We start from the raw sequence: 56,731 nt of genomic DNA on the forward strand, positions 1-56,731 counted from the left end.
AGCCATTAGTCCACCATTCGGATCGAGGCATCCAATACTGCTCGACGCTGTACCAGTCACTGCACCAACGGCACGACGTTCAGTGCTCCATGACTGATGGGTATGACTGTTATCAGAACGCGCTGGCGGAGCGCATCAACGGAATCCTCAAGACGGAGCTGCTGTTGAGGAGCCCTGAAGATCTTGAGCAGGCGAGGAAGATGGTTGATGAGGCAGTGCAGATCTACAACACAGAACGGCCCCATATGGCCCTGAAAAACAAAACGCCCGATGCGGTGCATCGGGCGTTTTGAGGCCTGTCGGCCTACCTGAACAGGTGTAAACCTATTTCAGGACTAGACACTGGATTTCTATCCGTGCTTGCGCCGCCTCGGTCCCAGGCGTGCTTATTTCCTAGCACTCCAATCTTGAATTTTTTTATTAAGTCAAGAACCGCCCTGTTCAAATCCCTCCGAGCGTGCTACAAACTGATTAAGCAATGATCTAGCTGCTTGATAACGAAGGGAAAAATATGACGAAGTCGGAGCTGATCGAACGTATTGTCACCCATCAGGGGCTGCTCTCGTCCAAGGACGTGGAGCTGGCCATCAAGACCATGCTTGAACAGATGTCTCAATGCCTGGCCACTGGCGATCGCATCGAGATCCGCGGTTTTGGCAGTTTTTCCTTGCACTATCGGGCACCGAGGGTTGGGCGCAATCCAAAGACCGGTCAGTCGGTCGAGCTTGAAGGCAAGTTCGTGCCGCATTTCAAGCCGGGTAAGGAACTGCGTGACCGGGTCAATGAAGAAGAACATGAGCATCCTTGAGCGATAAAGAAGGAGCAATCTGATGCGTAACCTCAAGCGCGCCTTGGCGGCGTTGTTCGTGCTGCTGTTGGCGGCTTTGGTGCTTTTCTTCGTATTGGAGAACCAGCAGGCGGTGGCGCTGGTCCTGTTTGGCTGGTCGGCCCCGGCGATGCCGGTGGCAGTGCCTGTGCTGGCTGCCTTGGTGGTTGGCTTGGCAGTCGGCCCGCTTCTCGGTGCATATGGCGTGCAGCGCAGCAAGCGCAGGATCCGCGCATCGGCACGCCAGGCGGTACTGAGCGACGACTGATGATAGTTCCTACGCCTATGTAGGAATGCGTCACCTATGCATGCGCCTGTCGAAATGAAGTAATAGGCACTTCATTTCCAGCCTTGGCGAGCGTGCAGCAGAATGTATTTCCCCGCCCTTTCCCATCATGGTGGCACCCGGAGCGTCACTGGTTCGTGTCATCAGCTTCATCTCGACCCGGCAACCAGCCTGTTGATCGATTGTGGTCTCGAGCAAGGGCATGAAGCCTCTGCAGGTGTGGATTTTGCGCCTATCGGCTTTGATGTCGCAGGTATCCAGGCGCTCGTCATTACTCACGTCCATTTAGACCATGTTGGTCGCATCCCGGCGTTGCTGGCCGCCGGCTTTCGTGGGCCTATCCTGTGCAGTGAGCCGTCTGCCCGTCTGCTGCCACTGGTGCTTGAGGATGCGTACAAGCTCGGCATCAGCGCTGATCCCATCCAGGTCGACCGCTACTTGGCGCTCTTGAAGCGTCTTATCGTTCCGCTCCCGTTCGAACAATGGCATTGCGTCCTAGAGCAAGGCGATGTTGCGTGCTCCATTCGCCTGCAGCGTGCCGGTCATCTGCTTGGCTCGGCTTATGTGGAATGCGACGTGTGCGTTGAAGGCCGCGAAGCCAGCTCACGCATCGTATTTTCAGGTGATCTGGGCGCGCCCGGCAATCCGCTATTACGCCCCGTGCAGCCCCCAGAGCGGGCCGATCTCCTGGTGTTGGAGAGCACTTATGGTGACCGGCTGCACGCTGGTCGCAGCGACCGCCAGCAGCGGCTCGAAGCCGTCATTGATCGGGCGCTGGCCGATAACGGCACCATCCTGATACCAGCTTTCAGTCTGGGTCGCACTCAGGAGCTTTTGTATGAGATCGAAAGCATTCTTCATCGGAAGTCACTGCTCAATCAGTCGCGTCAGGCCCCAGTTGAAGATCCACTGCAGGCGATTACCTGGTCTCGCCTACCTGTCATTCTTGACTCTCCGCTGGCTCAGCGCATCACACAGGCCTATCGCGAACTACATGAGTACTGGAGTCACGAAGCTCGGCAGCGGCTGAGTGAGGGAAGGGAGCCGCTGGGGTTTGCTCAGCTGGTGTGTGTTGATACCCATGCCAAGCATCAGAAGGTAGTTAACTATCTCAAGAGCACTGGGCGACCGGCAATTGTAATTGCTGGTAACGGCATGTGTTCGGGAGGGCGGATCGTCAGCTACCTCAAGGCGATGCTGGATGACCCGCAGCATGAGGTGCTCTTTGTCGGCCACCAGGTTAGGGGTACTCCAGGGGCGGTGATACAGGCAAGTGAAGGGGCAGAGGGTTTTGTGCAGCTCGAACTGGATGGGCGTATGCACGAAGTCCGCGCCAAAGTGATGAGTTTGGCTGGCTATTCGGGGCATGCCGATAGCAACGGGTTGGTGCGGTTTGCGCTAGGACGGTGTGCTTCTGCGCGTGAAGTGGTGCTGGTTCATGGGGAAAACAATGCAAAAAAATGCTTGCAAAGAGATTGCGAGCAGAAAGCCGGCGGTTGGGTGCGAAATTGGATGTCCGAATTGCTCAATAGTGCTGTCTTGCCTTGGCTAGAGGCTGCTTTGCGGGAACTAATCTCAACCTCTGTTTTCTACAGCGTTCATTCTCTAAAAGGATTTTCCATCAGGGCCCGGAAACCCAGCTACGCTACAGCTTGCAATGAGAGATGATCTCAATGTGGTATCAGCGATAGGTAAGTGGGATCAAGTCAGGCTTAGGAAGATTAAAATAAGATGCGTGACGGTAATGAGCTCTTGGTGAGTGGTGAAGAGATAGGCTTGGCCAGAATTCTCAGGGCTATCTGGAGAAAGAAGCTGGTCGTCCTGTTGAGTGCTGTCATTGTTTCTAGCATGGCTATCGCGTACGGCTTCATGGCTGTGCCGGTATATGTTGCGAAGGTTATTCTGCAGCCGCCAATACAAAGCGACATTGTACCATTCAACTACGGCCGGGGCGAGAATACAGGATTAAAAGAGCTGACTGTTACTGAAGTCTATAATGTGTATCTACGAAATTTACAATCAGATTCTTTGCGCAGAAAATTTTTCAAGGAAGTGTACCGGCCGGGACTAAATAAAGGGGAAGGCGTGGGGTCTCGGGCTGATGATTACGAGCGGCTGCAGCGCTCGCTGTCATTGGGGCCTGTTTCGAATGATGATAAGTCGCGCTACTTTATTTCGATCGAGGCGACGGATCCCGCATTGGCCATGGCGTGGGCAGTTAAATATTCCGAACTGGCTGGGCAGCTTTCGCAGGTTGAGCTAACTCAAGATTTGCAAACTGATGCACGGGAGAAGGCGAGAAATCTGCATGATGAGATAAAGGCTGATCTTGAAGGTGCGCGGATGGAGCGGGAGGACCGCATCGTCAGGTTGGAAGAAGCGTTGCGCATAGCGCGGTTGGCTGGCTTGCAAAAGCCACCAATCACTTCCACCGCACCTTCTCGAGAGGTGTCGGCTGCAATGGATGGTTCGCTGATGTATATGCGGGGGGCGGAGGCACTTGAGGCGGAGGTGGCAAACCTCCGCAGTCGAGACTCGGATGAGCCTTTTGTTCATGGCTTGCGGCCCCGGCAGCAGAGTATGGTGTTCTATCAAACGCTTAAGCTAAACCTGGATGGCGCGAAGGTGTATCGACAGGATGGAGTGGGCGAATTGCCTGATTCACCTCTGAGACCCAATAGGCCGTGGGTTTTCGTTCTTGGGCTGCTCGCGGGTGTTGTTTTGGGGTGCGTGATTGCCGGTTGGCTGGGCCTCAAGGTTGGCAGCCGGGGTGATGGCGTAAAAGGGGCATGAGATTGTTGCCATGGCTGGAATCTCACGTGTGTAGCTGGCACAATGCAGCTTTAAGCGTCCGTCTCGGGACAGGGATTTCCTGCTAGGTATTGCCAATCACCAGGCAAAACGGGGATAGCACTGTCTGCAGCAGCGCTTCTCCGTTGGCAGGAAAGCTGTGATCACTAAAGCGCACGTCGCAAATCTCCTCGCAGGCAATCTCGATAGGCGAATTCAGCCTCAGCAGTGTTTGGGTAATTTTTTCGTCGAGCTGTGGTCCCTTCTGCATGTGATGCATCGCTTGCCAAGAGCGGGCGAAACCGCATCGTTGTTTATACTGCGTTCGATTGATTTCGCGTTGAAAGTTCAATTTAGGCTTTCGCACTATTTTTTCTCGATCTCAAGGTTTCGCCTAGGCCATGCATCTCTAGTACCGCTCTTGAATCATCATGCAGATGCGGCTCATCGAGCGAAAGTGTTGTGTGGTTGTGTTTTTTTATTATCGCTTTCGTTAGGGGCCAAGGATGGCAAAGGTGGCGGTCGTAAGTTGACAGTGTTATCAAAAAACTGGTTGTTGGAGGCTCTGCTCTCATCGCGCAGGTGTTGAAGGCGGCGAAGCTGCAATCCGAACTAATAAAGTATTGTTTGATATTGAATGGAGTTTAAAATGCGCAGTGAGTCCCAGCGCTTGGGTGAAGATGAAATAGATGTGCGTGAGCTATTTGCTCGGTTGTGGCGTCAGAAGGTATTCATAGCACTGGTTGGGTTGGTTGTAACTGTGCTGTCTGTTCTTTATGCTTTTTTTGCTACCCCGCTGTATGAGGCTAAGCTCTTTAATGAGCCTCCTAGCCGAAATGATGTGGCTGCGCTTAACTACGGTCGTGGTGGTGGTAGCGGTCTTTCAGTAATAGGGCCGAATGATGTCTATACTGTATATTTGCGGCATCTCCATTCTGAGGCTCTACGTCGTGACTTTTTCCGTGAGTATTATCTGCCCCTGGTGTCGAATGGTAGTACTGAAGGCTCTATCGATCGGTTGTACAGGGAATTTAATCAAGTCTTGAGAGTGGTTCCGGTACAGGGAAGGGAGAACCGATTTTATATCATATGCCAATTATCAGATCCACTGCAGGCTGTTGATTGGGTGACGCGTTACGTTGATATGGCTGTTGAGCGAGCAAAGAGTGAGATTTTGAAAGGAGCCCACGGGGAAGCTCAGGCGAAGGCCGATAGCATCGAGCGTGAGATTTCCGCGCAGCGCGAGACAGTGCAAATGCTGCGTAAAGACCGAATCGCTCAATTAACTGAAGCGCTGCGCGTAGCGCGTTCCGTAAACTTGGACAATCCTCCGATTATTTCGAATAATCTTTCAAGCGAAATGGATGGTTCGTTAATGTATATGCGTGGTGCCAAGGCGCTGGAGGCTGAGTTGACCAACCTGCGCGAGCGTGGTAGCGATGATCCATTTATTGCAAGCTTGCGGGAGAAGCAAGAATCATTAAAGTTTTACCGAAATCTTAAAGTTTTGCCGGAGTCGTTCGATGTCTATTGGCAAGATGGTGTAGCTGAATCACCAGACGCACCGCTCAAGCCTCGAAAAACCATGATTATCATTTTCGGTTTGATCGGAGGAGTGCTATTAGGTGTTGCGATGGCGCTTGTGCGCATTGGAAAGCGGCATTGAGTCGATAATGTGAGCGAAGAGGGCCTTCAAGCTGCGTTTAATTAGGTGAAGAGGGCTCGCAAGCATTCACTTCAAGCTTGTGCGGTTACCGAAGACGCTGTACTGAAGATAGTCGAACTTTGATGCCAAATGGGCGGCCCTAGTGACCGCCCTTAATTTTCCCGGCTTTGGTGTTAAGCGAAAAGAACGTCTGCCGGATTCAGTAGCGTAGACTGGCCCAGCAGGAGTATGTCTCCACCGTGCGCACCGTCACCGGCAGTGTCGAACGAGACTTTAAGCCCGTCTGCTTCGAGCGTTTGAGTGATGGCTGGTTGCTGAGTGCTCCAACCATAAATGTAGAGGGTGTCTTCACCTTGGGTGAAGTCTTGGATCGTATCTGACCCACTACCTGCAGTGAACACAAAAAAGTCTCGACCTTTGCCACCAATTAAAAGATCGTTGCCAGTCCCGCCCACGATAAAGTCATCACCAGAACCGCCAGCTAGTATATCGTCACCGTCATGGCCATATAGAGAGCAGTTTGCATCTGAGTGAGCCTGGATGACATCGTTACCGCTGTTTCGTCCGGTAGAGCTACCGGCAAGTACGGCTCCGGACGTGCCAGTGTAAATTATCTTGTCTGCTGCAGATCCTCCGGTAATTTGCTCTGCATATCCAGAGTCGGGATTGCCAGCAATCGCCGTAGTGTTGAAGCCTTGAAGCGGGTCGGCAGTGAACACAAAGTCAGCGTCCTCTGTCGTGATCAGCGAGGTGCGACCTTCTACTAACATACCTCCATCAAATCGGGCATCGCCATCAACGTCATAACGCAGGTAGACACCCTCCGAGGTCAGTTGCTGATCGATCCGGTAGTCAAACTCCTCTTGCGAGAGTTGAGTGCGTCCCATGCCGCCGGTGCCCGTAACGCCGAGGAAGACGAGTTTATCCGCGCCGATGCCAAAGCTATCAATGATGTCGTGGAAACCGTCGCCTTTAGAAAAGACATATTGATCAGCCCCCCCTCCGCCGGACAGGTAGTCATCGCCGGCTCCCCCTGCTAGAAGGTCACTATACTGACCACCGATTAATATATCGTTACCTTCGTTACCGTAGAGCTGGCCCGCGGACAGTCGCAAAGCGAGCGTGTCGTCTCCCGCCCCCCCTATGAGCGTGGCAAGTGCTGGGAGGCTTTGATTGCCATCATAGGAAATAAAGTCAGCGCCTGATGTCCCGGTTATCGTCGCTCGTCCATTGCTTGTAATAGCGTCACTGTCGACAAATCTGTGGACATTTGGGTCGCCGGGCGCACTCACTACCGTATAGTCAAATATGCCGTTGAGCGAATTGTAAATGCTGTCGAGCAAAGTGTCGCTCAAGCTATCGTCACTTGTATAAAGCTTTTGCTCTGACGTGATCATCTGTGCGGCATAGAGATTGGCTTGTCGCAAGGCGTCTGCTCCGGTCTCTGCCCATCCGCTAACCTGTGCATTGTTGGGGATGAAGAACTCGACGTCGTCAGCATTCATCATATCCATTACGCCAATGCGTTCGCCAGTACGAACGTCGGTGTAGTAAACATTATAATCTGCGTCTTGAATTTCCCACTTATTGGTCGTGGTGTTGAAGATTTCTAGGTAAGTATGCCCTTGAAAGAAACCTTGCGTATCAGAGTAGGTCCAAATTGTACGTTTCTGCAGGCCAAGTTCTGCGCAGACACCGCTGAACACGTCCACCATATTGCCGCACAACAGCTCTACGTTCTCGGCGGTCGGATCGCCAATTACGGTCTTATAGATTTGCTCGGCTGTGTAGTAGGGGTCGTTGGCGTGCGCAGCCCACCATTCACCATCAGAGTGTATTGTATTGGTAGCCAGTAATTCACGGGCAACGTCTTGGAGCAACATCCCGGTTTTGGCTGATTCTTCTCTAATAATATCAGCGATCAGAGCAAAATAGTTGGTCACGACGGACTCCATAAAGTAAGTGGCGTGCTTTTTAATTTTTCGGTGAAGCGCTTGGCCTGGGCTCGCTATGATACAGTTTTTTCATGAAAATGTGGGGGGATTGCTGTGAAGCCTGCACTCTCTGGGGTGCTGTTGCCGCACTTCAAAAAGTCTTGAGAGGCTGGAGGTGGTCGGAAGGTGTATCCGGCGCTGATGCCAGGCGACGTTCTTCCGTGTGCGGTTTGAATTCTTGCAGGGCTGGATTTGTCCGTGCGAATGCTGTTGTGCGCCGATCGAGTTTGCTATGAGGCTATATGCTTCATATGGCTAAATTGCACGTATATCTGAGATTAGGGTGCTGGGTTACCTGATAAAGGTGGGTGCGCACTTTGCCAGAGGCTTGATGCATTCCGTCGTGATAAGACTTAATTTACTCATGATCCAGGGAGTGGGTGGTGTATAGTGTCCGGCTTCTCAAAGCGTCCTCCATCACACATTGGCTATGTCTAGATGATACGCAGTACACCCGAAAACACCCTGCAGGAGGCCTTGAGGGCCTGCAGGAGCAGCTTCATGGCCGTTGGCTTTTTTAGCTTGTTCATTAACGCGTTGATGCTGGTACCTACCTTCTACATGCTCCAAGTCTATGGGCGTGTCGTCACAGGAGGCAGCTTGACCACGCTCGTCATGTTGACTCTCATCATGACAACCCTGCTTGCGACAATGGGCTTGCTAGAGTGGGTGCGCTCCCGAATCATGACACGCGTGAGCACCCGGCTGGAAGTACTTCTGAGTCATGATGCTTACAGGGCCAGTTTCGAAACAGCTCTGGAAAGCGGTGGAGCAGATGCTTCGGCCCAGTCGCTGAGAGACTTGACGGGGTTGCGCCATTTCTTGGCCGGTAATGGTCTCTTTACGTTCTTTGATGCGCCCTGGCTTCCGATTTATATCGCGGTGCTGTTCATGTTTCATCCTTGGTATGGCTGGATGGCCATAGCGTGTGCAGCGGTATTGCTATTGTTATCTTTTATTAATGAAAAGATAACAGGGAAAGTATTGGCGCAAGCAAATAAGGAGAACATTGAGGTGTCACTCGATACTACCAAGAGCTTGCGAAATGCCGATGCGATCGAATCTATGGGGATGCTCGACGCGTTGATAGCACGCTGGAGTTTGCGGCACAAGCGAGTGTTGCTTTTACAGTCTCGGGCAAGTGATCGTAGCGGGATTATCACTACTATTTCAAAAACTTCTCGTCTGCTGATGCAGTCGCTTATTCTTGGTCTAGGCGCCTATCTCGCAGTAAGCCATGAGATTAGCCCGGGGCTTGTGATCGCAGGTTCAGTGCTGTTGGGGCGTGCTCTTGCACCTTTGGATCTGATGACCAGCAGTTGGAAGGCGCTTATTAGTGCGCGCTCACAATACGTCCGTCTGAATCGAATTTTCGATAAGCAGCGAGCTGAGCCAGAGCGTATGGAACTTCCCGTCCCTGTTGGAAATGTCCGAGTAGAAAATCTAGTGGTATGTGCGCCGGGCTCGAAAGTCCCTGCTATCAAGAATATCACTTTCAATGCGGCTGCGGGCACCATTGTAGGCATTGTTGGGCACAGTGCATCAGGAAAATCAACGCTCGCCAGGGCGCTGATGGGAATTTGGCGACCTCAGCAGGGGCAGGTGCGTCTGGATGGGGTCGATATTGCTCATTGGAACAAAAGTCAATTAGGGCAGTACTTGGGATATTTACCTCAAGCTATCGAGCTATTTGAAGGGACTATCAGCGATAATATCGCTCGCTTTGGCGTGGTCGATGCTGGCAAGGTGATTTTGGCGGCGAGGACTGCGGGCGTTCACGAAATGATATTAATGCTCCCTGAGGGTTATGACACGGTTCTTGGCAATGGGGGTGTGAATCTTTCGGCTGGTCAACGGCAACGTATCGGGCTGGCTCGGGCACTTTATGGAAGTCCGCGGCTCATTGTCCTCGACGAGCCAAACTCCAATCTCGACGAAGTAGGTGAGCGCGCTTTGGCATCGTCGCTGCAACAGGCAAAGGCGACGGGAGCATTGATTTTTGTCATCGCTCATCGCGCGTCGATTCTTTCTCAACTCGATCACTTACTGGTGATGAGCGCCGGTACGATCGGACTGTACGGGCCGAGAGATCAAGTGCTCTCGGAAATGGCTGTACAGCGTAAAGCTACTGGCCAAGTTGAAATCAACACCACCTCGGTTAGTAATTGACATGAAGCCAAGATTGGCGCGTTCTCTCTCTTTGTCACCTGCCGCATTTGCTGACCTGCCTATTTCTGATGTTGCTATTCGGAGGGTAGGTTTCTGGATTGTATTTTTGATTTTCTTCCTGTTTGGCGGCTGGGCTGCATTCGCTCCGCTCGATGGAGCAGCTTATGCGCCAGGTGTCGTGACTGTGCAGACATATCGCAAGACGGTTCAGCATCTTGAAGGTGGCATCGTCAAGGAGCTGCATGCTCGTGATGGGGACTTTGTAAAGAAAGGTGACCCAATTATTGTTTTGGATGATTCACAGTTACGTTCGGAGTATGAGATCACTCGCAGTCAGTTGATTGCTGCTTCAGCTATGGAGCAGCGTTTGATAGCCGAGCGAGATAATTTGCCGGCCATTGTATTTTCGGCCGAAACGGGCTTGGACACTCAGCGCAGCGCCCAGGCGCGTAATGGCGAAACTCAGGTCTTTGATGCGCGCCGAAGCTCGCGCTTGGGTCAAATTGCAGTTTTACAGGAGCGTATTAGCCAACTGAGTCAGCAGATCAAGGGAGGCAATGAGATGATTGCTGTCAAAGGTAAATTGCAATTGTCATATCGCAATGAGATCAATGAGCTTAGGGAGCTCCTGGCTGAAGGATTTGTTGATAAACAGCGCATGTTGGAGCAGTCGCGAAAATTGGAAATGCTCAATTCCGAAATCGCTGAGCTTCGCTCGGTTAGCATCAAAACCAGTTTGCAGATCAATGAGACACAATTGCAAGTTCTGCAGATAGATAGGGACTTCAGTGCTGATGTCGTCAAACAGTTGGCTGAAGCCCAGTCTCAAGTTTATGACCTCAAGGAAAAGGCATTGGCACTGGAAGATCGCATGTCGCGTGTGGTAATCCGTGCGCCGGAAGATGGCATGTTGATCGGGATGACTGTTCACACGATCGGCGGAGTCGTGCGTGCCGCTACACCGTTGTTGGATATTGTACCGTCAGTTTCCAGTCTGGTCGTTGAGGCAGAAGTCTCCCCAAAAGACATTGATCGAATTGCGGTGGGGAAGCTGGCGGATATCCGCTTTAGCGCATTCAATGGCGCGACAACTCCCATAATTGAAGGGCAAGTTGCAAGTATTTCAGCCGATCGTCTGATGCGCGAGAAAAGCGGTGATCCGTATTATCTTGCGAGGATTAACATCACCTCTGCAGGTGTAAAAAAACTGGAAGGGCGAAAGCTGTTGGCAGGTATGTCGGCAGAGGTGCTGATTAATACGGGGGAGCGTACGTTGCTCCAGTACTTGATGCAGCCTGCTAAGAATGCGATTGCCCAGTCGATGATCGAGGAATAATGGTGTATCGTTTAATCTACCTGGCTTTGTGGGCGACGATGATTTCTGCGCAGGCTAGTGAACATAATAATGTTCGTCCCGCATCGGCCGCTGCCAGAGTCGAAGGCTACTCGGTTGATTTGATACAGTTGTATCGGGAATCTCGTCTGGAAGATCCACGAGTCATTGCTGCCTATTCAAAGGCTAAGTCGGGCGATGAACAGAAGAATCAAGCATTCGGTAGTTTGTTGCCGTCAGTGGCTGCGAATGCAAACTTCAATCGTATCAAGCAAATCAGCAGCCAGGTGGATGAAGCTTACCACAGTCGGAGCTATAGCGTAGGGCTCTCGCAGCCGTTGTACAACAAGGCTGCATGGGAAAACTACCAGCAATACAGAAGTCTAGCTGAACAAGCCAATTTCGAGGCTCAAGGAGCTTTGGCGGAAGCGACAGTCGATCTGGCGCAGCGATACTTTGCAGCGTTGGCGGCCGATGATGAACTTGAGTTAATACAGGCCGAGCGGCGAGCCACTCAAAGTAATCTTGACAGGGTAAGTGCGCTATACAAGAAACAATTGGCCGTTATTAACGACTTGCTCGATCTCAAGGCGCGGGTCGATTTGTTGGCCGCTCGCGAAGTGGATGCGCGTAATCAGGTCAGTTTGAGTCGAGTTTCGCTGTCAGAAATTGTCGGCCGGTCTGTGACCGAGAGGTTGAGGCGCGTCCGCGATGACGTTGATCTGAAGGTTTCATTGGAAGGGCTTGCGAACTGGGTGGATTTGGCAGTTGCTGAAAACCCAGCGATAAAAGCGAGCGAAAACGGGCAAAGTGCTGCCGAGGCAGCACTGCGTGCAGCAAAGGGTGGCCATTACCCGGTCGTCAGCTTGAATGTAACTGCTCAACAGACCAACGAAGGTTTCAACAACTCATTAGCCCCTAGGACCGATAGCTACGTAGCTGGAATAGGTGTGCAGATTCCAATTTATAGCGGGGGCACAACGTCTGCCAGGGTACGGCAACTTTACCAAGATCAAGTGACAGCGGAGCAGCAACTGATTGCGACTCGCCGGCAGGTGGTCAAGGAAACGACAAATGCGTATTTGACGGCAGATTCAAGTATTGAAAAGATTCGTGCCAATCGCAATGCGATCGTTTCGGCTGAACAGTCGCGAATTGCAGCAGAGAAGGCCTTTAGATACGGGTTGTTAAATTCGGTAGATGTCTTAACTGCAGTTCAGAACGAGTTTCAGGCGCGTCGTGATCTGCTCGCGGCACAGTATGACTTCATCACTAACCTGTTTGTCTTGAATCGTTGGGCAGGTAGGTTGCCGGAGGAGACAGTCGACCATGTGAATATTTGGTTGGGCGACAGTCGATTAGATAGTGCACTGACTGCTCCGGGGCTATGAGATGATGAGGGATTTGGATTTCGAGCGGCTGCGTGTGACGTACTCCGCTGCGGTATCTGGAAAATATGTGCTGATAGCCAGGGCGGAGCCGGCACTTCAGGTGGCAACATTGGGGCGTGGCTAGCCCGGCGAGCTGAGCGGTGTTGCGCCTTGCCTCACCATAGCGCGCATTGAGGTGGTTTCTGGCCTCTTTTGACTAATCCTCATTCAATCATTGTCGTCGTGGGTCGGCATTTTGTATGATGGTTCAGACTCAGGTAAAAGGACGTACTCATGGCAGAATCATTGGTTTCCGAACCACCCACTGTCCTTTCGCTTTCTATTAGTGAAATACTCTTTTTTTCAATTTTGGTAAAGTCGTCCGGAAGACAGTCTTCTTTGCTACCTTTCTTTGGGGCGGAATTTGATAGTGCGGGTGCAGGAGTTCGGTATGAGTAATGCTGTAAGTGCGCTAGCGCTGCTGATTAATAAGGTTTTAACGTTTGCCTTGCTATTTTTTCTAGCGAAGCTCTTGGGTGTTTCGAAGTATAGTGCGTTTTCATATTATTACGTCATTATTACAGGTGTCGCCTCTGTAGTGGGGGAGGGTGTCGCCATTGCATTGTCTCGCTATAGTTTGACACATAAACTAGAAGGCAATCAGCACCTTTTGCTGGCTTTGGCGGTTTGCGCGTCAGTCGTTGCTGGGGTTGTTGCATTTGGCTCGGTTGCAATTTTCCCTTACCGAGCCCAGGAAAGCTTTTCTTGGGCCACTGTCCCTTGGTGGGGGTTCATGTTTGCTTTTTCTACGGTGCTTAACATTACCATTACTGGTCTCATGTTCTCGATTGACAGTACCCGCGTTTGGCCGTTTGTTCAGATTGCACAGGGAGTGCTGGGTTTTGGATTGGTGAGTGCGACTGCTATGAATCAGATTACAGTCCCAGCGGTTTTGGCTGTAATATCGTTCGTACCTTTGCTCGCGCCAGTGTATGGGATATGGTCAATCCTGCGTGCTGGAATATGCGGTGCGGGGCGGGTCATTACATTGCAGGCACTAAAGAGATGCATGAGCGAGTCAGGCGTTTTGGCTCTTTGTGGGGGTATGTTGCTCGGTTCGCCGGTGCATGTGATTTGCTTGATCATTTTCGGAAAGTTTGCCGTGGCTCCTGAAGAGGTTGGTTATTTTAACCTTTACTTCTTGTTTTATGTGTTGGTTACCGTGGTGCCGGCATCATTGAGTCCATACTTAGTTGTCAAGTTGATGCGTAGCGGATTGAAACAGTCATCTAGTTATTTGATGGTCGGTGCATTGGTTGCAGTTTTGCTGCCGGTATTGCTGTATTTTACACAGGGTATCTGGTTGTGCTGGTTTGGTGAGCATGTTTGCATGCGTGCAGAGCTTCTGTCGTGGGCACTAGTCGCCGGTGGATTAGGTCTGATGGTGACCCAGTTGGTGCAAGTGCTGCATAGCGAGCATCAAAGCAGACGGGTCTTTGTTGCGGCTTTCTTCTATGCTGTTACCTATTTGTCATTGGTTACGATGTATGCGACTTCGGGTGCGGTAACTGCGAGCGAGCAGTTTGCTGCGTTTGTGCTTGCCTTGGTTGTGCAGGTGTTGGTTTTGATCTGGTGTCGTTTCATTCGTGATGGTCGTGTTGCAGTGTAAGGGTGAGCCGATAGGCGGGGCGTCAATGCCGAGGTCAGGGGGAATTAAAAGTGGTCGAAATTGGTATCCTTGCTTGTTTATTAATTTGGGCTGGCATGTTGCTCTACAATGTGTCTGTCAAGCGATATCTGGTTGCGCTATATTTGCTGTGCTATTCAGTGCCATTTTTAGGCTTGGCAAGAGGTATGTGGGCTGAGCAGATTGTTCTCTGGCCTATTGGTAACTTCACTTTTGATGTGAATGAGGCGATTGTCGCTCGTTTAACATCTGTTTGGTTCTTGGGGCTAGTCGGCGGTGCAGGTGCGCTGTTGTTATTCAATTTGTTCAAGCGAGTTGGAGTCTCGTCGATAAAGTTGCGCACTATCGAGTTGGTAGATGTGCGATATTGGGCGTGGTTTTTCTTTCTTGTTTCGCTTTGCTATGTCACAGCGCGCGCATTGATGCCAGAAGAGGTTTTTGCTGTATTTACCGGCATCGAATCCTTTGCCGTTTGCGCTATTTTGGTATTTTTCTCCTATGCATTACTTATTCGACGCTTCTGGCATATGTTGGCATCACTCTTGCTGGCCTTCGGTTATGCATATGCCAATACCAGGACGGGTGATCGGGACTTCGTTGTTCTATTCGTCGCCATGATGCTGGGCGGGCTTTTTTACTGGAGTAGGTATATAGCCTTCAAGGCGCTTCTTTTAATTGGATTGCTGGCGGTTGGCGTCCTGGCGAGCGGTGTGTATGTGTCCATGGTCAGGATGGATGTGCCTATGACAGAGGAAAATGTATCTCAGTATCTGTTGTTCAACTCTTGGAATGCCATAATATTGCCAATGGTTGACCAATTGACAAATCATTGGGATGGAGATCATTTGAAATATGGTAAGACGTATTTCGACATGGTTGCCTCTATGGCGCCTTCACCCATTTATACATTCTTTGGTAGCATCAAGCCTATTACGCTGGATAATCCTGCGGACTGGTACTACATTTTCGGGTTAGGTGGCATGCATGCCGCAGGCGTTGGATTCGAGAATTTCGGGTTGATGGGAGTGGCTTTCGATGTATTCCTTAGCCTATTGTTTTTACTGCTTCTAGACCGACGCAGTGAAGAACGATCCTATATGCGATATCTTCTGTATATGCTTGTGAGTGCCTCGGTGATGCATTGGTTATGGTACGGTGCAATGTATGTGCTTAACATGGTCATGTTCTTTGGTCTCTTTGCAGCAATGGTGCTGCTAACCAAAATATTACTATCTGGCGTCCTCAGGGTGGCAGCACGCCCTGGGGCAGATTCTGCTCATCATGGCGTGTGACTCCAATGGCTATACCTTGCCCGCCCGCAACGGGCTTCTCCGTTCGGCTGAGTTTTTGTGAATTGAGATGATGCGCATGGGGCTCTGCTTGCGTGAAATGAGGGATCAGGGGGTGGTCAGGGGAGCTCGGGAATGCGGCACAGGCTCCGATGAGGTTGGCGAGCCTGTGGTCAAGTCATTGATTGATTCAGAATATTCCCATAGCTGATGCAGGCCTGTAGGTTCCAGTCTCGAGTCCAGTCTGTTCCTGCTTCGAGGTCGGTCATGAAGGTTTTCATGTTGCGTCAGGAATGCGACAATCAGCCCTTTGGTTTCCAGCTGCTGGTCTGTGACACGAGAGCTGCTTATCGGTAGCAGCGGATGCGGATTGGGTGTAGGGTGAGGCGCCCGGGCTTGGTCGGTAGATCTCAGGGCAGAGGCTGTGTGCATGGAATAATCTTAATGCGGGGAGTCCATCGGTTTTCCAAGCGGTGAAGGTGAGCTTTCAGTAGTGGAACTCGATGGATTGAGTGCATTGTAGCTGTCTCGTACCAAGATGAGTGTACGTTATTAACTTCTGGAAATAAAAATGCTCGAACTGAATAATATCAAGCTCGCTGTGATCGGTCTGGGTTATGTGGGCCTACCATTGGCTGTAGAGTTTGGCAAGCGCCGCTCCGTCGTGGGGTTTGATATCAACCTTTCCCGTATTGAGGCGTTGAGAGCGGGGCATGATGCCACTTTAGAAGTTGATGATGCAGAGCTCAACAGTTCCACGTATCTGTCGTATAGTGCCGATGCAGCGGATTTGGAATCTTGCAATGTTTATATCGTTACTGTGCCTACGCCCATTGATGAGTATAAGCGTCCAGACTTAACACCTTTGATCAAGGCTTCGGAGTTGATCGGGAAGGTCTTGAAGCGAGGCGATATAGTCATTTATGAATCGACTGTATATCCAGGTGCTACCGAAGAGGACTGTGTTCCTGTGCTGGAGCGCAATTCTGGCTTGAAATTCAATGTCGACTTCTTCGCTGGCTATAGTCCCGAAAGGATCAACCCTGGGGATAAAGAACATCGAGTAACTACAATCAAGAAAGTGACCGCCGGTTCAACTCCAGAGGCGGCGGATCTTGTGGACTCCTTGTATCGGGAGATCATTCTCGCTGGGACGCATAAGGCAAGCTCGATCAAGGTGGCTGAAGCTGCCAAAGTAATTGAGAATACCCAGCGTGATGTGAATATTGCCCTTATCAATGAGCTTGCGTTGATTTTCAACAAAATGGACATTGATACTGAAGCTGTACTGCAAGCGGCGGGTACTAAATGGAATTTCTTGCCATTCCGCCCCGGATTGGTCGGGGGTCATTGCATTGGCGTGGACCCCTATTACTTGACGCACAAGGCCCAGAGCATCGGCTATCATCCGGAAATCATTTTGGCTGGCCGTCGTCTTAATGATGGTATGGGTGCATATGTTGTTGCCCAACTCGTCAAGGCCATGCTTAAGCGTCGAATTCATGTGGATGGTTCCAAGGTGCTGATTATGGGACTCACGTTTAAAGAAAACTGCCCAGATCTGCGCAACACCAGAATTGTTGATATTGTCAAGGAGTTGGCTGAATACAATATCGTCGCTGATGTTTACGATCCATGGGTCAGCGCGTCTGAAGCTGAGCATGAGTATGGGATTACTCCGGTGCTTTCTCCAAAGAATGACGCGTATGACGGGATTATTCTGGCGGTAGCTCATGATCAATTCAAGGCCATGGGGGGCGAGAAAATACGAGCGTATGGCAAGGCTGAGCACGTACTCTACGACCTCAAGTATCTGCTTTCCGCTGATGAATCCGACTTGCGTTTGTAAGGCTTTTGTGTGCGCTGCTATTGACAGCTCAGAATACCCTCTTGCGTGGCAGTTATGATGAATAAATACGAAGTTGAAACCCACAAGCTGCAAAGTGAACCTAAGAAGTGGCTCGTAACAGGTGTCGCGGGCTTCATCGGTTCGAATTTGCTGGAAGCATTGCTGAAGTTGAACCAGCACGTTGTAGGGCTTGATAACTTTGCTACCGGACACCGGCGTAACCTCGAAGAGGTCAAGGATGCTGTTTCGCCGGAGCAATGGATGCGCTTTTCCTTCATAGAAGGCGATATTCGCAACCTTGATGACTGCCGAACTGCCTGCGCCGGCGCCGATTTTGTTCTGCATCAGGCCGCGCTGGGTTCGGTGCCTCGCTCGATCGCCGATCCTATTACGACGAACATGGCGAATATTGATGGCTTTCTCAATATGCTTGTGGCAGCGCGTGACGCCAACGTCAAAAGCTTCACTTACGCGGCTAGCAGCTCAACCTATGGTGATCATCCAGGATTGCCCAAGGTGGAGGATATTATCGGCAAGCCTCTATCCCCGTATGCGGTAACCAAGTACGTGAATGAGCTGTATGCTGAAGTTTTTGCGCGGGTCTACGGCTTCACTACAATTGGGCTGCGTTATTTTAATGTTTTTGGAAAGCGGCAAGATCCGGATGGTGCATATGCTGCGGTCATTCCCAAGTGGACCGCCGCAATGATTAATGGTGACGATGTCTTCGTCAACGGTGATGGTGAAACTAGTCGAGATTTTTGCTTCATCGAAAATGTGATTCAAGCCAACTTGTTGGCGGCGGTGGCTGAAAATGATGAGGCAAGAAATCAGGTCTATAATGTGGCTGTAAGCGGGCGCACCGACCTTAATCAGTTATTCAAAGCCATCAAAAAGCATCTTTCGACTAATGGTGTGATTTACAGTAAAGATCCTGTTTATAGGGATTTTCGAGCTGGCGATGTGCGCCACTCGCAAGCCGATATTGCCAAAGCTCGACAGTTACTTGGTTATCTGCCGACGTTTGATATTGATCAAGGTATCTCGAAGGCGATGCCATGGTATGTTTCATTTTTTGGCGAACGGTGAGTGTTCGCTGAAGATGCCTCACTGTTGTGAGTTCGGTACAGGATAAGCTGCATGACACTTGCGCCGCGCGAAACAGGATTGGAAGCCTTATTGATGTTGCCGAGCAAGGTGCAGACCTGGCCTTCCTTGTTTCGTTTAGATCGGCCGTTAATCGGCAGTATTTTTCTCAGCCTGCCATGCACCTGAGCGCTGAGCAGATGTGCACCTGAGGGTCTCAGGCGCGCGGCTGTAGTACTAAATGTAAGCAATGGCCCCGCATGCGGGGCCATTGCAGCAGGAATCTGAGAGGTCGTAAATATCATGTGTGGTTTCGCGGGATTGATATCACCATACACAGAGAATCTGACTGAGCGCGTAGAGAATATGCTTACGCCGCTCTTCCATCGAGGGCCCGATGATCAAGGAACCTGGATTGATGCGTCGATGGGTCTTGCGCTCGGCCACAGGCGGCTGGCGATTGTTGATCTGTCAGTCCACGGTCACCAGCCAATGCACTCGAGTAGCGGGCGGTACGTCATCATTTTCAATGGTGAGATCTACAATTTCGCTGCCTTGCGCAAAGATATTGTTTCCGCGGGAAGTTGCGTTGATTGGCGTGGTCATTCGGACACGGAAGTATTGTTGGCAGCCTTCGAATTGTGGGGGATCGAAGGCGCGCTCCAGCGCGCCGTCGGTATGTTCGCGATCGCCGTATGGGATAGACAGACCCAGCTGTTGACATTGGCGAGAGACCGGATTGGTGAAAAACCTCTCTATTATGGGCGTGTCAACAACGAGTTCTATTTTGCGTCGGAATTGAAGGCGATCAGAACTCAGTGTGCCCAGCAACTCGAGATTGATCGCAACGTGCTCGCCGAATATATGCGATTTGGCTACATTCCAGCACCCTATTCGATCTATCAGAACGTTTTCAAGCTGGAGCCCGGTCACCTGATTGAAGTTTCGGCGCAGGGATTGACAGGGGAGTCTCGAGCATTTTGGCGGCTGGATGACCATGTTGCCAGTGAGGCGCGAGCTGCGCTAGAGCAGTCGAGTGACGATGAAGTCCTTTCGCAGGTACATGATAGGCTCGCAACAGCCGTTGGGCTCCAGTCCTTCTCTGACGTCCCGGTGGGGGCATTTTTGTCGGGCGGTGTCGACTCGAGTCTGGTCGTTTCATTGATGCAGGCCCAAAGTTCGAGTCGGGTGCGCACGTTCACTATCGGCTTCGAAGAAGAAGCCTTCAATGAGGCACCTTATGCGCGTGACGTAGCCGTTCACCTAGGCACTGATCACACCGAGATGTACGTCAAGGCACTGGACGCCGCTGCCCTGATTCCATCGTTGCCTAAAATTTACGACGAGCCGTTCGCTGATTCCTCGCAAATCCCCACGACGCTGGTGTCCAAGCTGACGCGAGAGCATGTGACAGTAGCGTTGACAGGTGATGGTGGCGATGAACTGTTCGCGGGCTATCCTCGATATCCGATCACTGCTGCACTTTGGAACAAAGTCAGAAAGGTACCCATGCCTCTGCGGCGTATAGCTGCCTCTGTGCTCACAATGCCGTCGGCCTCGGCTTGGGACAAGGTTACTGGCATGCTACCTGATCAATATCAGAGTTCGGTCAATGGGCGTAGGGTCAATCGCCTAGGTCACCTCATGAAGTCTCGCAGCCTGGGGGAAATGTACATCCGTCTGATGTCCCACTGGCAGCCTGAGGAAAATTTGGTCATCGGCGGCCGCTGCACCGGATTCGATGATTTTCCCACGTTGGATAATGGTGGGATCGCTGCCATGAGGCGCTGGGATGTCAATCAGTACTTGCCTGACGATCTATTGGTGAAAGTGGATAGGGCGACGATGCATTCGAGCCTTGAATCAAGGGCGCCACTTCTGGATCACCGCGTTGCCGAGTTGGCATTCTGTCTTCCGGAACGTTTTTTGGTGCGTGAGAACGTCGGCAAGTGGGCATTGCGTAAGGTCTTGGATCGCTATGTGCCCAGGCACCTGATCGAAAGGCCCAAAGCGGGCTTCTCAATTCCGCTTGGGGAGTGGTTGCGTGGTCCTCTCAGGGAGTGGGCTGAAGATCTGCTCGAACCGTCGAGATTAGCCAGTGAGGGTTATCTGGATGGCAATAAGGTCAGCAAGATGTGGAACGAGCACTTGCTAGGCAAATTTGATCGAAGCGTGAATATCTGGAATGTGCTGATGTTTCAGGCTTGGCTCAGGGAAATACAGCCCTCTCGGCATACCATGGCAATTGGTGTTAGCAAGGAAGTAATCAATTGAAGATTGTTATTAATGCCTTCTCTGCGAGGTTGGGGGGCGGGCAGACGTATTTGATTAACCTTCTCAAGCATATCCCGCTTGACGAGGGCCTGAGCATTCTCGTGTTGGCACCAGATGATCTGCAGTTGCCGTCGCATCCTGCGATCAGTCGTTATGCTCCCCGTTATTCGTTGAATAACCCGATCTTACGTACGGTGTGGGAAAAGTTTTTGCTGCCTGGTTACCTGCGTAAAGTTAAGGCCGATGTCCTGTTTTGTCCTGGGGGGGTGGTTGCCACTCAGGCTCCGACTGGATGCAAAGTTGTAACCATGTTTCGAAACATGATTCCGTTCGATAAGCGTGTACTCAGCTATTTGCCATTTGGCCTGCAGCGTATTCGTAGTTGGCTACTGTACCACACAATGCTACGCAGCATGTCGCGAGCGGATCTCACTATATTTATTTCAGATTTCGCACGTGGAGTAATCGAAAAGCTCGCGAATATTCCAAATCCTGTGACCATTCCACACGGTATTGGCGAAGCGTTCAGGACTTTTGATAAGCAATTGGCCCGTCCAGGCCGTTTGCCGACAGAGTCCTACATGCTGTATGTGTCCCGTTTCGATGTGTACAAGCACCACTATGAAGTTGTGAGCGCTTATGCCAAATTGCCGGTGGAATTACGTGAGCGTTATCACTTGGTTCTGATCGGGGAATCGGACATGCCGGGTGCGGAGCGCGTGCATGAGCTTATCAATGACTTGGATTTGGGGGGGCGAGTAATCATTCTCGGGGCTGTGCCATACGCCGAGCTTCCATCCTACTATCATCATGCAGAGTTGGCGTTGTTCGCTTCCTCGTGTGAAAATTGCCCGAATATCATGCTGGAGGCGCTGGGTGCAGGGCGGCCGGTACTATCCTCCAATGTCATGCCCATGCCGGAATTCGGCGCTCAGGCGGCGGCATATTTTTCACCGTTCGACGCTGATGATATCAGTCGGGTCATGAACACCGTGCTGTCGGATCGAAATTATTCTCAACAGCTCGCTGATGCTGCAGCGAGCCAGTGTCAGAAATTTGATTGGGCTAAGACGTCGGAATCAACTTGGGCAGAAATTTTCAAGTTGGTGGCACATGCAAAATAGCCAGCACGACCGACCGCTGAAGGTGTTGATACTCAGTCAGTACTTCTGGCCGGAGTCATTTATCATCAATGATATTGTCAGGCTGTTGCACGAGCAGGGCCATGAGGTAGTGGTCGCGACGGGAAAGCCGAATTATCCAGAGGGAAAATTTTTCTCGGGCTACCAATTCCGAGGCGTGCAACATGAACGTTACCTTGGAAAAGTTGATGTATTCCGGGTGCCTCTGTGGGCACGGGGGCAGGGTGGTGCAAAGAACCTCGCGCTTAACTATCTATCGTTTGCCTTCATTGGCTTGTTTGCTTTCCCGTTCCTGTTGCGAAAACGCAAGTTTGATGCCATTTTCGTATTTGCCCCTTCGCCTTTGACGCAGGTGATTCCGGCCATTTTTCTCAAGTATGTCAAGCGTGCGCCGCTGACGGTTTGGGTGCAGGATTTATGGCCTGAAAGCCTGGCAGCAACTGGCTATATCAAGAGCCCGCTGGCACTGAAAGTGGCAGGGTGCTTTGTCAGAGGGATCTACGCCTTCTGTGACAAACTGTTCGTACAATCCAAGGCATTTTTCGATCCCGTCGCGCGCTACGCGCGCCGTGACAAGATCGTCTGGTATCCCAACAGCATCGATGCAACTGTGGTTCCTCCTTCTGCCCAGCTGCCCGATGAGTTGCTGCAGATGCTGGATGATCATTTTTGTGTTGTCTTCGCTGGTAATCTCGGCACAGCCCAAGCGCTAGACACGGTCGTAGATGCAGCAATTCAGCTTCGCGATGACCCGCAGATACGCCTGGTGATGGTGGGAAGCGGTAGCAGGTTGAATTGGTTGAAGGAACAGAAAGCGGCTCATAGGTTGGACAACTTGATTTTGCCAGGTCGTTTTCCCATGGACACGATGCCACAGGTTTTCGAGCGGGCAGGCGCTTTGCTTGTTACTCTCAATGCTGATGAAATCTTCACGCAGACGATTCCCAGCAAGGTCCAGGCTTATCTGGCTGCGGGTCGACCTATTGTCGCTTGTTTGGATGGTGAAGGTGCGCGCGTGGTGGACGAGGCTAGGGCTGGCTTGAGCACGCCTGCCGAGCAGGCTGAGCCTTTGGCACAAACCATTCGAAGAATGAAGTCAATCGGCAAGGATGAGCGTGAGAGAATGGGGCGTGATGGGCGAGCCTATTTCGACGCTCATTTCGACATGCGTCATCAGGTTGAGTCTCTGGTAAAAATGCTTAAGATGTCCGGTGGACGGGAGTAATTATGCGGGTTTTAGTTCTTGGCGTGACCGGTATGCTGGGCAATGCGGTATTCAGGGTTTTCGACAACGACGATAACCATGAGGTGTGGGGGACGCTGCGCAGTGCTTCAGGTCTGAACAGCTTCAAGCAGTGCAGCCATGGCCGGCTGTTAACCGGGGTCGATGTGCTTGATCTGCAGGCATTGATCGCGGTGCTCGACCGCGTACGGCCAGACGTCGTGATCAACTGTGTCGGGCTTATCAAACAGTTGGCCGACGCTAAGGACCCGCTGACTGCATTGCCTATTAATTCCATGCTGCCTCACCATCTTGCCCGGCTGTGCTCGCTTGCCAATGCGCGGCTCATTCAAGTCAGTACGGACTGCGTGTTCTCTGGACGCAAAGGCAATTACTTGGAGAGCGATACCTCGGACGCAGAGGATCTGTACGGGAAGTCGAAGTACATCGGTGAACTGCATGACGAGCCGCATGCGATCACATTGCGTACGTCAATCATTGGCCATGAGCTGAACTCCAATCAGTCGTTGGTCGATTGGTTCTTGTCGCAAGACGGTACGGTGAAGGGTTTCTCTAAAGCTATTTTTTCGGGCCTGCCGACCGTCGAGCTCGCTCGCGTCATGAAAGATTATGTATTACCTCAGCCGTCACTGAGCGGGTTGTACCACGTAGCAGCGCAGCCGATTTCAAAGCTGGACCTGCTAAATCTGGTAGCTGCCCAATACGGGAAAGATATACACATTACTCCAGATGAAAATTTGATAATCGACCGTTCGCTGGACGGTACGCTTTTCCGTGAAGCTACGGGTTACCAGGCTCCGGCTTGGCCCGAGCTGGTTCGAATCATGTGGGAAGGACGCTAGGTAACGGTCTTTTTTTGCTTGGATGCTGCTGTGTTCGAACTGATTGCGTATCGGTGGCATGGCTCTTGTTAATTGGAAAATTCGAATATGTTTGATAATAAAGTCTTGATGATCACTGGCGGTACCGGCTCCTTCGGCAATGCCGTGCTGAAGCGTTTTCTCGATACAAATGTTCGAGAAATTCGCATTTTTAGCCGCGATGAAAAGAAGCAGGAAGACATGCGCATTGCGTTCGCCAATGAAAAACTCAAGTTTTATATTGGCGATGTTCGTAACTATGACAGCCTCACACAGGCGATGGTCGGTGTCGATTACATTTTCCACGCAGCAGCCCTCAAGCAGGTTCCTTCTTGCGAGTTCTACCCGATGGAGGCGGTGCGTACCAACGTTCTCGGTACTGAGAATGTGCTTAACGCCGCCGTTGCCTGCGGTGTGCAACGTGTAGTCGTATTGTCTACTGACAAGGCTGTTTACCCGATCAATGCCATGGGGATTTCCAAGGCTATGTCGGAGAAATTGATGGTGGCTAAGTCGCGTATGATCCCAGCAGGTGGAACCGTTATCTGTGCTACGCGTTATGGCAATGTCATGGCGTCGCGCGGTTCGGTGATTCCGTTGTTCATCGAGCAGATGCGTACTGGCGAGCCCTTGACACTCACGGACCCCAACATGACGCGATTCCTCATGTCGTTGGAAGACTCTGTAGACCTGGTATTACATGCCTTCGAGCATGGCCAGCAGGGCGATCTTTTCGTACAGAAGGCACCGGCGTCCACCGTAGGCGTACTGGCTCAGGCGCTCATCGAACTCTTCTCTCCCGAAAGCAAGTTGCGGGTCATCGGAACCCGGCACGGAGAGAAGCTTTACGAGTCTCTGGTATCGCGCGAAGAAATGGCGAAGGCAGAAGATATGGGGCGTTATTACCGAGTACCGGCCGATAACCGTGACCTGAACTACAAAAAATATTTTGTCGAGGGAGAGGAGAAAATCTCCGAACTGGATGACTATACCTCTCACAATACTGATCGCTTGGATGTAGAAGGTGTCAAGCAGTTGCTCCTGAAGCTCGATTACATCAAGGAGCAACTCAATGCTTAAGGTCATGACTCTGGTTGGTACCCGGCCGGAACTTATCAAGATGAGCCGAGTCATTGCCGAACTCGATCGCCAAGTCAAACATGTTCTGGTCCATTCGGGGCAGAACTACGACTACGAGTTAAATCAGGTTTTCTTTGACGATCTTGAAATCCGCAAGCCAGATCACTTCCTGGGGGCTGCGGGGGAAACTGCCGCGCAGACCATTGCTGAAGTTATTGCCAAGGCAGATGAGGTGTTCGAGCTTGAGAAGCCTGATGCGCTCCTGCTCTATGGCGATACAAATACCTGTCTTGCAGTGATCGCAGCCAAGCGACGCAAGATTCCGGTGTTCCATATGGAAGCGGGGAATCGTTGTTTTGATCAACGCGTGCCTGAGGAACTCAACCGCAAGGTCCTGGATCATTTGTCCGACATCAATATGGTATTAACCGAGCATGCTCGGCGTTACCTGATCGCCGAGGGCATCCGTCCGGAAACCATCATCAAGACGGGCTCGCACATGCATGAAGTGCTCGAACACTACATGCCAAAGATCAAGCGCTCTGATGTCTTGGAACGAAGCGGACTAGAAGCAGGAAAGTACTTCATCGTCAGCGCTCATCGCGAGGAAAACGTCGACAGTCCGGAAAATCTGCGTGATCTATTGGCGACGCTGCGCTCGCTGGTAAGTGAGTACGGCTATCCGGTAATTGTTTCTACGCATCCCCGCACTCGTAAGCGCTTGGAGAGTCTGGGTGAAAGTCTTGAAGATCCGCTTATCCGTTTTGTGAAGCCCTTCGGCTTGCTTGACTATATAAGTCTGCAGATGGCAGCGTTCTGTGTTCTCTCCGACAGCGGTACCATTACTGAAGAAGCCTCGTTGCTGAATCTGCCAGCTGTTACATTGCGTAATGCCCACGAACGGCCTGAAGGAATGGATGAGGGCACCTTGATCATGAGTGGATTGAAAGCGGATAGCGTGCTGGCTGCAGTGAAGGTGATCACTTCTCAGCACCAGGGTGAGTGTCGTTTGATTCCGGTCGTCCCAGACTACGAGGGCGGCCCAGTGTCCCATCAGGTGGTGCGTGTGGTGCTGAGCTACACCGATTACATCAATCGAACCGTGTGGCGGAAACACTGAGTGGACGGTATGACAGGGAGTGTTTTCCTCACAGGCGCGACTGGTTTTGTCGGGTCTGCGATAGCGCAGCGATTGCTTTTTGATGGCAGCGGATCCTTGACGTGTTCAGTGCGTAGCGACTCAGCGATACTGCCTACTTCGGCTCGTGCTGTGATTTGTCGTGATTTCAGCGTCAATGATGGCTGGCAGGACTCGCTTGCAGGTATCGATGTCGTCATCCACTCGGCGGCTCGTGTGCATGTAATGAACGATAGCGAATCTGATCCGTTGGCTGCATTTCGCAAGGTCAATGTGGATGGCACGCTCAATCTTGCGCGCCAAGCAGTCGCCGCCGGGGTACGACGGTTCATATTCATAAGCTCAATCAAGGTCAATGGCGAAGGAACCGAACCCGGGCACCCTTATCGAGCGGATGATGTTCCGGCACCTGGTGACCCATATGGCGTATCCAAAATGGAGGCCGAGCAGGGGCTGCGTGAGTTGGCTGCACAGACAGGCCTGGAGGTTGTCATCATCCGGCCGGTACTGGTCTACGGCCCTGGTGTGAAAGCGAACTTTATGGCCATGATGCGCTGGCTCGACAAGGGTGTACCTTTGCCATTCGGTGCGATTGACAACCGTCGTAGCCTGGTTGCCTTGGATAATCTTGTGGACCTGGTCGGTACCTGCGTGACGCACCCTGCGGCTGCCAATCAGACGTTTCTGGTCAGTGATGGAGAGGACTTGTCCACGACAGCACTGTTATGTCGCATGGCGCAGGCATTGGGCAAGTCTGCGCGGCTGTTACCGGTGCCGGCCTGGATGCTGCGCGCTGGCGCGTCGCTCCTTGGCAAGGGCGCATTGTCCCAACGTCTATGTGGGTCGCTGCAGGTCGACATCAGCAAGACTCGTGAATTGCTCGCTTGGCAACCTCCGGTTTCGGTCGACGTTGCTATGCGGGCTGCTGCCAAGCACTTCCAGGAAACCAACAAGAAATGATGCTTTTGTGGTCCCTTCCCGCCATATTGATAATGTCATTGCTGATGACGGCAGCTTTGCGACGGTACGCTATTGTCCGCAGTGTTATCGATATACCCAATGCGCGCAGCTCACATACAGTACCCACTCCACGAGGTGGTGGGGTCGCCATCGTCATTTCGTTCTTGTTAGCGCTTGTAGCCCTCATGATGACTGGCGTCGAGCACACGAGTACTCTGGTAGCGCTTGGTGGTGGCGGAAGCTTGATTGCAATAATCGGCTTCATGGACGATCACGGTCATATTGCCGCGCGGTGGCGGCTGCTAGGGCATTTTGCTGCCGCCGCTTGGATCCTTGTCTGGATGGGCGGACTTGCACCTTTGTCATTGTTCGGTTGGACGCTGGATCTGGGCTGGCTTGGCGGCATTTTCGCAGCTGTCTATCTGGTTTGGTTGCTCAATCTCTACAATTTCATGGACGGTATCGACGGCATCGCCAGTGTCGAGGCGATCTGCGCGTGCTTGAGTGCGGCACTACTGTATTGGCTTTCAGGGTTGAGCGGGGCGGCCATCCTGCCTTTGCTCATGGCTGCTGCGGTTGGTGGTTTCCTGTTCTGGAACTTCCCTCCCGCCAAAATTTTCATGGGTGATGCCGGTAGCGGCTTCATCGGGATCGTTTTGGGGGGGCTATCGTTGCATGCGGCCTGGGCATCACCTCCATTGTTCTGGTGTTGGCTGATACTGCTCGGGGTGTTCATCGTGGACGCTACCTATACGCTGGTCAGACGCTTGCTTCGTGGAGACAAGGTGTATGAAGCTCACCGTAGTCATGCCTATCAGTTCGCTTCACGCAAGTATGGCAAGCATTTGCCGGTCACACTGGCAGTTGCTGCGCTCAACCTTGGCTGGTTGCTGCCGGTTGCCATATGCGTGGTTCAGTTTGGCCTGGATGGTGTTTTAGGTGTACTCATTGCCTATGTGCCTTTGCTCATCTTGGCTGTTCGATATCGCGCAGGTGAGCTGGAAGTTCAGCGCTAGTTTTCGTTACAGCGATTCGCTTAGGTAACGTGGAAGCCTTCAGAGGAATTATGGATAAGGTGCGTATAAAACTGCTTGCTCTGCCTCGGCGGCATAAAAGGCTGTTGCAGGTCATGACTGATATCGTGCTGATATGGTTTGCCTTGTGGCTGGCTTTCGCCGTGCGCTTGGGTATCGACGAGATGGCCAATCCGATCATCGATCACTCCTGGCTGTTTATCAGCGCTCCCCTGGTCGCGATCCCACTGTTCATTCGTTTTGGCCTCTATCGCGCCGTGATGCGCTACTTCGGTAACGACGCGCTGATTGCAATCATCAAATCGGTCACGCTCTCGGCCCTGATTCTCGGTTTCATCATTTATTGGTCGAGCAACCATCAGAATGTGGTACCGCGCTCGATTACCTTCAACTACTGGTGGTTAAGCCTGATCATGGTTGGTGGTCTGCGCTTGGCCATGCGCCAGTATTTTCTTGGCGACTGGTTCACCGCAGCGGTGCAGCACGTGCCGTTCGCTAGCCGTGACGATGGCCTGCCTAAAGTCGCTGTTTATGGCGCTGGTGCGGCAGGGAATCAGTTGGTGGCCGCATTGCGCATGGATAAAGTCATGCGTCCGGTAGCCTTCATTGATGATGACGCTAGCCTGACCGACCGCGTGATTGCCGGCCTGCAGGTGTATCACCCGGATCAGCTGCAGCGGCTGATCGACGTAACGGGCGCTCAAGAAATTCTGCTGGCAATTCCATCGTCCACTCGCACGCGTCGCCGGGAGATCCTCAATTTCCTTGAAGGCTTCCCGCTACATGTACGGACGATCCCCGGATTCATGGATCTGGCCAGTGGCAGGGTCAAGGTCGATGATATTCGCGAAGTCGATATTGCCGATCTGCTTGGCCGCGATGCAGTCCCTGCACAGCCTGACCTGTTGCAGCGTTGCATTGTGGATCAGACAGTACTGGTGACGGGGGCAGGGGGCTCGATCGGTTCGGAACTGTGTCGGCAAATACTCGGCCAGGCGCCACGCACCTTGCTGTTGTTCGACCACAGTGAGTTCAACCTGTACAGCATCCTTTCGGAGCTGGAGCAGCGTATTGCTCGTGAGTCCCTGACCATTCGCCTGATCCCGATTCTCGGGTCAGTGAGAAACCAGGCCCAGCTGCTGGACATCATGAAGACCTGGCACGTCGATACGGTTTATCACGCTGCGGCTTATAAGCATGTGCCGATGGTCGAGCACAACATTGCTGAAGGTTTGCTCAACAATGTAATTGGTACCTTGCACACCGCCCAGGCTGCCTTGCAGGCTGGCGTGTCCAACTTCGTACTTATCTCCACCGACAAGGCCGTGCGGCCGACCAACGTGATGGGCAGCACCAAGCGCCTCGCCGAGATGACCCTGCAGGCACTCAGTCGAGAGCTGGCGCCTGTACTGTTCGGTGATGTCGGGAACGTTTCTCAGGTCAACAAGACCCGTTTCACCATGGTCCGCTTTGGCAACGTGCTGGGCTCGTCAGGTTCGGTGATTCCGCTGTTCCACAAGCAGCTGAAGTCTGGTGGCCCTCTCACAGTCACCCATCCTAAGATTACCCGCTACTTCATGACCATTCCTGAAGCTGCGCAGCTGGTCATCCAGGCGGGTTCGATGGGTAAAGGCGGGGATGTATTCGTACTGGACATGGGCGAGCCGGTACGCATCGTGGAACTCGCCGAAAAGATGATTCACCTGTCAGGTTTCAGCGTACGTTCCGAACGTAACCCAATGGGCGACATCGCCATCGAGTTCACCGGTTTGCGGCCGGGAGAAAAGCTGTATGAAGAGCTCCTGATAGGAGACAACGTGATTCCCACCCGGCATCCGATGATCATGAGTGCCAACGAAGACTTCATCCAGTGGGATGCACTCAAGGACGCGTTGACGCAGTTGTTGGATGCAGCCTCGCACGATGACTTTGTGCGGGTCCGCCAGTTGTTGCGTGAAACCGTGATTGGTTACGCCCCTGAGGGGGAGATTGTTGACTGGATCTACCAGCAGCGCCGGCTTGAACCTTAGGCCAACACGTATTCCACTTTGTCGTTGTGTAAAAAGCGCAGGCGCCGTGCCATGTCCCGAGCATCACTCGGTGAATGGCCTCGGGGCCTGGGCTGCTCTCAGCTGCAAGAAGGCATGAGATGACGAACTCGGGCGCCACCGGTACGTAGTACATATATGCACTGTACTGGTAGCTTGCTGGAATGATTGAGGGACGCAATAGGGCTTGATGCAGATGCTCTGAAAGATCAAAGGGGCGTCGCCAGCTTGCTAGATTGCCATACGGTCTTCACTGATCTGTTTGTCTTCCTCGAGTTGGCCCCATAGAAACGCTGCGATCAATTCGTCTGACATGAGCGAAAGCCCCACTTCCTGGCAGGCTTATTTGTCACCTAGTCACGTACGCAGCAGCTGTGACCGGTACCTTTTCATCGGATTATTTCTGCTCACCTTGGCCCTCAAGCCACGGTGTACCCTAGCCGATAACGCTTTCAATGATCTCGTTTACACTTACGGCATCCTTTCTACCGACCCGCATGAGATCGACCTGAACCCATGACTATCCTGGTTACCGGCGGCGCCGGCTTTATCGGTGCGAACTTCGTGCTGGATTGGATGAACCAATCGGGCGAAACCCTCATCAACCTCGACAAACTGACCTACGCCGGCAATCTGCAAAGCCTGGCCAGCCTGCAAGGCAATCCGCAGCATGTGTTCGTGCACGGGGATATCGGCGACGGTCCGCTGCTGCAGCGGCTACTGGCCGAGTATCAACCGCGTGCGGTGCTCAACTTTGCCGCCGAGTCGCATGTCGACCGCTCCATTTACGGTCCGCAGGCTTTCGTTGAAACCAATGTGGTTGGCACCTTCCAGTTGCTCGAAGCGGTACGCAGCTATTGGCAGGGGCTGGAAGGTACGGCGCAGGAATCGTTCCGGTTTCTGCATGTATCCACCGATGAGGTGTACGGCTCGCTCAAGGCCGATGATCCGGCGTTCACCGAAACCCATCAGTACCAGCCCAATAGCCCCTACTCGGCGAGCAAGGCGGCCAGCGATCATCTGGTGCGATCCTACCACCACACCTACGGCTTGCCCGTGCTGACCACCAATTGCTCGAACAACTACGGGCCACTGCACTTTCCGGAAAAGCTCATTCCGCTGATGATTGTCAACGCGCTGGCTGGCAAGGCGCTTCCGGTGTATGGCGATGGTCAGCAGATTCGCGACTGGCTTTACGTCAAGGACCATTGCAGCGCCATTCGCCGAGTGCTGGAAGCCGGCAGAGTGGGCGAGGTGTACAACGTCGGTGGCTGGAACGAGAAACCGAACCTGGAAATCGTCGAGCGCGTCTGCGCCCTGCTGGATGAGCTGCGCCCCCGCGCAGATGGCGAGCCCTATGCAGCGCAGATCAGCTATGTGGCCGACCGTCCGGGACATGATCGACGCTATGCCATCGATGCCCGCAAGCTCGAGCGCGAGCTGGGCTGGAAACCGAGTGAAACGTTCGAAACCGGTATTCGCAAGACAGTGCAGTGGTACCTGGACAATGCTGCGTGGGTCGAGGGCGTGCAGTCGGGCAGTTATCGGGAATGGGTAGAAAAGAACTACAGCTGCCGTTCAGGGAAGCACGACAAATGAGCACACTGAAGCAACGCAAAGGCATCATCCTTGCAGGCGGTTCTGGTACACGCCTGCACCCGGCCACTCTGGCAATTTCCAAGCAATTGCTGCCGGTGTACGACAAGCCGATGATCTACTACCCGCTGACTACGCTGATGCTGGCGGGCATTCGTGACATCCTGATCATCTCCACCCCGCAGGACACGCCTCGATTCGAGCAGCTGCTCGGTGATGGTCACAAGTGGGGCGTCAACATCACCTATGCCGTGCAACCGTCGCCCGATGGCTTGGCCCAGGCCTTCATCATCGGTGAGGACTTTATCGGTAACGACCTGTCGGCACTGGTATTGGGAGACAACATTTACTACGGCCATGATTTCCAGTCGCTGCTGCTCGATGCCATGGGCCGCAACGAGGGGGCCAGTGTCTTCGCCTACCATGTGACCGACCCAGAGCGTTACGGTGTGGTCGAGTTCGACAGCCGTGGCAAGGCCATCAGCCTGGAAGAGAAACCGCTCAAGCCTAAGTCCAACTACGCGGTCACAGGGTTGTACTTCTACGACAAGGACGTGATCGAGATGGCCAAGGGGCTCAAGCCTTCGCCTCGCGGCGAGCTGGAAATCACCGACCTCAACCGCCTGTACCTTGAGCGCGAGCAATTATCTGTCGAGGTGATGGGGCGGGGCTATGCCTGGTTGGATACCGGCACCCATGATTCGCTGCTCGAAGCCAGCGGCTTTATCGCCACCATCGAACGCCGGCAGGGGCTGAAGGTCGCTTGCCCTGAAGAGGTTGCCTACCGTCAGCGCTGGATCGACGCTGAGCAACTGGAGACGTTGGCCGCGCCGCTGATGAAGAACGGCTATGGTCAGTACCTGCAACGGGTGCTGCGCGACACAATCTTCTGACGATGAAGGGACTGTGCACGCCTGCCGTGGGATGTTTTACCTGGCGGGCGTGCAACATGCTGTGACGTCTAATCTGGTTACCATTCCCTTGCGACAAATGCTGGGACAATGGCCTGTGAGCCGCTAGCTTGAGTGGGCAGCCAAGGATCTTGCTGCTTTCAAACTCAACTCACAGGAGTGACCGTCATGCGTAATACCGTCCTCAATTACCTGCTGTTGCCGCTGTTTGCCGGCTTGTCCTTTTCACTCAGCGCCGCGCCTGCGACGGCCACCGCACTGAAGGAACCGGTGCCGATGGTCAGCCAGGTTCAAACACCGTCCAGCATGCTGAATCTGAACACAGCAGATGCGCCGACCTTGCAAAAGGAACTGAATGGCATCGGCAAAGCGAAGGCCGAAGCAATCGTGGCCTATCGGGACGCCAACGGGCCATTCGCTTCGGTAGATGAGCTGCTGGAGATCAAAGGGATTGGCAATGCGCTGCTGGAGCGTAATCGGGACAAGTTGGTAGTGGAATAGGGTAGCTGGCCGGGGCTGGCACTCGTCTGCCCCGGCGTCAAACTTTGCAAGTTACCGATCCTGCGCATCCTTGGCATCCGCCTCGGCATTGCGTTCATGCACCTTGCGCAGCTGTTCTTCCGTCAGCGGCAGCTTCTTCGCCGTATCGCGCAACATCATCAACCCGCCCACGATAGAGCCGAGGGCTATGATGAGTATCAGCCAGGCATACCAGGGCATTGTCGTTCTCCTATGCGCTTTGAAGGTTTCGCTTGTACAAATTTTGAGCGATGGCTTTATCCGTTGGTTCAATTATAGGAGGCGTACCCGCCTGGGCCAATTCTGATGGCGCCCTGGCCCCCAAGGCACGCTCACTTCGTTTACAATGCGCGCCGTTTACGAATTACCAAAGAGACCTTGACCATGTCCGCCTGCCAGACGCCCCTGATCGTCGCCCTGGATTTCCCAACCCGTGATGCCGCCCTCAAGCTGGCCGACCAGCTCGATCCTGCTCTGTGCCGGGTGAAGGTGGGCAAAGAGTTGTTCACCAGCAGCGCTGCCGGCATTGTCGAGACCCTGTGCGAAAAGGGCTTCGAGGTGTTCCTCGACCTCAAGTTCCACGATATCCCGAACACCACCGCCATGGCCGTGAAGGCTGCTGCAGAAATGGGTGTGTGGATGGTCAACGTCCACTGCTCCGGCGGCCTGCGCATGATGGCGGCCTGCCGTGAAGAGCTGGCCAAGCGCAGCGGCCCGCAGCCGTTGCTGATCGGCGTTACCGTGCTGACCAGCATGGAGCGTGAAGACCTGGCGGGTATTGGGCTGGACGTCGACCCGCAGGAGCAGGTGCTGCGCCTGGCTGCTCTGGCCGAAAAGGCTGGCATGGACGGGCTGGTGTGCTCGGCGCTGGAAGCTCCGGCGTTGAAGGCTGCACATCCTGGCCTGCAATTGGTGACCCCAGGCATTCGCCCGGCGGGTAGTGCGCTGGACGACCAGCGTCGCATTCTGACGCCGCGCCAGGCGCTGGACGCTGGTTCGGATTACCTGGTAATTGGCCGCCCGATCAGCAAAGCGGCGGACCCGGCCCAGGCGCTGGCCGCAGTGGTCGCTGAAATACGCGGCTAAACCGAATCAACGAAAAAGGGCTGCGATGCAGCCCTTTTTCGTTTTATGGGGTTTGAGGCTTCACGGGGGATGTAACGGAACGAACGCAGGTGAGTATGGCGCTTCCTACTGTATTTTCAGAAGGGTCCTACAAGTTGAGGCTGGCGGCATAATGTAGCTGGAAATATCCTACAAGCCCTGTCGACTCGCGTCTGATTGTTCCTGGAAACACTGCCCTTTAGGCTCTCCCAGGTCGCTGAAGTACAGCGATGCGGGTGTGGAAACCCGGATAATTACCTAGATTGCTGTCGTTATGGCAGCTGTGCGCGGGAGGCCTTCTGGCCTGCCGGGTTCCTGGGTGACCGGTTTTTCCACCCCGCGTACAGTTGCCGCCTCTTCGTGTGGAAAACGTTAGCGGTAACTCCTTCGTATCCACCTGGGAGCTGACATGAAAAAGATCGTCCCCGACCCACCCCATCATTTCGACCTACCCTCCGACAAGACCCTCACCAACGCCGTCAGCGAAGGCATCGTTCCCATCGATCACGTGGTGATGAACGTCACCCACTACCTGATGCTCGCCTACAACCATTGCCACCGAATCCTCGACGCCATCGAAGATGATCACACCCGTGAATCGTTGGTGAATGGGCTGCGCGCCATGCAGATTGCCTGGGGCCAGGCGGATGCGCTGTCACTGGCCCTGGAGCGGTCTACCAGCCTGCATTGAAGCCATAACAGGCAATCGAGAACTTCAGGAGAGGAATCGATGAGCACAGATGACACCCAATTCACTGTCGGCCAAACCACCTTCTTCCAAGGCGAACACCAGACCCATCCCCTGTTCCGCATCGAGCCAGGCATTCCCTGCCGGGATGCCCGCGAGCAGGCCTCGGAGTTGATGGGCTATGTAAGAGAGCTGACCATCATCGGCCTGAGGGATGAAAAGCCCATGATGATCTGGGCCTCGCACTACCTGAGTGCGATGGCCAAGGCACTGATGGATGATGCTGAGCTAGGCATGGCGCGATGAAGCCATAGATCAGCGGCTGAAAAAAGGGCCGGTATGCAGTGCATGCCGGCCCTTTTTGCATTGCGCGGGGTTGAATCAGGCAATAACCAGCGGCTGGAAGCCCTTGATCAGGTCATCCAGCGCCTTGATCTGCGCCAGGAACGGCTCCAGCTTGTCCAGCGGCAGTGCACTCGGCCCATCGCACTTGGCCTGGTCCGGGTTCGGGTGAGCCTCCAGGAACAACCCGGCCAGGCCAACCGCCATGCCAGCACGGGCCAGGTCGACCACCTGCTCGCGACGGCCACCGGAGGCGGCACCGGACGGATCACGGTTCTGCAGGGCGTGGGTCACGTCGAAGATGATCGGCAGGTTGTCGCAGGTGCGCTTCATCACGCCGAAACCGAGCATGTCCACGACCAGGTTGTCGTAGCCCATGCAGGTGCCACGGTCGCAAAGGATCAGCTGGTCGTTACCGGCTTCCTTGAACTTGTGCACGATGTTCTGCATCTGCGACGGGCTGAGGAACTGCGGCTTCTTGATGTTGACCGGCTTGCCGGTCTTGGCCAGGGCCACCACCAGGTCGGTCTGGCGGGCCAGGAACGCGGGAAGCTGCAGCACGTCGACCACTTCGGCCACCGGCGCGCACTGGTAGATCTCGTGTACGTCGGTGATGATCGGTACGCCGAACTCGGCCTTGACCTTCTCGAAGATGCGCAGGCCTTCTTCCATGCCCGGGCCACGGTAGGAGTGGATCGAGGAGCGGTTGGCCTTGTCGAAGCTGGCCTTGAACACGTAAGGGATGCCCAGTTTCTCGGTAACCCGAACGTACTCGGAGCAGGCGGTCAGGGCCAGGTCCTCGGACTCGAGCACGTTGATGCCGCCGAAGAGGACGAACGGGGCGGTGTTGGAGCACTCGATGGTGGGGGTGATCTTGATCATGGTCTACCTTGCAAATCCCAGTCACTGGTTTCAGTGGCGATAGCCAATCTTACAGACTCACACCTTCAACACCAACTTGCCGAAGTTCTCGCCGCTGAACAGCTTGAGCAGCGTCTCGGGGAACGTCTCCAGCCCGTCCACCACATCCTCCTTGCTCTTGACCTTGCCCGCGGCCAGCCAGCCGGCCATCTCCTGCGCGGCCTTGCCGTAGTCCTTGGCGTGGTCCATCACCACGAAGCCTTCCATGCGCGCGCGGTTCACCAGCAGCGCCAGGTAGTTGGCCGGGCCTTTGACGGCTTCCTTGTTGTTGTACTGGCTGATGGCGCCGCAGATGACGATGCGTGCCTTGAAGTTGATGCGGGTGAGCACGGCGTCGAGGATGTCGCCGCCGACGTTGTCGAAGTACACGTCGACGCCCTTGGGGCATTCGCGCTTCAGGCCGGCCAGCACGTCTTCGGCCTTGTAGTCGATCACGCCGTCGAAGCCCAGTTCGTCCTTGAGGTACTGGCACTTCTGCGCGCCACCGGCGATGCCGACCACATGGCAGCCCTTGAGCTTGGCGATCTGGCCGACGATGCTGCCCACCGCGCCAGCCGCGCCGGAGATGACCACGGTGTCGCCGGCCTTGGGCTGGCCAACTTCGAGCAGGGCGAAATAGGCGGTCATGCCGGTCATGCCCAGGGCCGAGAGGTAGCGGGGCAGTGGAGCGAGCCTGGGGTCGATCTTGTGCAGGCCCTGGGGCTCGCCAGTGAAGTAGTCCTGTACGCCGAGGGCGCCGCTGACATGGTCACCGGGCTTGTAGTCCGGGTGGTTGGAAGCGACCACTTCACCGACGCCGAGGGCGCGCATGACCTGGCCGAGAGCGACGGGTGGGATATATGACTTGCCTTCGTTCATCCAGCCGCGCATGGCCGGGTCCAGCGACAGGTACAGGTTGCGCACCTGGATCTGCCCGGCGGCGGGGGCTTCGGCGGGTACCGTCTCGAAAGTGAAGTCGTCACGGCGCACGGCGCCGACCGGGCGTTTGGCAAGCAGGAAGCGGCGGTTGGTCTGGGTCATGGCAGGTCCTTGTGGGCGATTAGGCACAGCAGTCAATTTAACTCGCTGATGCAGGTTGGTCCGCAAAATCACTGGTAAGCATGGTAGCCCAACCGCTGGCCTGATGATGCTGCCCAGCCGGGCGGTGGGCTGACTAGACTCTGTGCCCATCCATCACCCTCAGGAGCAGACGATGAGCATGACCTTTTCCGGCCAGGTAGCCCTGGTCACTGGCGGTGCGACAGGTATCGGCCGGGCGACGGCACTGGCTTTCGCCCGCGAGGGCCTGAAGGTGGTAGTGGCCGATCTCGACGCGGCCGGTGGCGAAGCCACGGTCGCCTTGATTCGCAATGCAGGCGGTGAAGCGCTGTTCGTGGCCTGTGACGTGACCCAGGACGCCCAAGTGCGCCAGTTGCATGAGCGCGCCATCGAGGCCTATGGCCGGCTGGACTACGCCTACAACAATGCTGGCATCGAGATCGAGCAGGGGCGCCTTGCCGAGGGCAGCGAGGCCGAATTCGACGCCATCATGGGCGTCAACGTCAAAGGCGTATGGCTGTGCATGAAATACCAGCTACCGTTGCTGCTGGCCCAGGGCGGCGGGGCGATCGTCAATACCGCTTCGGTAGCAGGCCTGGGCGCGGCACCGAAGATGAGCATCTACGCCGCCTCCAAGCATGCGGTGATTGGCCTGACCAAATCGGCGGCCATCGAGTATGCCAAGAAGGGCATCCGGGTGAATGCCGTGTGCCCGGCGGTGATCGATACCGACATGTTCCGCCGCGCCTATGAGGCAGACCCACGCAAGGCCGAGTTTGCCGCGGCGATGCACCCGGTTGGGCGTATAGGCAAGGTGGAGGAAATTGCCAGTGCGGTGCTGTACCTGTGCAGTGACGGGGCGGCGTTTACCACCGGGCACAGTTTGACGGTGGATGGTGGGGCCACCGCGATTTGAGCCGAGGTTGAAATACATCGCGGAACGTATTGACGCGGAACGTTAAGTTGTGTAAAGGCGAAATGTTTGTCGGCTGTCTATACTTTTGCTTCTCAGAATATGGGGGCAACAGTGGAAGCAGAAAGTGGCAACAAGCCAGCCCGGCATCCTTCGATCATGGACTTCGCGGCCTGTCGGGGGATTGCCGAGGGGCCCGTGTTCATCGTCGCGTCGGGCGCCTCGGCAAAGGGCTTCCCCATGCAGCGCTTCGCCAATGTGCCGATGATCACGCTCAACGGCGCGATCTCGATGTTCTCGGAACAGGGCCCGCGCCCATATTTCTACGTGTGTACCGACACCGGGTTTGCGCACCAGCAGCCTGAGCTTTATGCCAAGGCAGTGCGCCTCAGCCGGCGCCTGGCGATCTGGCCAAGTGAAGTTGGAGCACTGCCGGTATCGACCAAGGCGCAGGTCTTCCCGCTGGCCAAGGCGGCGCGTTCGCGCCTGTTCGACGCGCTGTTCAATGCCGATCCGGACGTTGTGCGCAGCCGTGCCTTCTGGGGCAACCGCGCGCGCTCTGTGGGCTTCAGCAAAGACCTTTCGCAAGGCTTTTTCGATGCCCGCACGGTGGCGTATGCCGCGCTGCAAATTGCCTGTCACCTGGGCTTCAATCAGGTTTTCCTGGTGGGTGTGGACCTCGATCAGTCAGTGGGGCGCTTTTATGAAACGCCTGGCCAGGCGGCTTCGCGCTGCCACCTGGACGAGGCCTATCAACGGCGTATTCTGCCTTCGTTAAAGCTGATGGCCGATCGAGTGGTCGACGAAGACTTTGCGGTCTACAACCTCTCCGCCACGTCGAAAATCCCGGCTTCGGTCATCCCGAAAATTTCCGTCGAACAGGCTCAGGCGATCATTCTTGGCAACGCTGCGCAGGCTTCACTGTGCAGTCACCCCGCGTGACGGTTTACTTCCTCGGTTGGCAGGCCCGCTACGAGCAGATCATGATCGAACACCTGGCGCAGTCGCACGCGGTGCGGGTGTTCCTGTTGCCTGTTTACGCACGCAGGGTCGTGCGCCTGGCGCGAGCGTTGGGTGGTGCATCGGCGTTGCTGAGGTGGCTGGGCAGGCGAGCGAGCGCCATAAACAAGGCCACTATCAACGACCTGCTGGTGTGCAACGAGGGCCAGCTCAAGCGTGGGCGCCAGTTGCATCTGGTGCAGGGCTTTCCCGGCCAGAGAGTGCTGCTGGTGCGCGACCTGGTCGATTCCGCTTTTGTCGAGCGCATGCGGCCGCTGTTCGATCGTATCTACAGCTATGACCCCTTGCAGTGCGAGCGCCTGGGGATGCTCCACCTGGAACAGTTTTTCCCATTCGATCCCGACAACGTCAGGCCGCCGACAGCGGAACAGGGCGCTGCAGGTCAGCGGCCGTTGTGCTTCTTCCTGGGGCGTGACAAAGGCCGTGCCCATCGCTTGCAGGCCTTGGCGCAAGAGCTGGGCGAGCTGGGCTGCGAGCTTGATTTCCTGATCGTCAAGGACGCTACCAGCGAGGCCCCGAGCAGCTACCACGTCGATTCGGTGCTGCCCTATGAGGCCAACCTGGCCAGGGCCATGGCCTGTGATGTGTTGGTGGAAATCAATCAGCCAGGCCAGGCCGGCCTGACCTTGCGGCCGCTGGAAGCTGCGTTCTTCGACAAGCAGCTGATCACCGATAACCGTCGGGTCAGGGACACGGCCTTCTACCATCCCGACCGCTTCTATGTACTGGGGGATGAGCAGCGCGAGCTACAGGCGTTCCTGGCCAGCAAGGCGCCAGTGGTGGCGCCGGATGCCCTGCGCAAACATACCCCGACGGGGTTGCTGGAGCGTATGTTGGAGGACGCTGTTCGGGGTTGAGCCGGCTCAATGGCTGCTGACTTGTTGCATGCTTTGCCTTGCGACCTTCAACGCCCCGGCAACGGCCACGCACCCCACCAGCAAGACCCCGCCAAACCCTAGCAAGGCCATGCCCGAGCCCAGGCGGTCACTCAGTATCCCGGTCAGGATCACTGGCACGCTGAAGCCCAGGTAGGCCAGCAGGAAGAACCCCGCACTGGCACGTGTCTTCTCGGCCCCGGCCAGTTCATTGACTGCCGCCAGCCCGCCGAGATAGATGAACCCGTAGCAGGCGCTGCTGGCGGCCACGGCACCGGCAAGCACTGCCCAGAGGCGTCCGCTTTCGGCGCCCCAAGCCAGCAAGGCATAGCTACACGGCAGAATCATCATGCCCAGCAGGGTGGCTGCGCGGCTCGACATACGCCTGGCCAGCGGCTGGAACAGCAGGCCGCAGCTGATCACGCAGAACGTCGAGAACCCCGACCAGGCGCTCAAGCCGTGCTGGCGCAGGATCCCGGGCAGCAGGGCGATGACCAGTCCGACGCAAGCCCAGGCCAGCAGAATGGCCAGGCCATACACCACGCTGCCACGCGGGTAGCAGGGCAGGCGCAGCATGGCACTGCGCTGTGCCGGTCGCGGGTCGGGCAAACGCCACACCAGCAGTACCGCCACTGCGCCAAGCAGCAACTGCAGGTGGAAGCTGCCGGGTGTCAGGCTCGGGCCGCGCAGCAGGAACAGGCTGGTCAGCGCCGCGCCCAGGCCGAAGCCCAGTGAGGTGCTGGCGGTCACCCAGTTGGCGGCGCGGGCATTGCTGCTGGCGCCCATCAGTTCAGCCATGTAGGCGGTGGCCGTGGCGGATGCCAGGCCCGTGCCCAGGCCCAGGAAGAAGCGCGCCACGCCGAGGGTTTGCAGGCTCGGGGCGAACAGCATCAACAGGGTAGCGACCATCGACAGCATGAGCGCGGCGAGGATCAGCGGCCGCCGCCCGACCCGGTCCGCCAGCCCGCCCAGCGCCAGCAGCACCGGCAGTACGCCCAGCACGTAACCAGAGAAGGCCACTGCGGTGGCGGCGGCGCCCTGGCCGGAGAGGTCGGCATAGGTGATGTACAGCGGGGCCTGCAGGTTGACCGCCAGAGTGATCAGGCACAGGGCGAAGGCCAGCAGGGCGGGGGAGTGGTGCGAGGGCATGGGAACGGTCCTGGTTCTTGGGTTGGCTATACCGGCCCTTTCGCGGGCACGCCCGCTCCCACAGGGTACCCACAATGCTCACGGCCTGTGCTGTACCTGTGGGAGCGGGCGTGCCCGCGAAAGGGCCGGTGCAGGAAACTTTGCCCTGCACCCCCAACACCCAACAAGGCACACCCAAGCCCCATTTGTGCTTAACTGTTCGCTAAAAATAAGCAAACACCCACCGCCATGCACTTCACCCTCGACCGCCAAAGCCCCACCCCGCTGGTGCAGCAACTCACCGACCACCTGCAAGCCTGGATCGAACAGCAGCGCCTGCGCCCAGGTGCCCGTCTGCCGTCTATCCGTACCCTGGCCCACAATCAGTCGGTCAGTGCCTCCTGCGTGATCGAAGCCTACGACCGCCTGGTCGCCAGTGGCTGGCTGGAAGCGCGCCACGGCACCGGCTTCTTCGTTGCCGAGCGCAAAGCCATCCTCGAAGCCGACAATCCGCCGGTGTGGGGCGAGGCGGGCGATGGCCGCTGGCGCCAGTTCCGCGAAGGCCATGACGAACTGCTCAAGCTCGGCTGCGGTTGGCTGCCCAATAGCTGGCGCGCAGACGTCGAACTGGCCCAGGCGATCCGCCAGGTCAGCCGCGGCAATCCCCAGGACCTGTTCGACTATTGCCCGCCGCTGGGCCTGGCCAGCCTGCGCCAGCACTTGCACAAGCGCCTGGCGCGGCTGGAGATCGCTGCCGGGCCCGAACGCATCCTCACTACCCAGGGTGCCAGCCATGGCCTCGACCTGCTGGTGCGTACCTTGTTGCGCCCGGGCGACACCGTGCTGGTGGAAAACCCTGGCTACTACAACCTGTACAACCTGCTCCGCCAGCATCAGGTACACATGCTGCCGGTGCCGCGCACGGCGGCCGGCCCGGACCTGGCGGTGCTCGAACGCCTGCTGGCCGAGCACCGCCCACGCTGCCTGTTCACCAACAGCCTGTACCAGAACCCCACCGGCACCAGCCTCACCCCCAAGGTTGCCTATCGCCTGCTGGAGCTGGCCCGTGAGCATGACCTGCGCATCATCGAGGACGATATCTACGCCGACTTCCAGGAAGGCCCGGCCACCCGCCTGGCGACCCTCGACAGCGAGCAACGGGTGATCTACCTGGCCAGTTTCTCCAAGACCCTGAGCAGTTCGCTGCGCGTCGGCTACCTGGTGGCCGATGCACCCTTGGTGGCGCGCCTGGCCGAGCTGAAGATGGTCAGCGGCATCGGCACTTCGCGCTTCGCCGAACAGGTGGTCGGGCAGATGCTGGCCAACGGTAGCTACCGCAAGTGCGTCCAGCGCCTGCGGGTGCGGCTGGGGCAGCACATGGCCAAATTGCTCGGGCAACTGGAACAGTACGGCTGGCAAGTGTTCTGCGAGCCGTATGGCGGCATGTTCGTCTGGGCGCGGGTGCCGGGGCATGATTTCGCCAGCCTCGAACGCCTGGCGCTGGAGCATGCGGTATTGCTTACTCCGGGCAGCGCCTTCGACTACCAGGGCGCAGCCAGCGACTGGCTGCGCATCAATGTCGCCTACGGGCAGGACGCCCGTGCCCAGGGCTTCCTTCAGCACGCAGGGCGACCTTCAGCTAGCTGATCGCGACACGCTCATAGCCATTTGACACCATTTTGGCGCCAACCTCTTGTTACCAGGGTAATAACGTTGCCACGCTTGGCCCTCGGCAAAACCTTGCACGGTGAAGGGGATTCGGCGATGGCGACGAGCAGGCACGGTGTTCTGGCCAACCTGGGCATGGCCCGCAAACTGGGCCTGGGGTTTGCCCTGGTGTTGCTGCTGACCGTCGCGGTGGCGGCCATCGGCATCGCGGCGCTGCACAGCGTTGGCCAGCGCTTCGACGGCCTGCGCCAGTTGGGCCAGATCAATACCGACCTGCTGCGGCTGCGCCAGCACGAGCAGGCCTTTGCCCTGCGCTCCGACATCAAGGAGGCCGAGGCCTTGCGCAGCGGCTTGCAGAGCCTTGCCGAGCGCGCCCGCAGCCTGCCAGCGCTGGCGGCGGCCGAGGCTGACCTGGCGGCTTACGGCCAGGCCTTCGAAGCTTTCGTCGAAGCGGTACAGGCCAAGGAGCTGGCGCTGGACATGGCCAGTTGGTCGGTGTCCAGCGTGGCCAACAACCTCGATGTGTTGCAGTCCGGCCTGGCCGACGATGCCACCTACACCCTCAAACAGTCCCAAGGCCAGCAAGGTAGCGAGTTCCTCGAACAGGCCGGCCAGGTGGCACAGGTGTCGCGGCTGATGTTGCAGGCCATGGATGAAGCGCGGGTACGCCTGGACAAGAGCCGCAAGGGCGAAGAGGGGGAGCAAGGCCGCATCGCCCAGACGGTCGAGGCGGCACAACTGGTCGATCAGCTCAAGGCCTCCGTCAGTGACGCGGGTTACCAGAGTGTGCTCGGTGAGGTGGCCGGGCACATTGCCAGCTTCTCCGACAAACTCAACGAATACACCGACCTGCTGGGCAAGGAGCAAGGCATCAAGGCGCAGTTGCAGGCGCGTGCCGAGCAGGTCACCGGCCGGGTCGACCAGGCCTATGCCGTCGATCAGCAAGCCATGCAGGCGGAACTTGCGCGCAACAGCCTGGCCATCGCCCTGGCTACCGGGCTGGCATTGCTGGTGGGCATCCTCGCCGCCTGGCTGATCACTCGCGCCGTGGTCGGCCCGCTCAAGCGCGTGATTGGCCGTGCCCAGCGCATTGCCGCAGGCGAGTTGAGCCTGGAGCGCGAGGACGCGCGCAGTGATGAAGTCGGCCAGCTGATGCACGCCATGCAGCAGATGGCCGTCGGGCTATCAGGCGTGGTCAGCGGCCTGCAGCAAGGTATCGAGCAGCTGGCCGGCAGCGCCCAGGCGTTGTCGACGGTGACCGAGCAGACCAACCGCGAGGTCGGCAGCCAGAAGGAAGAGACCGAGCAGGTGGCCACCGCCATGCAGCAGATGACCGCCACCGTGCATGACGTGGCGCGCAATGCCGAAGAGGCCGCACAAGCGGCGCAGGCCGCCGATGACAAGGTTGACGCCGGCCAGCGCGTGGTGCGCGAGAGCATGCAGCGCATCGAGCAGTTGGCCACGGCTGCAGACACGGCCAGTGCCGGGATCGACAGCCTGAGTGCCGAGATCCACACCATTGGCGATGTGCTGGAGGTGATCAAGAGCGTCGCTGAGCAGACCAACCTGCTGGCGCTCAACGCAGCCATCGAGGCGGCCCGGGCGGGTGAGCAGGGGCGTGGTTTTGCGGTGGTGGCCGACGAGGTGCGGGCGCTGGCCCGGCGTACCCGGCAGTCGACCGAGGAAATCGAGCGCCTGGTGGCCAGCCTGCGCGGCAATGCCCAGCAATCAGTGGCGCAGATCCGTGGCAGTACCGAGCTGGTGCGCCTGGCCGTGGCCGATGCGCTGCAGACCGAGAGCGCGCTGGGCAGCATTGCGGTGGCGGTGTCGTTGATTCAGCAGATGAACCAGCAGATTGCGGCAGCGGCCGAGCAGCAGAGTTCGGTGGCCGAGGAAATCAGCCGTAGCGTGACGCAGATCCGTGGCAGTGCCGATCAGGCGGCGCTGGCGATGCAGGACAATGCCCGGTCCAGTATCGAACTGGCGCAGCTGGGTAATGACCTCAAGGGCATGGTCGGCCATTTCAGATTGTGATTGCCTGCACTGGCCTCTTCGCGGCTAAAGCCGCGAAGAGGCCGGTACAGGCGATAAGTATCTTCAGGCCTTACGTGGGTTGAGGATCAGCAAGGTCAACACCCCCGCCACAATCCCCCAGAACGCCGAGCCGATCGAGAACAGCGTCAACCCCGACGCCGTCACCATGAAGGTGATCAGCGCCGCCTCGCGCTCCCTGGCCTCGCTCATGGCCACGGTCAACCCGTTCATGATCGAACCGAACAGCGCCAACGCCGCAATCGACAGCACCAGCTCCTTCGGCAGCGCCGCGAACAAGGCCGCCAGGGTGGCGCCGAAGGTACCGGCAATGCCATAGAAAATCCCGCACCACACCGCTGCGGTATAGCGCTTGCTCGGGTCTTCATGGGCGTGTGGCCCGGTGCAGATCGCCGCACTGATCGCCGCCAGGTTGACCCCGTGTGAGCCGAACGGTGCCAGCAGCAGCGAAGCCAGACCCGTCGTTGAAATCAGCGGCGAGGCGGGCACCTGGTAGCCGTCGGCGCGCAGCACCGCCACGCCAGGCATGTTCTGCGAGGTCATCGCCACCACGAACAGCGGAATGCCGATGCTGATGGTCGCGGCCAGCGAGAAACTCGGCGTGGTCCACACCGGGGTGGCCACCTCCAGCTTGAAGCCGCTGAAGTCCAGCAGGCCGAGGGCGCCGGACAACGCCGTACCCACCAGCAAGGCGGCCAGCACGCAGTAGCGCGGCGACAGGCGCTTGACCAGCAGGTAGCTGAAGAACATACCCAGAACCAGCAGGGTGCGGTGCTGGGCGGCAACGAAGATCTCGCTGCCGATCTTGAACAGGATGCCGGCCAGCAAGGCCGAGGCCAGCGAGGCCGGGATGCGCTTGACCAGGCGCTCGAAGCTGCCGGTCAGGCCGCAGATCAGCACCAGCAGCGCACAGGTGATGTAGGCACCGATGGCTTCGCCGTAGCTGACCCCGCCCAGGCTGGTAATCAGCAGCGCCGCGCCGGGGGTCGACCAGGCCACGGTGATCGGGGTGCGGTAGCGCAGCGACAGGCCGATGCTGCACGCCGCCATGCCGATCGACAGCGCCCAGATCCATGACGATATCTGCGCGTTCGTAAGGCCGGCTGCCTGGCCGGCCTGGAACATCAGCACCAGCGAACTGGTGTAGCCGGTGAGCATGGCGATGAAGCCGGCGACCACCGCCGACGGGGAGGTGTCTGCCAGGGGCCGCAGGCGTGCGGAGGTGGCATCGGTCATTGGGTTGGGTCCTTGTCCATGTGTAAGCAGTTTTTTCAGACTAACGCGGGGCGGATTGATCCTTGCCATACAGCAGGCATTGCTTTTAGCCGTACAGTCGCCAACTATTGGGCAAGTTTTCGCAACTGCATGGGAGGGGACGGGCGATGTTCAAGGTGTATGGTGATTATCAGTCGGGCAACTGCTACAAGGTCAAGCTGATGCTCAGCCTGCTCGACCGCCCGTACGAATGGCAGTCGGTGGATATCCTCAAGGGCGAGACCGAAACGCCAGAGTTCCTGGCCATGAACCCCAACGGCAAGGTGCCGGTGCTCAAGCTCGACGACGGTACCTGCCTGTGGGAATCGAACGCGATCCTCAACTACCTGGCCGACGGCAGCGAATTCCTGCCCAGCGAGCCGCGTTTGCGTACCCAAGTGTTGCAGTGGCAGTTCTTCGAGCAGTACAGCCATGAGCCGTATATTGCCGTGGCGCGGTTCATCCAGTTCTACCTGGGCCTGCCGGACGAGCGCGTGGAGGAATACCGCAAACTGCACAAGGGCGGTTACAAGGCGTTGAAGGTAATGGAGCGGCAGTTGCAGATGACGCCGTATCTGGTCGGTGACCAGTACTCGATCGCCGATGTTGCGTTGTATGCCTACACCCATGTGGCGCATCAGGGCGGGTTCGACCTGGCCGATTACCCGGCAGTGCGCGCCTGGCTGGAGCGGGTGGCCAGCCATCCTCGGCATGTGCCGATGGTCGATTAAACACTGGGACTGCTTTTTGTGGGAGCGGCCTTGTGTCGCGAAAGGGCCGCAAAGCGGCCCCAGTAATATCAGCGTAAGTGCAAATACCCTGGGGCTGCTGCGCAGCCCTTTCGCGACACAAGGCCGCTCCCACAAGAGCCGCGCAGGGCTTACGCGAAGCGCTTGTCCAGATAGGCAATGATGGCCTTGGACTCATACATCCAGGTCACCTTGCCCGCTTCTTCGATGCGCATGCACGGCACTTTCACCCGACCGCCACCTTCGAGCAGCGCCTGGCGATGTACGTCGTCGTTTTTGGCGTCACGCAACGCCACCGGCACGTTCAGGCGGTGCAGGGTACGGCGGGTCTTCACGCAGAACGGGCAGGCATGGAACTGGTACAGCGCGAGGCCCTTGGCCTCTTGCTCGACACGCGCCTGGGCCGCCGCATCACGCTTCTGCTTGGCCGGGCGGCTGATCCAGTCGCCGAACACGATGAGCTGGCCGAGGCCGACCCGCAGGGCTTTGACGATCATGGGCTACTCCTGAAATGAAAAAGCCGACCCCTGGGGGCCGGCTCGGGTCATGCGCCGATCACTTGATCAGGCTGAGGAACTCGCTGCGAGTCGAGGCGTTTTCACGGAACTCGCCCAGCATCACCGAGGTGAGCATGGTCGAATTCTGCTTTTCCACGCCACGCATCATCATGCACATGTGCTTGGCTTCGATGACCACTGCCACGCCAGCGGCGCCAGTTACCTGCTGCACGGCCTCGGCGATCTGGCGGCTGAGGTTTTCCTGGATCTGCAGGCGGCGGGCGAACATATCGACGATGCGCGCGACCTTCGACAGGCCCAGGACCTTGCCCTTGGGCAGGTAGGCGACGTGGGCCTTGCCGATGAAAGGCAGCATGTGGTGTTCGCACATCGAATACAGCTCGATGTCCCGGACCAGCACCATCTCGCTGTTGTCGGAGGTGAACAGCGCGCCGTTGGTGACTTCTTCCAGCGTCTGCTCATAACCGCGGCAAAGGTACTTCATGGCCTTTGCAGCCCGCTTGGGCGTGTCGAGCAGGCCCTCACGGGAGACGTCCTCGCCAAGTTGGCTGAGGATCTCGGTGTAGTTCTGTTCCAGGGACATGTATCTACCTGTGGGTAAAAATCGCAAAAGGGAAGGGTACGGCGGCGCGGGCGGCGCTGCAAGCGCGGCGTTACTCGTCGCGGCCTTCCATCATGGTTCGCTTGAGCATCACATACACCGCGCCAGTGCCGCCATGGCGGGCCTGGCACGAGGTGAAGCCGAGCACTTGCGGGTGCTGGCGCAGCCAGGTGTTGACGTGGCTCTTGATCATCGGGCGCTTGCCATCCAGGCGTGCGGCCTTGCCGTGGGTCACCCGTACGCAGCGGACTTCCAGCTGAGTGGCTTCGGCGATAAAGGCCCACAGGGTTTCACGGGCCTTTTCCACGCTCATGCCGTGCAGGTCGAGGCTGCCCTCGAAGGCGATCTGGCCGAGCTTGAGCTTGCGGATCTGGCCTTCCTGCACGCCGTCGCGGCGCCACATCAGCTCGTCTTCGGCACCAACGTCGATGACGAACTGATCGGACAGGCCATCGATCACCAGGGCCTGGTCGCTGCGAATGGTCGCCGCCTGGCGCAGGCCGGCCAGCTGCTTGCGGTCGGTTTTCGGCTTGCCCACGTCGGCGCGGTCGTGCTTGATCGGCTTGACGCCGCGCACTTCAGCGCTGAACAGGGAAAAATCGTCGTCTTGCATGGTGCCTCCACGTGGGCGGCGTAGTTTACGCGATCAACCCAGTGTCGTCAGTACCGGCCTCTTCGCGGGGCACAAACCACTAATCATGCTTTTTCATCAGGTGTGGCGACAGGTTCAGCTCGCGCCCGCGGCGCAGGCGAATACGGCTGCGTCGCCAGAAGCGCACGCCAAGGTACAGCAGCAACAGCCCAACCACGGCCAGGATGCTGGCCAGCGGGCGGTTGGCATTGAGTTCAGCCAGGGCGGTGTAATTGCCGAGCAGCCCGGCGATGCCGGCCATGGCCAGCAATACGCCAAGCGTGGCGATCAGGGCCGACAGGCCGGCGGCAATACGTGCACCCCAGTTACGCGGTTCACGCGGGCGCAGACGCTTGGCGTCGAAACTGCCTTTGAGCTTCATTCCAGTTTCCTCTGTGGACATCCGGAATTCGACCTGGGCCCGGCCCTGGGGTTCCGCCCGGCTGCCGGGCGGTCATCGCAGCGTCAGCTCAGATCAGGCTGGCGGTAGGGGCGACACAGGCGAAGTTATCGGCCATCACGGCCATTTCGCACGCGTGGATCTGGGCGGCGGGGATCACCTGATCCTTGAGCGCCAGGTCGCGGGTTGCCGAGGCGTCTTCCACCAGGGTGCAACGATAACCATAGTCCTTGGCGCGGCGCACGGTGGTGCTGACGCTGGAGTGGCTCATGAAGCCGCACACGATCAGGTCCAGGTGCCCCAGCTCCTGCAGGGTGTCGTGCAGCTTGGTGTTCTTGAAGGCGTTGGGCATGCGCTTTTCGATGACGATTTCACCTTCGCGCGGCTCCAGGCCCGGGATGAACTGGCCGGCCGGGCCCTGCGGGTCGAAGCGCCCGCCAACGGTACCGAGGTGGCGAACGTGGATGATCGGACGGCCGGCCTTACGGGCGGCGTCGAGCAACCGGGCGATGTTGGCCACGGCCTCGTCCATGCCCGACAGTTGCAGAGGACCACTCAGGTATTCCTTCTGCGCATCGATGATGATCAGGCTGGCTTGGCTCAGCTTGGCCGGCGGGTAGTCGCGGCCAGTGAGGCGGAACATCGTGGTTGGAACGGACATCTAGGGCTCCTTCGGTAGGGCTTTTGTATACCTATTCTCCCTTGCCTTGGCGCCAATGGGAATGGTTGACATCGCAAACGGCGTGGTTACTGGCCTGTGGCCTGCCGTCGGGGCATTGCGCAGAACAAATGTGCGGGTGGGGCTGTTAGACTTTTGTACGGTCTGAATTAGGAGTACCCCGTGATCACATCTCGTCTGCGCACGTTGCGCGACCATATCCGCTGGGCGGTCAGCCGCTTCCATGAGCACGAGCTGTTCTTCGGCCACGGCGCCGACAATGCCTGGGACGAAGCCCGCCTGCTGGTGCTGGGCGCCGTGCACCTGCCATGGGAAATCGCCGACAGTTATCTGGACTGCCAACTAGAGGACGACGAGCGGGTACGCCTGCAGCACCTGCTCAAGCGCCGCATCGAAGACCGCGTGCCGACCGCCTACCTGCTGGGCGAAGCCTGGTTCTGCGGCATGTCGTTCATTGTCGACGAGCGCGTGCTGGTGCCCCGTTCACCGATCGGCGAGCTGATCGAAAAACGCTTCGAACCGTGGCTGGCACAGGAGCCGGCACGCATCCTCGACCTGTGCACCGGCTCCGGCTGCATCGGTATCGTGGCGGCCGAAGTGTTCCCCGAGGCTGAAGTGGTGCTGGCCGACCTGTCGTTCGACGCGCTGGAAGTGGCTAACCAGAACATCGAGCGCCATGGCCTCGATGAGCGCGTGTTCACCGTGCAGGGTGACGGCTTTGGTGGCTTGCCGGGGCAGCGTTTCGACCTGATTCTGTCCAACCCGCCGTACGTCGACGCCGAGGACTTCGGCGACATGCCGGCCGAGTATCACCACGAGCCGGAAATGGGCCTGGCCTGCGGCAACGATGGCCTGGACCTGGTGCGGCGGATGCTGGCCGAGGCGGGCGACCACCTGACCGAGAAAGGCTTGCTGATCGTTGAGGTTGGCAACAGCCAGGTGCATGTCGAGGCGCTCTACCCGGAAGTGGACTTCGCCTGGCTGGAGTTCGAGCGTGGCGGGCATGGCGTGTTCATGCTGACCGCCGAGCAGTGCCGTCAGCACCAGGAGCTGTTCAAGGCTCGCGTCTGACGCTGGATTGCCGGGGCTGCAACGCGGCCCCAGTTGTCTACCGGGTAGCGATCCAGATCAACAAACCCGCCTGGAACACGGCAAACGCCACCAGGCAGGTGATGGTAAAGCGCAACCCGCTATCCTCACGCCGGTACTTGGCTACCCGCTCATCCCGCTCGCGCAATTGCCCCTCTTTCTCCAGCAACTGCTGCTCGGCCTGTTGCAACATCCCCGCCGCATCGAGAATGCCCAATTGCTGCACTTTCTCGGTATTCCAGCCGCCCTTGAGCTGGCTCACCGTTGTGTCGAGCGTGCGCCCCTTTAGGTGCTGCGGGTCGGCGTATTCCACTTCCATGCCGCAGGCGGTGATGAAGCGGTCGCGGCGCAGGCGGGTATCTTCGTTCAGCGCATCTTTGTTCGGCAGCGCCATGCCTTCGACCCGGTAGTTCGACCAGCGACGCTGCAGCCACTGCACGGCCTGGCCCAGCATGAAGCGGCCGAGGCCACGGTTCAGCGGCTCCAGTTGCAGGCCGCTGTCGCTGCCGAGGGTCACCAGGCGTTCGGTGTGATCCACCCGCACATCCAGCTGGTTCTGCTCCTTGCGCACTTTCTGCCCAGGCAGGCGGATTTCCATGCGCAGCAGGCTGTGGGCCTTGTCATGGCGCTCGGCGTAGGCGAACTCGACGAAGCGCAATGGCCGTGCACCGCTGTTGCGGTCGGTGGGCAAGGGCGCCAGGCGCAGCAACTGGAAGTGTTCGACGACAAGGTCGGCCCAGGGCAGGGCGGCAGGTTCCGGGGCGTGCGGCTCTTCGGCCGGTTCGACGGCGGCGGGGGCATCGGTCATCAAGGCATTTCCTCAGATACGGGCGGGCGCTGATGGGGGCTGCAAAGCGGCCCCAATCAGCACCGATACCGCGTTATCGGCAGGTTTTACCGATGTTTGAGGGTCATGCCGAAGGCAACTGGTGAATGAAGCTGACCACCCGCTCGCCGAGCTCACGTGCCAGAGGCAATTCCGGGTTGAGGTAGCTGTCACGCTGCAGGTGCATGTCCTTGGGGCTGATGCGCAGCATGTGGTTCATGCCGTCGATCAGCACCAGCTGGGCATCCGGCTTGGCTGCCTTGAGGCGTTCGGCATCGGCCACGTCGACCTGCACATCATTGCGGCCTTGCACGATCAGCGCAGGCATCGGCAAGCGGGCGAAGGCCTGCGCCGGGTCCTGCTGGAGCAAGGTGATCAGATAGGGCTGTACGCTGGGGCGGAACACCTGGCGCAGCGGTGCCGGCACGTCCAGGCTGGTCTGCCCGGCCTGCAGGCGGTCGAGCAGGGCGCTGCCACCGGCCAGTTGCGCCGGTGACATGCGCTGGGCCAGCTGCTCGCGCAGCACGTCCGCCAATGGCCGGCCCATGCCGGCCAGGGTGATCACCGCGCTGGCGCCGGCACGCTCGGCGGCCAGGCTGGCGATCAGCGCCCCTTCGCTGTGGCCGACCAGAATCAGCGGGCCGAAGCGTGGGTCGGCCTTGAGCTTGCGGCTCCAGGCCACCACGTCGTCGACGTAGCGCTGCACGCTGAGGTCGCGTTCATCGGGCGTGGCCGGCTGGCTGGCCGCCACCCCGCGCTTGTCGTAGCGCACGCTGGCGATGTGTTCGTTGGCCAGTACCAGGGCCAGGCGCTTGAGGTTGTCGACGCGCCCCGAGGCCGGGTTGTTGCCGTCGCGGTCGGTGGGGCCGGAGCCGGCGATGATCAGCACCACCGGCGGTGGCGTGGCCTGTTGTGGCAGCAGCAGGCTGCCGTGCAGCACACCTTGGCCCGTGTCCAGGTCGATGGGGCGTTGCAGCACGGTAGGGGCAGCGGCCTGGGCCAGGCCCGTGCACAGCAGGAGGAAGAAGGCGACGAGGCGCGACATCATGCGGTACTACAGTGGGGAGATGACGGTTTGACCCAATGTTTGCGGGAAGGTTCGCAGGCAAGGCCCAGGCAGCGCACAGATTGCCATTCCATCTGTATACTGCCCGCTTTCGTTCATCTCAGGCAGATTTCGCGGAGCGTCCATGTCCGGCAATACCTACGGCAAGCTGTTCACTGTCACCACCGCTGGCGAAAGCCATGGCCCGGCGTTGGTCGCCATTGTCGATGGTTGCCCACCTGGCCTGGAAATCTCCCTCGCCGACCTGCAGCACGACCTCGACCGGCGCAAGCCTGGCACCAGCCGGCACACCACCCAGCGCCAGGAAGCCGACGAAGTGGAGATCCTTTCCGGCGTGTTCGAAGGCCGCACCACCGGCTGCTCGATCGGCCTGCTGATCCGCAACACCGACCAGAAGTCCAAGGACTACTCGGCGATCAAGGACCTGTTCCGCCCGGCCCACGCCGACTACACCTACCATCACAAGTACGGCATCCGCGACTACCGTGGCGGTGGCCGCAGCTCGGCGCGGGAAACCGCCATGCGCGTGGCCGCCGGTGCCATCGCCAAGAAGTACCTGGCCACCCAGGGCATTCAGGTGCGCGGCTACATGAGCCAGCTGGGCCCGATCGAAATCCCGTTCAAGAGCTGGGACTCGGTGGAAGAAAACGCCTTCTTCAGCCCCGACCCGAGCAAGGTGCCGGAACTCGAGGCCTACATGGACCAGCTGCGTCGTGACCAGGATTCGGTCGGGGCGAAGATCACCGTGGTGGCCGAAGGCGTGATGCCAGGCCTGGGCGAGCCGATCTTCGATCGCCTCGACGCCGAGCTGGCCCACGCGCTGATGAGTATCAACGCGGTCAAGGGCGTGGAAATCGGCGCCGGTTTCGCCAGTGTTGCCCAGCGTGGCACCGAGCACCGTGACGAACTGACCCCGGAAGGCTTCCTCAGCAACAATGCCGGCGGCATCCTCGGTGGTATCAGCTCAGGCCAGCCGATCGTTGCCCACCTGGCGCTGAAGCCGACCTCCAGCATCACCACCCCAGGCCGTTCGATCGACGTCGATGGCAACCCGGTCGACGTCATTACCAAGGGCCGCCACGACCCGTGCGTCGGTATCCGCGCCACGCCGATTGCCGAAGCGATGATGGCCATCGTGCTGATGGACCACCTGCTGCGTCACCGTGCGCAGAATGCCGATGTGAAGGTCAACACCCCGGTGCTGGGCCAGCTCTGATTCGCCAGTGCCGGCCTCTTCGCGGGTAAACCCGCTCCCACAGGGATATCACTGAACCTGAGGGGAGCGGGAGCTCTGTGGGAGCGGGTTTACCCGCGAAGAGGTCGGCACAGGTCCCACAAGGCTTATTCCATGCCTGCGATTCCCTACTGGCGCCTGTCCAGCTTCTACCTGTTCTACTTCGCCCTGCTGGGCTCCACCGCGCCGTTCCTGGCCCTGTACTTCGACCACCTGGGTTTCTCCCCTGCACGCATCGGCGAACTGGTGGCCATCCCCATGCTGATGCGCTGCATCGCCCCCAACCTGTGGGGCTGGCTCGGTGACCGCAGTGGCCAGCGCCTGCTGATCGTGCGCCTGGGCGCCTTGTCGACCCTGGCCACCTTCTCGCTGATCTTCTTCGGCAAGAGCTACGCCTGGCTGGCGCTGGTCATGGCGCTGCATGCGTTCTTCTGGCACGCGGTGCTGCCGCAGTTCGAAGTCATCACCCTGGCCCACCTGCATGGGCAGACCTCGCGCTACAGCCAGGTGCGCCTGTGGGGCTCGATCGGCTTCATCCTCACCGTGGTCGGCCTGGGCCGGCTGTTCGAATGGCTGAGCCTGGACATCTACCCGGTGGCCCTGGTGACCATCATGGCCGGCATCGTCGCCGCCAGCTTGTGGGTGCCCAACGCCCAGCCGGTGGAGCAGGGCGAGCGCCCGGCGGCGGGCGGTTTCCTGCGCCAGCTGACGGCGCCGGGGGTGATCGCCTTCTATATCTGTGTGGCGTTAATGCAGCTCAGCCACGGCCCGTACTACACCTTCCTCACCCTGCACCTCGAACACCTGGGCTACAGCCGCGGTGCCATTGGCTTGCTGTGGGCGCTGGGGGTAGTGGCCGAGGTGCTGATGTTCATGGTCATGAGCCGCCTGTTTGCCCGCTTCAGCGTGCAGCGGGTGCTGCTGGTCAGCTTCCTGCTGGCGGCGCTGCGCTGGCTGTTGCTGGGCAACCTGGCGGATGAGCCGGCCGTGCTGATCTTCGCCCAGTTGCTGCACGCGGCCACCTTCGGTTGCTTCCACGCCGCGTCCATCGCCTTCGTCCAGGCCAGTTTCGGTGCCCGCCAGCAAGGCCAGGGCCAGGCGCTGTATGCGGCGCTGTCGGGTACCGGCGGTGCATTGGGCGCCTTGTATTCGGGCTACAGCTGGAAACTGCTGGGGCCGACCTTCACCTTTGGTATGGCCAGCGCCGCAGCGTTGGCGGCAGCCGTTATCATTGCCACTCGTTCGAAATCGACCAGGACCAGCAGCCGATGAGCATCCTCTGTGTTTTCCACCCGTCCAGCCCGGACTTGCCGAACAAGGTGCTGACCCACCACGACGACATCGCCGCGACCCTGGCCGAGCACGGCGTGCGCTTCAGCCATGGCCCGCTGGAGCTGCGCGTGCGCCCGGGCAGCAGCCAGGCCGAAGTGCTCGACGCCTGTCGCGGGCACCTCGACCAGCTGATGACGGCCCAAGGCTGCGCGGCGTTCACGCTGCTCAACCGTGATGGCCTCGACCCGACGCAGGTCGATGTGCGTGACGAGCATGTGCACGACAGCGACGAAGTGTTCGCCGTGGTGACCGGCCGCGCACAACTCGGCCTGCGCCTGGGCGAGTACGTGTATGCGGTGCTATGCGAAAAGGGAGACCAGCTGGTGGTGCCGGCAGGGACGCGGCGCTGGGTGGAGCTGGGGGACAATCCGTTCTGCCTGGCGTTGCGCCTGTTTGGCAGTGAGCAGGGCGTAGAGCCGCGGTTTACCGGTGATACGACTGCTCGGGCGTTTCTCGGGATCGACGAGCTTTAGTGTCTGACCGGGCCCTATCGCGAGCTGCGCTCGCTCCTACAAAGGTACCCCGCCATCCCTATGGGCAATGCGATACCCCTGTAGGAGCGAGCTAAGCTCGCGATAGGGCCGGTACAGACAAACTTCAACGGTATGTTGGCAGCGCAAACCGTTGCTGACTCTGCAGCATGGAAATCACCGGCAGTTCACTGGCCTGCTCGGCCAGGTCACGGCGAATGGCACTGATCGCCCAGGACAACTGTTCGGCACTGTGCAACTGGCCGTAGGTCAGCACGCGGCGGGTGACCTTGCCGTCGGCGGCGCGCAGGGTCAGCAGCACGCCACCGTCAGGGCGGGGCTGGGTGGCGACCTGGTAGGCGGAGAACACCGAGACGAATTTTTCCTGGATGAGGTCCATATCAACTCCTGACTGTTGTGTGGGCAGACGTGAGTTGATCGTTGCAGTGACCGTGCCAGAAACTGAAGTCGAGGAAAGTCCAGTAAATACAAGGCTTTATGGGGGATTTTCAGAGGCGGCATCGTGCAGGCTGCATGGTCGTGCATTTTGCACAGTGCATTTTGCACGGCTCCGGCTCTACCTATCGGCCCCATAGAATCTGAACCTTTGACCGCAATGGCATGCCTGACAAAAACTTGGGCAATCATTTATGCCAGGAGGTTCCCGATGTCCGATCAACCCACCGCTACCGCCATGACCGATGACGAAACCGCCGCTTTTGCCGAGCAGGTCTTCGAGCGTGCCCGCCAGGGCGACGCCGAGATGCTCGGCCGCCTGCTGGCCAGCGGCCTGCCGGCCAACCTGCGCAATCACAAGGGCGATACCTTGCTGATGCTGGCCAGCTACCACGGCCAGCATGAAGCGGTGCGGGTGCTATTGGCCCACGGCGCCGACCCGCTGATCGCCAACGACAACGGCCAGTTGCCCATCGCCGGTGCGGCCTTCAAGGGGGACCTGGCAATGATCCGCCTGCTGCTGGAAA

At 57.3% G+C, this 56,731-nt stretch carries 53 protein-coding genes and 1 pseudogene (1 of these 54 cut by a window edge); 40 read left to right on the forward strand and 14 right to left on the reverse strand.

The annotated features are described in order from the left end of the window. The 6 genes from N430_RS26405 to N430_RS26435 all read left to right on the forward strand — a co-directional run. A partial coding sequence (locus N430_RS26405; protein WP_133248876.1) for an integrase core domain-containing protein occupies positions 1–293 on the forward strand: 293 nt, incomplete at its 5' end. A gap of 218 nt (positions 294–511) precedes the next feature. Next, positions 512–808, forward strand: a complete 297-nt coding sequence (gene ihfB / locus N430_RS26410; protein ID WP_012313292.1) for an integration host factor subunit beta — start codon at positions 512–514, stop codon at positions 806–808. A 22-nt stretch (positions 809–830) separates the two neighbouring features. Continuing rightward, positions 831–1,094, forward strand: coding sequence for a LapA family protein (locus N430_RS26415; protein WP_110639740.1), 264 nt, complete (start codon positions 831–833; stop codon positions 1,092–1,094). 102 nt (positions 1,095–1,196) lie between these two features. Then, the gene (locus tag N430_RS26420; RefSeq protein WP_110639739.1) at positions 1,197–2,780 is read left to right on the forward strand and encodes an MBL fold metallo-hydrolase RNA specificity domain-containing protein; all 1,584 of its coding nucleotides are present in this window, start codon (positions 1,197–1,199) and stop codon (positions 2,778–2,780) included. A 63-nt stretch (positions 2,781–2,843) separates the two neighbouring features. Beyond that, the gene (locus tag N430_RS26425; protein WP_110639738.1) at positions 2,844–3,905 is read left to right on the forward strand and encodes a Wzz/FepE/Etk N-terminal domain-containing protein; all 1,062 of its coding nucleotides are present in this window, start codon (positions 2,844–2,846) and stop codon (positions 3,903–3,905) included. Positions 3,906–4,551: 646 nt separating this feature from the next. Then, the gene (locus tag N430_RS26435; RefSeq protein ID WP_158288807.1) at positions 4,552–5,568 is read left to right on the forward strand and encodes an LPS O-antigen chain length determinant protein WzzB; all 1,017 of its coding nucleotides are present in this window, start codon (positions 4,552–4,554) and stop codon (positions 5,566–5,568) included. A gap of 173 nt (positions 5,569–5,741) precedes the next feature. Here N430_RS26435 and N430_RS29865 read toward each other — a convergent pair whose 3' ends face one another. Then, positions 5,742–7,511, reverse strand: a complete 1,770-nt coding sequence (locus N430_RS29865) for a calcium-binding protein (protein WP_305888045.1) — start codon at positions 7,509–7,511, stop codon at positions 5,742–5,744. A 492-nt stretch (positions 7,512–8,003) separates the two neighbouring features. Here N430_RS29865 and N430_RS26445 point away from each other — a divergent pair, with 492 nt between their 5' ends. From N430_RS26445 to N430_RS26535, 19 genes are all read left to right on the forward strand, one after another. After that, entirely contained in the window at positions 8,004–9,731 is a 1,728-nt protein-coding gene (locus N430_RS26445; RefSeq protein ID WP_110639745.1) for a type I secretion system permease/ATPase, read from the forward strand. Between the two features lies 1 nt (position 9,732). Continuing rightward, positions 9,733–11,067, forward strand: coding sequence for an HlyD family type I secretion periplasmic adaptor subunit (locus N430_RS26450; RefSeq protein WP_110639734.1), 1,335 nt, complete (start codon positions 9,733–9,735; stop codon positions 11,065–11,067). Continuing rightward, positions 11,064–12,455, forward strand: coding sequence for a TolC family outer membrane protein (locus N430_RS26455; protein ID WP_178083409.1), 1,392 nt, complete (start codon positions 11,064–11,066; stop codon positions 12,453–12,455). The genes N430_RS26450 and N430_RS26455 overlap by 4 nt, the downstream gene beginning before the upstream one ends. A 430-nt stretch (positions 12,456–12,885) precedes the next feature. Continuing rightward, positions 12,886–14,103, forward strand: coding sequence for a hypothetical protein (locus N430_RS26460; protein WP_110639732.1), 1,218 nt, complete (start codon positions 12,886–12,888; stop codon positions 14,101–14,103). 50 nt (positions 14,104–14,153) lie between these two features. Beyond that, a complete protein-coding gene (locus tag N430_RS26465; RefSeq protein ID WP_133248877.1) occupies positions 14,154–15,413 on the forward strand; it encodes a hypothetical protein in 1,260 nt (419 codons plus the stop codon). Positions 15,414–15,981: 568 nt separating this feature from the next. Continuing rightward, positions 15,982–17,259: a Vi polysaccharide biosynthesis UDP-N-acetylglucosamine C-6 dehydrogenase TviB gene (gene tviB / locus N430_RS26470; RefSeq protein ID WP_110639730.1), complete on the forward strand. Its 1,278-nt coding sequence runs from the start codon at positions 15,982–15,984 to the stop codon at positions 17,257–17,259. Between the two features lie 57 nt (positions 17,260–17,316). Beyond that, complete coding sequence (locus N430_RS26475) at positions 17,317–18,348, forward strand: NAD-dependent epimerase/dehydratase family protein (protein WP_110639744.1); 1,032 nt, start codon at positions 17,317–17,319, stop codon at positions 18,346–18,348. A 300-nt stretch (positions 18,349–18,648) separates the two neighbouring features. Beyond that, positions 18,649–20,619 carry an asparagine synthase (glutamine-hydrolyzing) gene (asnB, locus tag N430_RS26480; protein WP_110639729.1) on the forward strand — a complete coding sequence of 657 codons (1,971 nt, stop codon included), beginning with the start codon at positions 18,649–18,651 and terminating at the stop codon, positions 20,617–20,619. Beyond that, positions 20,616–21,743, forward strand: coding sequence for a glycosyltransferase family 1 protein (locus N430_RS26485; RefSeq protein ID WP_110639728.1), 1,128 nt, complete (start codon positions 20,616–20,618; stop codon positions 21,741–21,743). The genes asnB and N430_RS26485 overlap by 4 nt, the downstream gene beginning before the upstream one ends. Then, the gene (locus tag N430_RS26490) at positions 21,733–22,986 is read left to right on the forward strand and encodes a glycosyltransferase family 4 protein (RefSeq protein WP_371922802.1); all 1,254 of its coding nucleotides are present in this window, start codon (positions 21,733–21,735) and stop codon (positions 22,984–22,986) included. Before N430_RS26485 ends, N430_RS26490 begins: the two co-directional genes overlap by 11 nt. Before the next feature lie 2 nt (positions 22,987–22,988). After that, complete coding sequence (locus tag N430_RS26495) at positions 22,989–23,846, forward strand: SDR family oxidoreductase (RefSeq protein ID WP_110639727.1); 858 nt, start codon at positions 22,989–22,991, stop codon at positions 23,844–23,846. 87 nt (positions 23,847–23,933) lie between these two features. Next, entirely contained in the window at positions 23,934–24,944 is a 1,011-nt protein-coding gene (locus N430_RS26500) for a nucleoside-diphosphate sugar epimerase/dehydratase (protein ID WP_110639726.1), read from the forward strand. Next, complete coding sequence (wecB, locus tag N430_RS26505) at positions 24,937–26,064, forward strand: non-hydrolyzing UDP-N-acetylglucosamine 2-epimerase (RefSeq protein WP_110639725.1); 1,128 nt, start codon at positions 24,937–24,939, stop codon at positions 26,062–26,064. Before N430_RS26500 ends, wecB begins: the two co-directional genes overlap by 8 nt. 9 nt (positions 26,065–26,073) lie before the next feature. Beyond that, positions 26,074–27,042: an SDR family oxidoreductase gene (locus N430_RS26510; RefSeq protein WP_110639724.1), complete on the forward strand. Its 969-nt coding sequence runs from the start codon at positions 26,074–26,076 to the stop codon at positions 27,040–27,042. Next, on the forward strand, positions 27,039–28,058 hold the full coding sequence (locus N430_RS26515; RefSeq protein ID WP_110639723.1) for a glycosyltransferase family 4 protein: 1,020 nt from the start codon (positions 27,039–27,041) through the stop codon (positions 28,056–28,058). The genes N430_RS26510 and N430_RS26515 overlap by 4 nt, the downstream gene beginning before the upstream one ends. Positions 28,059–28,108: 50 nt before the next feature. Continuing rightward, on the forward strand, positions 28,109–30,106 hold the full coding sequence (locus tag N430_RS26520; RefSeq protein ID WP_110639722.1) for a nucleoside-diphosphate sugar epimerase/dehydratase: 1,998 nt from the start codon (positions 28,109–28,111) through the stop codon (positions 30,104–30,106). A 534-nt stretch (positions 30,107–30,640) separates the two neighbouring features. Continuing rightward, entirely contained in the window at positions 30,641–31,723 is a 1,083-nt protein-coding gene (gene rfbB / locus N430_RS26525; RefSeq protein WP_110639721.1) for a dTDP-glucose 4,6-dehydratase, read from the forward strand. Further along, positions 31,720–32,613, forward strand: a complete 894-nt coding sequence (gene rfbA, locus N430_RS26530; protein WP_110639720.1) for a glucose-1-phosphate thymidylyltransferase RfbA — start codon at positions 31,720–31,722, stop codon at positions 32,611–32,613. The genes rfbB and rfbA overlap by 4 nt, the downstream gene beginning before the upstream one ends. Positions 32,614–32,799: 186 nt before the next feature. Continuing rightward, positions 32,800–33,132, forward strand: a complete 333-nt coding sequence (locus tag N430_RS26535) for a ComEA family DNA-binding protein (RefSeq protein WP_110639719.1) — start codon at positions 32,800–32,802, stop codon at positions 33,130–33,132. A 51-nt stretch (positions 33,133–33,183) separates the two neighbouring features. On the opposite strand, the gene N430_RS26540 is transcribed toward N430_RS26535, so the two are convergent. Next, positions 33,184–33,351, reverse strand: a complete 168-nt coding sequence (locus N430_RS26540) for a DUF2897 family protein (protein WP_003252762.1) — start codon at positions 33,349–33,351, stop codon at positions 33,184–33,186. A gap of 183 nt (positions 33,352–33,534) precedes the next feature. Here N430_RS26540 and pyrF point away from each other — a divergent pair, with 183 nt between their 5' ends. The 3 genes from pyrF to N430_RS26555 all read left to right on the forward strand — a co-directional run bounded on the left by pyrF (position 33,535) and on the right by N430_RS26555 (position 35,248). Beyond that, positions 33,535–34,236: an orotidine-5'-phosphate decarboxylase gene (gene pyrF / locus N430_RS26545; protein ID WP_060508910.1), complete on the forward strand. Its 702-nt coding sequence runs from the start codon at positions 33,535–33,537 to the stop codon at positions 34,234–34,236. A 427-nt stretch (positions 34,237–34,663) separates the two neighbouring features. Then, entirely contained in the window at positions 34,664–34,945 is a 282-nt protein-coding gene (locus N430_RS26550; protein ID WP_110639718.1) for a hypothetical protein, read from the forward strand. A 39-nt stretch (positions 34,946–34,984) separates the two neighbouring features. Then, positions 34,985–35,248, forward strand: coding sequence for a DUF3077 domain-containing protein (locus N430_RS26555; protein ID WP_110639717.1), 264 nt, complete (start codon positions 34,985–34,987; stop codon positions 35,246–35,248). 75 nt (positions 35,249–35,323) lie between these two features. On the opposite strand, the gene kdsA is transcribed toward N430_RS26555, so the two are convergent. Both kdsA and N430_RS26565 read right to left on the reverse strand, forming a co-directional pair. After that, positions 35,324–36,166, reverse strand: a complete 843-nt coding sequence (kdsA, locus tag N430_RS26560) for a 3-deoxy-8-phosphooctulonate synthase (RefSeq protein ID WP_110639716.1) — start codon at positions 36,164–36,166, stop codon at positions 35,324–35,326. A gap of 57 nt (positions 36,167–36,223) precedes the next feature. Then, positions 36,224–37,225 carry an NADP-dependent oxidoreductase gene (locus tag N430_RS26565; protein WP_110639715.1) on the reverse strand — a complete coding sequence of 334 codons (1,002 nt, stop codon included), beginning with the start codon at positions 37,223–37,225 and terminating at the stop codon, positions 36,224–36,226. Between the two features lie 172 nt (positions 37,226–37,397). Here N430_RS26565 and N430_RS26570 point away from each other — a divergent pair, with 172 nt between their 5' ends. From N430_RS26570 to N430_RS26580, 3 genes are all read left to right on the forward strand, one after another. After that, positions 37,398–38,159, forward strand: a complete 762-nt coding sequence (locus N430_RS26570) for an SDR family oxidoreductase (protein ID WP_110639714.1) — start codon at positions 37,398–37,400, stop codon at positions 38,157–38,159. Positions 38,160–38,258: 99 nt separating this feature from the next. After that, entirely contained in the window at positions 38,259–39,098 is an 840-nt protein-coding gene (locus N430_RS26575; protein WP_371922803.1) for a lipopolysaccharide biosynthesis protein, read from the forward strand. Continuing rightward, a complete protein-coding gene (locus N430_RS26580) occupies positions 39,080–40,033 on the forward strand; it encodes a hypothetical protein (protein WP_110639713.1) in 954 nt (317 codons plus the stop codon). The genes N430_RS26575 and N430_RS26580 overlap by 19 nt, the downstream gene beginning before the upstream one ends. Positions 40,034–40,039: 6 nt before the next feature. Here the strand turns inward: N430_RS26580 and N430_RS26585 are convergent, their stop codons facing one another. Then, a complete protein-coding gene (locus tag N430_RS26585; RefSeq protein WP_110639712.1) occupies positions 40,040–41,200 on the reverse strand; it encodes an MFS transporter in 1,161 nt (386 codons plus the stop codon). 228 nt (positions 41,201–41,428) lie between these two features. Between N430_RS26585 and N430_RS26590 the strand changes: the two genes are divergently transcribed. From N430_RS26590 to N430_RS30115, 3 genes and pseudogenes are all read left to right on the forward strand, one after another. Then, positions 41,429–42,826 (forward strand): PLP-dependent aminotransferase family protein, encoded by a 1,398-nt coding sequence (locus tag N430_RS26590; RefSeq protein WP_110639711.1) that lies wholly within the window; start codon positions 41,429–41,431, stop codon positions 42,824–42,826. 969 nt (positions 42,827–43,795) lie between these two features. Then, positions 43,796–44,020, forward strand: a pseudogene (locus tag N430_RS30110) (HAMP domain-containing protein); the annotation flags it as partial. Then, positions 44,018–44,881: a methyl-accepting chemotaxis protein gene (locus tag N430_RS30115; RefSeq protein WP_371922804.1), complete on the forward strand. Its 864-nt coding sequence runs from the start codon at positions 44,018–44,020 to the stop codon at positions 44,879–44,881. The pseudogene N430_RS30110 and the gene N430_RS30115, both read left to right, overlap by 3 nt. Before the next feature lie 63 nt (positions 44,882–44,944). Here the strand turns inward: N430_RS30115 and N430_RS26600 are convergent, their stop codons facing one another. After that, complete coding sequence (locus N430_RS26600) at positions 44,945–46,135, reverse strand: benzoate/H(+) symporter BenE family transporter (protein WP_110639710.1); 1,191 nt, start codon at positions 46,133–46,135, stop codon at positions 44,945–44,947. 146 nt (positions 46,136–46,281) lie between these two features. Here N430_RS26600 and N430_RS26605 point away from each other — a divergent pair, with 146 nt between their 5' ends. After that, positions 46,282–46,884: a glutathione S-transferase family protein gene (locus N430_RS26605; protein WP_110639709.1), complete on the forward strand. Its 603-nt coding sequence runs from the start codon at positions 46,282–46,284 to the stop codon at positions 46,882–46,884. A 149-nt stretch (positions 46,885–47,033) separates the two neighbouring features. Here the strand turns inward: N430_RS26605 and N430_RS26610 are convergent, their stop codons facing one another. From N430_RS26610 to N430_RS26630, 5 genes are all read right to left on the reverse strand, one after another. Continuing rightward, the gene (locus tag N430_RS26610; protein WP_110639708.1) at positions 47,034–47,399 is read right to left on the reverse strand and encodes a glutathione S-transferase N-terminal domain-containing protein; all 366 of its coding nucleotides are present in this window, start codon (positions 47,397–47,399) and stop codon (positions 47,034–47,036) included. Positions 47,400–47,457: 58 nt separating this feature from the next. After that, positions 47,458–48,003, reverse strand: coding sequence for a GTP cyclohydrolase I FolE (gene folE, locus N430_RS26615; protein ID WP_103449647.1), 546 nt, complete (start codon positions 48,001–48,003; stop codon positions 47,458–47,460). A 70-nt stretch (positions 48,004–48,073) separates the two neighbouring features. Continuing rightward, entirely contained in the window at positions 48,074–48,634 is a 561-nt protein-coding gene (locus tag N430_RS26620) for a Smr/MutS family protein (RefSeq protein ID WP_110639707.1), read from the reverse strand. 79 nt (positions 48,635–48,713) lie between these two features. Continuing rightward, positions 48,714–49,034, reverse strand: a complete 321-nt coding sequence (locus tag N430_RS26625; RefSeq protein ID WP_110639706.1) for a hypothetical protein — start codon at positions 49,032–49,034, stop codon at positions 48,714–48,716. Between the two features lie 88 nt (positions 49,035–49,122). Then, on the reverse strand, positions 49,123–49,713 hold the full coding sequence (locus tag N430_RS26630; protein WP_054883673.1) for a cysteine hydrolase family protein: 591 nt from the start codon (positions 49,711–49,713) through the stop codon (positions 49,123–49,125). A 180-nt stretch (positions 49,714–49,893) separates the two neighbouring features. Here N430_RS26630 and prmB point away from each other — a divergent pair, with 180 nt between their 5' ends. After that, positions 49,894–50,802, forward strand: a complete 909-nt coding sequence (prmB, locus tag N430_RS26635) for a 50S ribosomal protein L3 N(5)-glutamine methyltransferase (protein WP_110639705.1) — start codon at positions 49,894–49,896, stop codon at positions 50,800–50,802. A gap of 37 nt (positions 50,803–50,839) precedes the next feature. Here prmB and N430_RS26640 read toward each other — a convergent pair whose 3' ends face one another. Continuing rightward, positions 50,840–51,628, reverse strand: coding sequence for a hypothetical protein (locus tag N430_RS26640; protein ID WP_110639704.1), 789 nt, complete (start codon positions 51,626–51,628; stop codon positions 50,840–50,842). Between the two features lie 103 nt (positions 51,629–51,731). Then, the gene (locus N430_RS26645; RefSeq protein WP_085675476.1) at positions 51,732–52,694 is read right to left on the reverse strand and encodes an alpha/beta hydrolase; all 963 of its coding nucleotides are present in this window, start codon (positions 52,692–52,694) and stop codon (positions 51,732–51,734) included. 142 nt (positions 52,695–52,836) lie between these two features. On the opposite strand from N430_RS26645, the gene aroC reads away from it, so the two are divergent. The 3 genes from aroC to N430_RS26660 all read left to right on the forward strand — a co-directional run bounded on the left by aroC (position 52,837) and on the right by N430_RS26660 (position 55,751). After that, complete coding sequence (aroC, locus tag N430_RS26650; protein WP_110639703.1) at positions 52,837–53,928, forward strand: chorismate synthase; 1,092 nt, start codon at positions 52,837–52,839, stop codon at positions 53,926–53,928. A gap of 132 nt (positions 53,929–54,060) precedes the next feature. Then, the gene (locus N430_RS26655) at positions 54,061–55,218 is read left to right on the forward strand and encodes an MFS transporter (RefSeq protein ID WP_110639702.1); all 1,158 of its coding nucleotides are present in this window, start codon (positions 54,061–54,063) and stop codon (positions 55,216–55,218) included. Continuing rightward, a complete protein-coding gene (locus N430_RS26660) occupies positions 55,215–55,751 on the forward strand; it encodes an oxidase (protein WP_110639701.1) in 537 nt (178 codons plus the stop codon). Before N430_RS26655 ends, N430_RS26660 begins: the two co-directional genes overlap by 4 nt. A gap of 124 nt (positions 55,752–55,875) precedes the next feature. On the opposite strand, the gene N430_RS26665 is transcribed toward N430_RS26660, so the two are convergent. Next, positions 55,876–56,148: a DUF3509 domain-containing protein gene (locus N430_RS26665; RefSeq protein WP_027596016.1), complete on the reverse strand. Its 273-nt coding sequence runs from the start codon at positions 56,146–56,148 to the stop codon at positions 55,876–55,878. 267 nt (positions 56,149–56,415) lie between these two features. Here N430_RS26665 and N430_RS26675 point away from each other — a divergent pair, with 267 nt between their 5' ends. Further along, on the forward strand, positions 56,416–56,731 hold the 5' portion of the coding sequence (locus N430_RS26675; protein WP_110639700.1) for an ankyrin repeat domain-containing protein. The gene runs 209 nt beyond the window's last position; the window shows 316 of its 525 coding nt (coding positions 1–316); it begins with the start codon at positions 56,416–56,418; its stop codon lies beyond the right edge, outside the window.

This window comes from Pseudomonas sp. CC120222-01a (assembly GCF_003097235.1).
Classification (GTDB): Bacteria; Pseudomonadota; Gammaproteobacteria; order Pseudomonadales; family Pseudomonadaceae; genus Aquipseudomonas.

Bases quoted from the DNA above. Each gene is read 5' to 3' on its own strand.
- ihfB (WP_012313292.1), top strand. From the start codon at position 512: ATGACGAAGTCGGAGCTGATCGAACGTATTGTCACCCATCAGGGGCTG.
- N430_RS26415 (WP_110639740.1), top strand. From the start codon at position 831: ATGCGTAACCTCAAGCGCGCCTTGGCGGCGTTGTTCGTGCTGCTGTTG.
- N430_RS26420 (WP_110639739.1), top strand. From the start codon at position 1,197: ATGTATTTCCCCGCCCTTTCCCATCATGGTGGCACCCGGAGCGTCACT.
- N430_RS26425 (WP_110639738.1), top strand. From the start codon at position 2,844: ATGCGTGACGGTAATGAGCTCTTGGTGAGTGGTGAAGAGATAGGCTTG.
- N430_RS26435 (WP_158288807.1), top strand. From the start codon at position 4,552: ATGCGCAGTGAGTCCCAGCGCTTGGGTGAAGATGAAATAGATGTGCGT.
- N430_RS26450 (WP_110639734.1), top strand. From the start codon at position 9,733: ATGAAGCCAAGATTGGCGCGTTCTCTCTCTTTGTCACCTGCCGCATTT.
- N430_RS26460 (WP_110639732.1), top strand. From the start codon at position 12,886: ATGAGTAATGCTGTAAGTGCGCTAGCGCTGCTGATTAATAAGGTTTTA.
- tviB (WP_110639730.1), top strand. From the start codon at position 15,982: ATGCTCGAACTGAATAATATCAAGCTCGCTGTGATCGGTCTGGGTTAT.
- N430_RS26475 (WP_110639744.1), top strand. From the start codon at position 17,317: ATGAATAAATACGAAGTTGAAACCCACAAGCTGCAAAGTGAACCTAAG.
- asnB (WP_110639729.1), top strand. From the start codon at position 18,649: ATGTGTGGTTTCGCGGGATTGATATCACCATACACAGAGAATCTGACT.
- N430_RS26490 (WP_371922802.1), top strand. From the start codon at position 21,733: ATGCAAAATAGCCAGCACGACCGACCGCTGAAGGTGTTGATACTCAGT.
- N430_RS26495 (WP_110639727.1), top strand. From the start codon at position 22,989: ATGCGGGTTTTAGTTCTTGGCGTGACCGGTATGCTGGGCAATGCGGTA.
- N430_RS26500 (WP_110639726.1), top strand. From the start codon at position 23,934: ATGTTTGATAATAAAGTCTTGATGATCACTGGCGGTACCGGCTCCTTC.
- wecB (WP_110639725.1), top strand. From the start codon at position 24,937: ATGCTTAAGGTCATGACTCTGGTTGGTACCCGGCCGGAACTTATCAAG.
- N430_RS26510 (WP_110639724.1), top strand. From the start codon at position 26,074: ATGACAGGGAGTGTTTTCCTCACAGGCGCGACTGGTTTTGTCGGGTCT.
- N430_RS26515 (WP_110639723.1), top strand. From the start codon at position 27,039: ATGATGCTTTTGTGGTCCCTTCCCGCCATATTGATAATGTCATTGCTG.
- N430_RS26520 (WP_110639722.1), top strand. From the start codon at position 28,109: ATGGATAAGGTGCGTATAAAACTGCTTGCTCTGCCTCGGCGGCATAAA.
- rfbB (WP_110639721.1), top strand. From the start codon at position 30,641: ATGACTATCCTGGTTACCGGCGGCGCCGGCTTTATCGGTGCGAACTTC.
- rfbA (WP_110639720.1), top strand. From the start codon at position 31,720: ATGAGCACACTGAAGCAACGCAAAGGCATCATCCTTGCAGGCGGTTCT.
- N430_RS26535 (WP_110639719.1), top strand. From the start codon at position 32,800: ATGCGTAATACCGTCCTCAATTACCTGCTGTTGCCGCTGTTTGCCGGC.
- N430_RS26540 (WP_003252762.1), bottom strand. From the start codon at position 33,351: ATGCCCTGGTATGCCTGGCTGATACTCATCATAGCCCTCGGCTCTATC.
- pyrF (WP_060508910.1), top strand. From the start codon at position 33,535: ATGTCCGCCTGCCAGACGCCCCTGATCGTCGCCCTGGATTTCCCAACC.
- N430_RS26550 (WP_110639718.1), top strand. From the start codon at position 34,664: ATGAAAAAGATCGTCCCCGACCCACCCCATCATTTCGACCTACCCTCC.
- N430_RS26555 (WP_110639717.1), top strand. From the start codon at position 34,985: ATGAGCACAGATGACACCCAATTCACTGTCGGCCAAACCACCTTCTTC.
- kdsA (WP_110639716.1), bottom strand. From the start codon at position 36,166: ATGATCAAGATCACCCCCACCATCGAGTGCTCCAACACCGCCCCGTTC.
- N430_RS26565 (WP_110639715.1), bottom strand. From the start codon at position 37,225: ATGACCCAGACCAACCGCCGCTTCCTGCTTGCCAAACGCCCGGTCGGC.
- N430_RS26570 (WP_110639714.1), top strand. From the start codon at position 37,398: ATGAGCATGACCTTTTCCGGCCAGGTAGCCCTGGTCACTGGCGGTGCG.
- N430_RS26575 (WP_371922803.1), top strand. From the start codon at position 38,259: ATGGGGGCAACAGTGGAAGCAGAAAGTGGCAACAAGCCAGCCCGGCAT.
- N430_RS26585 (WP_110639712.1), bottom strand. From the start codon at position 41,200: ATGCCCTCGCACCACTCCCCCGCCCTGCTGGCCTTCGCCCTGTGCCTG.
- N430_RS26590 (WP_110639711.1), top strand. From the start codon at position 41,429: ATGCACTTCACCCTCGACCGCCAAAGCCCCACCCCGCTGGTGCAGCAA.
- N430_RS30115 (WP_371922804.1), top strand. From the start codon at position 44,018: ATGGCCGTCGGGCTATCAGGCGTGGTCAGCGGCCTGCAGCAAGGTATC.
- N430_RS26600 (WP_110639710.1), bottom strand. From the start codon at position 46,135: ATGACCGATGCCACCTCCGCACGCCTGCGGCCCCTGGCAGACACCTCC.
- N430_RS26605 (WP_110639709.1), top strand. From the start codon at position 46,282: ATGTTCAAGGTGTATGGTGATTATCAGTCGGGCAACTGCTACAAGGTC.
- N430_RS26610 (WP_110639708.1), bottom strand. From the start codon at position 47,399: ATGATCGTCAAAGCCCTGCGGGTCGGCCTCGGCCAGCTCATCGTGTTC.
- folE (WP_103449647.1), bottom strand. From the start codon at position 48,003: ATGTCCCTGGAACAGAACTACACCGAGATCCTCAGCCAACTTGGCGAG.
- N430_RS26620 (WP_110639707.1), bottom strand. From the start codon at position 48,634: ATGCAAGACGACGATTTTTCCCTGTTCAGCGCTGAAGTGCGCGGCGTC.
- N430_RS26625 (WP_110639706.1), bottom strand. From the start codon at position 49,034: ATGAAGCTCAAAGGCAGTTTCGACGCCAAGCGTCTGCGCCCGCGTGAA.
- N430_RS26630 (WP_054883673.1), bottom strand. From the start codon at position 49,713: ATGTCCGTTCCAACCACGATGTTCCGCCTCACTGGCCGCGACTACCCG.
- N430_RS26640 (WP_110639704.1), bottom strand. From the start codon at position 51,628: ATGACCGATGCCCCCGCCGCCGTCGAACCGGCCGAAGAGCCGCACGCC.
- N430_RS26645 (WP_085675476.1), bottom strand. From the start codon at position 52,694: ATGATGTCGCGCCTCGTCGCCTTCTTCCTCCTGCTGTGCACGGGCCTG.
- aroC (WP_110639703.1), top strand. From the start codon at position 52,837: ATGTCCGGCAATACCTACGGCAAGCTGTTCACTGTCACCACCGCTGGC.
- N430_RS26655 (WP_110639702.1), top strand. From the start codon at position 54,061: ATGCCTGCGATTCCCTACTGGCGCCTGTCCAGCTTCTACCTGTTCTAC.
- N430_RS26660 (WP_110639701.1), top strand. From the start codon at position 55,215: ATGAGCATCCTCTGTGTTTTCCACCCGTCCAGCCCGGACTTGCCGAAC.
- N430_RS26665 (WP_027596016.1), bottom strand. From the start codon at position 56,148: ATGGACCTCATCCAGGAAAAATTCGTCTCGGTGTTCTCCGCCTACCAG.